The 54728-nt window shown below is 65.8% G+C and carries 59 protein-coding genes and 1 pseudogene (1 of these 60 only partly in view); 18 read left to right on the forward strand and 42 right to left on the reverse strand.

Annotated features, from left to right (window positions below; all coding sequences use genetic code 11):
- Positions 1-142: 142 nt before the first annotated feature.
- Complete coding sequence (locus ASD67_RS15085; RefSeq protein WP_056348906.1) at positions 143-1681, reverse strand: tryptophan halogenase family protein; 1539 nt, start codon at positions 1679-1681, stop codon at positions 143-145.
- A gap of 85 nt (positions 1682-1766) precedes the next feature.
- Here ASD67_RS15085 and ASD67_RS15090 point away from each other — a divergent pair, with 85 nt between their 5' ends.
- Positions 1767-2483, forward strand: coding sequence for an extensin-like domain-containing protein (locus tag ASD67_RS15090; protein ID WP_056348909.1), 717 nt, complete (start codon positions 1767-1769; stop codon positions 2481-2483).
- Here ASD67_RS15090 and mddA read toward each other — a convergent pair.
- The 12 genes and pseudogenes from mddA to ASD67_RS15140 all read right to left on the reverse strand — a co-directional run bounded on the left by mddA (position 2480) and on the right by ASD67_RS15140 (position 12873).
- Positions 2480-3205: a methanethiol S-methyltransferase gene (gene mddA, locus ASD67_RS15095; protein ID WP_056348912.1), complete on the reverse strand. Its 726-nt coding sequence runs from the start codon at positions 3203-3205 to the stop codon at positions 2480-2482. The two genes, ASD67_RS15090 and mddA, sit on opposite strands and share 4 nt — an antisense overlap.
- Positions 3206-3264: 59 nt before the next feature.
- Positions 3265-3621: a HesB/IscA family protein gene (locus ASD67_RS15100; RefSeq protein WP_056348917.1), complete on the reverse strand. Its 357-nt coding sequence runs from the start codon at positions 3619-3621 to the stop codon at positions 3265-3267.
- Positions 3621-4091: an SUF system Fe-S cluster assembly protein gene (locus tag ASD67_RS15105; RefSeq protein ID WP_056348919.1), complete on the reverse strand. Its 471-nt coding sequence runs from the start codon at positions 4089-4091 to the stop codon at positions 3621-3623. The genes ASD67_RS15100 and ASD67_RS15105 overlap by 1 nt, the downstream gene beginning before the upstream one ends.
- The gene (locus ASD67_RS15110) at positions 4088-5332 is read right to left on the reverse strand and encodes an aminotransferase class V-fold PLP-dependent enzyme (RefSeq protein WP_082545096.1); all 1245 of its coding nucleotides are present in this window, start codon (positions 5330-5332) and stop codon (positions 4088-4090) included. The genes ASD67_RS15105 and ASD67_RS15110 overlap by 4 nt, the downstream gene beginning before the upstream one ends.
- Positions 5329-6060 (reverse strand): SufD family Fe-S cluster assembly protein, encoded by a 732-nt coding sequence (locus ASD67_RS15115; protein ID WP_056348924.1) that lies wholly within the window; start codon positions 6058-6060, stop codon positions 5329-5331. The genes ASD67_RS15110 and ASD67_RS15115 overlap by 4 nt, the downstream gene beginning before the upstream one ends.
- Positions 6057-6419: a hypothetical protein gene (locus ASD67_RS15120; protein WP_162248595.1), complete on the reverse strand. Its 363-nt coding sequence runs from the start codon at positions 6417-6419 to the stop codon at positions 6057-6059. The genes ASD67_RS15115 and ASD67_RS15120 overlap by 4 nt, the downstream gene beginning before the upstream one ends.
- Before the next feature lie 17 nt (positions 6420-6436).
- Positions 6437-7267: a Fe-S cluster assembly ATPase SufC gene (sufC, locus tag ASD67_RS15125; protein ID WP_056348931.1), complete on the reverse strand. Its 831-nt coding sequence runs from the start codon at positions 7265-7267 to the stop codon at positions 6437-6439.
- Positions 7260-7646 (reverse strand): hypothetical protein, encoded by a 387-nt coding sequence (locus ASD67_RS23135; protein ID WP_156377735.1) that lies wholly within the window; start codon positions 7644-7646, stop codon positions 7260-7262. Before ASD67_RS23135 ends, sufC begins: the two co-directional genes overlap by 8 nt.
- Positions 7643-9130: a Fe-S cluster assembly protein SufB gene (gene sufB, locus ASD67_RS15130; RefSeq protein ID WP_056348934.1), complete on the reverse strand. Its 1488-nt coding sequence runs from the start codon at positions 9128-9130 to the stop codon at positions 7643-7645. The genes ASD67_RS23135 and sufB overlap by 4 nt, the downstream gene beginning before the upstream one ends.
- Before the next feature lie 86 nt (positions 9131-9216).
- Positions 9217-9643, reverse strand: a pseudogene (locus ASD67_RS23500) (SUF system Fe-S cluster assembly regulator); the annotation flags it as partial.
- Positions 9644-10072: 429 nt separating this feature from the next.
- Entirely contained in the window at positions 10073-10960 is an 888-nt protein-coding gene (locus ASD67_RS15135; protein WP_056348935.1) for an AraC family transcriptional regulator, read from the reverse strand.
- 98 nt (positions 10961-11058) lie between these two features.
- Positions 11059-12873 carry a DUF885 domain-containing protein gene (locus ASD67_RS15140; RefSeq protein ID WP_056348937.1) on the reverse strand — a complete coding sequence of 605 codons (1815 nt, stop codon included), beginning with the start codon at positions 12871-12873 and terminating at the stop codon, positions 11059-11061.
- 80 nt (positions 12874-12953) lie between these two features.
- Here ASD67_RS15140 and ASD67_RS15145 point away from each other — a divergent pair, with 80 nt between their 5' ends.
- From ASD67_RS15145 to ASD67_RS15160, 4 genes are all read left to right on the forward strand, one after another.
- Positions 12954-14024 (forward strand): quinone-dependent dihydroorotate dehydrogenase, encoded by a 1071-nt coding sequence (locus ASD67_RS15145; protein ID WP_056348940.1) that lies wholly within the window; start codon positions 12954-12956, stop codon positions 14022-14024.
- A gap of 119 nt (positions 14025-14143) precedes the next feature.
- The gene (ggt, locus tag ASD67_RS15150) at positions 14144-15835 is read left to right on the forward strand and encodes a gamma-glutamyltransferase (RefSeq protein ID WP_056351966.1); all 1692 of its coding nucleotides are present in this window, start codon (positions 14144-14146) and stop codon (positions 15833-15835) included.
- Positions 15836-15883: 48 nt separating this feature from the next.
- Positions 15884-17713 carry an AMP-dependent synthetase/ligase gene (locus tag ASD67_RS15155; RefSeq protein ID WP_056348943.1) on the forward strand — a complete coding sequence of 610 codons (1830 nt, stop codon included), beginning with the start codon at positions 15884-15886 and terminating at the stop codon, positions 17711-17713.
- 15 nt (positions 17714-17728) lie between these two features.
- On the forward strand, positions 17729-18418 hold the full coding sequence (locus ASD67_RS15160; RefSeq protein WP_056348948.1) for a hypothetical protein: 690 nt from the start codon (positions 17729-17731) through the stop codon (positions 18416-18418).
- 72 nt (positions 18419-18490) lie between these two features.
- On the opposite strand, the gene ASD67_RS15165 is transcribed toward ASD67_RS15160, so the two are convergent.
- Entirely contained in the window at positions 18491-18940 is a 450-nt protein-coding gene (locus tag ASD67_RS15165) for a hypothetical protein (protein WP_056348950.1), read from the reverse strand.
- Positions 18941-19000: 60 nt separating this feature from the next.
- Positions 19001-19723, reverse strand: coding sequence for a hydroxyacylglutathione hydrolase (gene gloB / locus ASD67_RS15170; RefSeq protein ID WP_056351968.1), 723 nt, complete (start codon positions 19721-19723; stop codon positions 19001-19003).
- 97 nt (positions 19724-19820) lie between these two features.
- Here gloB and ASD67_RS15175 point away from each other — a divergent pair, with 97 nt between their 5' ends.
- On the forward strand, positions 19821-21527 hold the full coding sequence (locus ASD67_RS15175) for a sensor domain-containing diguanylate cyclase (protein WP_056348953.1): 1707 nt from the start codon (positions 19821-19823) through the stop codon (positions 21525-21527).
- 6 nt (positions 21528-21533) lie between these two features.
- On the opposite strand, the gene ASD67_RS15180 is transcribed toward ASD67_RS15175, so the two are convergent.
- From ASD67_RS15180 to ASD67_RS15220, 10 genes are all read right to left on the reverse strand, one after another.
- On the reverse strand, positions 21534-21944 hold the full coding sequence (locus ASD67_RS15180; RefSeq protein ID WP_056348956.1) for a VOC family protein: 411 nt from the start codon (positions 21942-21944) through the stop codon (positions 21534-21536).
- Positions 21945-21952: 8 nt separating this feature from the next.
- Positions 21953-22390, reverse strand: a complete 438-nt coding sequence (locus ASD67_RS15185; protein WP_056348958.1) for a VOC family protein — start codon at positions 22388-22390, stop codon at positions 21953-21955.
- A gap of 9 nt (positions 22391-22399) precedes the next feature.
- A complete protein-coding gene (locus ASD67_RS15190) occupies positions 22400-22837 on the reverse strand; it encodes an acyl-CoA thioesterase (protein ID WP_056348961.1) in 438 nt (145 codons plus the stop codon).
- A 14-nt stretch (positions 22838-22851) separates the two neighbouring features.
- On the reverse strand, positions 22852-23604 hold the full coding sequence (locus ASD67_RS15195) for an alpha/beta fold hydrolase (RefSeq protein ID WP_056348964.1): 753 nt from the start codon (positions 23602-23604) through the stop codon (positions 22852-22854).
- Positions 23605-23609: 5 nt separating this feature from the next.
- The gene (locus tag ASD67_RS15200; RefSeq protein ID WP_056348967.1) at positions 23610-23864 is read right to left on the reverse strand and encodes a DUF6356 family protein; all 255 of its coding nucleotides are present in this window, start codon (positions 23862-23864) and stop codon (positions 23610-23612) included.
- A gap of 157 nt (positions 23865-24021) precedes the next feature.
- Positions 24022-24951: an alpha/beta fold hydrolase gene (locus ASD67_RS15205; RefSeq protein ID WP_056348970.1), complete on the reverse strand. Its 930-nt coding sequence runs from the start codon at positions 24949-24951 to the stop codon at positions 24022-24024.
- 4 nt (positions 24952-24955) lie between these two features.
- Positions 24956-25147: a helix-turn-helix transcriptional regulator gene (locus ASD67_RS15210; RefSeq protein ID WP_056348973.1), complete on the reverse strand. Its 192-nt coding sequence runs from the start codon at positions 25145-25147 to the stop codon at positions 24956-24958.
- The gene (locus ASD67_RS15215) at positions 25144-25557 is read right to left on the reverse strand and encodes a hypothetical protein (protein ID WP_056348976.1); all 414 of its coding nucleotides are present in this window, start codon (positions 25555-25557) and stop codon (positions 25144-25146) included. Before ASD67_RS15215 ends, ASD67_RS15210 begins: the two co-directional genes overlap by 4 nt.
- 3 nt (positions 25558-25560) lie before the next feature.
- Complete coding sequence (locus ASD67_RS23140; protein WP_156377736.1) at positions 25561-25734, reverse strand: hypothetical protein; 174 nt, start codon at positions 25732-25734, stop codon at positions 25561-25563.
- Between the two features lie 112 nt (positions 25735-25846).
- Positions 25847-26248, reverse strand: coding sequence for a MerC domain-containing protein (locus ASD67_RS15220; RefSeq protein WP_056348979.1), 402 nt, complete (start codon positions 26246-26248; stop codon positions 25847-25849).
- Between the two features lie 146 nt (positions 26249-26394).
- On the opposite strand from ASD67_RS15220, the gene thrS reads away from it, so the two are divergent.
- Genes thrS through ASD67_RS15235 form a run of 3 tightly spaced genes read left to right on the forward strand, consistent with a single transcriptional unit; the run spans position 26395 to position 30019 of the window.
- Positions 26395-28398, forward strand: coding sequence for a threonine--tRNA ligase (gene thrS, locus ASD67_RS15225; protein ID WP_056348984.1), 2004 nt, complete (start codon positions 26395-26397; stop codon positions 28396-28398).
- Positions 28395-29261: a metallophosphoesterase gene (locus tag ASD67_RS15230; RefSeq protein ID WP_235535694.1), complete on the forward strand. Its 867-nt coding sequence runs from the start codon at positions 28395-28397 to the stop codon at positions 29259-29261. The genes thrS and ASD67_RS15230 overlap by 4 nt, the downstream gene beginning before the upstream one ends.
- Complete coding sequence (locus ASD67_RS15235) at positions 29258-30019, forward strand: sulfite exporter TauE/SafE family protein (RefSeq protein ID WP_056348986.1); 762 nt, start codon at positions 29258-29260, stop codon at positions 30017-30019. Before ASD67_RS15230 ends, ASD67_RS15235 begins: the two co-directional genes overlap by 4 nt.
- Here ASD67_RS15235 and ASD67_RS15240 read toward each other — a convergent pair.
- Both ASD67_RS15240 and ASD67_RS15245 read right to left on the reverse strand, forming a co-directional pair.
- Complete coding sequence (locus tag ASD67_RS15240; RefSeq protein ID WP_056348989.1) at positions 30016-32517, reverse strand: ABC transporter permease; 2502 nt, start codon at positions 32515-32517, stop codon at positions 30016-30018. The two genes, ASD67_RS15235 and ASD67_RS15240, sit on opposite strands and share 4 nt — an antisense overlap.
- Positions 32517-33233 carry an ABC transporter ATP-binding protein gene (locus ASD67_RS15245; RefSeq protein WP_056351973.1) on the reverse strand — a complete coding sequence of 239 codons (717 nt, stop codon included), beginning with the start codon at positions 33231-33233 and terminating at the stop codon, positions 32517-32519. The genes ASD67_RS15240 and ASD67_RS15245 overlap by 1 nt, the downstream gene beginning before the upstream one ends.
- Before the next feature lie 16 nt (positions 33234-33249).
- Here ASD67_RS15245 and ASD67_RS15250 point away from each other — a divergent pair, with 16 nt between their 5' ends.
- Positions 33250-33963 carry an arylesterase gene (locus tag ASD67_RS15250; protein WP_056348992.1) on the forward strand — a complete coding sequence of 238 codons (714 nt, stop codon included), beginning with the start codon at positions 33250-33252 and terminating at the stop codon, positions 33961-33963.
- A 104-nt stretch (positions 33964-34067) separates the two neighbouring features.
- Here the strand turns inward: ASD67_RS15250 and ASD67_RS15255 are convergent, their stop codons facing one another.
- A complete protein-coding gene (locus ASD67_RS15255; protein WP_056348995.1) occupies positions 34068-34718 on the reverse strand; it encodes an MOSC domain-containing protein in 651 nt (216 codons plus the stop codon).
- A gap of 135 nt (positions 34719-34853) precedes the next feature.
- Between ASD67_RS15255 and ASD67_RS15260 the strand changes: the two genes are divergently transcribed.
- Entirely contained in the window at positions 34854-35918 is a 1065-nt protein-coding gene (locus ASD67_RS15260) for a L,D-transpeptidase family protein (RefSeq protein WP_056348998.1), read from the forward strand.
- Positions 35919-36173: 255 nt separating this feature from the next.
- Here ASD67_RS15260 and ASD67_RS15265 read toward each other — a convergent pair whose 3' ends face one another.
- The 4 genes from ASD67_RS15265 to ASD67_RS15280 form a co-directional block, all read right to left on the reverse strand.
- Positions 36174-36632 (reverse strand): outer membrane protein, encoded by a 459-nt coding sequence (locus ASD67_RS15265; RefSeq protein ID WP_056348999.1) that lies wholly within the window; start codon positions 36630-36632, stop codon positions 36174-36176.
- A 149-nt stretch (positions 36633-36781) separates the two neighbouring features.
- Complete coding sequence (gene rlmN / locus ASD67_RS15270; protein ID WP_056349002.1) at positions 36782-38026, reverse strand: 23S rRNA (adenine(2503)-C(2))-methyltransferase RlmN; 1245 nt, start codon at positions 38024-38026, stop codon at positions 36782-36784.
- Between the two features lie 77 nt (positions 38027-38103).
- Entirely contained in the window at positions 38104-38448 is a 345-nt protein-coding gene (locus ASD67_RS15275; RefSeq protein ID WP_056349005.1) for a hypothetical protein, read from the reverse strand.
- Positions 38449-38682: 234 nt separating this feature from the next.
- Positions 38683-39426 carry an SDR family oxidoreductase gene (locus ASD67_RS15280; RefSeq protein WP_056349008.1) on the reverse strand — a complete coding sequence of 248 codons (744 nt, stop codon included), beginning with the start codon at positions 39424-39426 and terminating at the stop codon, positions 38683-38685.
- 114 nt (positions 39427-39540) lie between these two features.
- On the opposite strand from ASD67_RS15280, the gene ASD67_RS15285 reads away from it, so the two are divergent.
- Entirely contained in the window at positions 39541-39933 is a 393-nt protein-coding gene (locus ASD67_RS15285; RefSeq protein WP_056349011.1) for a winged helix-turn-helix transcriptional regulator, read from the forward strand.
- Positions 39934-40001: 68 nt separating this feature from the next.
- Here the strand turns inward: ASD67_RS15285 and ASD67_RS15290 are convergent, their stop codons facing one another.
- Positions 40002-40337 carry a UrcA family protein gene (locus ASD67_RS15290; protein WP_056349014.1) on the reverse strand — a complete coding sequence of 112 codons (336 nt, stop codon included), beginning with the start codon at positions 40335-40337 and terminating at the stop codon, positions 40002-40004.
- A 152-nt stretch (positions 40338-40489) separates the two neighbouring features.
- On the opposite strand from ASD67_RS15290, the gene ASD67_RS15295 reads away from it, so the two are divergent.
- Positions 40490-41371 (forward strand): LysR family transcriptional regulator, encoded by an 882-nt coding sequence (locus ASD67_RS15295; protein WP_056349017.1) that lies wholly within the window; start codon positions 40490-40492, stop codon positions 41369-41371.
- Positions 41372-41734: 363 nt separating this feature from the next.
- Here ASD67_RS15295 and ASD67_RS15300 read toward each other — a convergent pair whose 3' ends face one another.
- Both ASD67_RS15300 and ASD67_RS15305 read right to left on the reverse strand, forming a co-directional pair.
- On the reverse strand, positions 41735-42424 hold the full coding sequence (locus tag ASD67_RS15300) for an aspartate/glutamate racemase family protein (protein WP_056349020.1): 690 nt from the start codon (positions 42422-42424) through the stop codon (positions 41735-41737).
- A gap of 4 nt (positions 42425-42428) precedes the next feature.
- Positions 42429-42926 carry a hypothetical protein gene (locus ASD67_RS15305; protein WP_056349024.1) on the reverse strand — a complete coding sequence of 166 codons (498 nt, stop codon included), beginning with the start codon at positions 42924-42926 and terminating at the stop codon, positions 42429-42431.
- Positions 42927-43100: 174 nt separating this feature from the next.
- Between ASD67_RS15305 and dnaN the strand changes: the two genes are divergently transcribed.
- Positions 43101-44216 carry a DNA polymerase III subunit beta gene (dnaN, locus tag ASD67_RS15310; protein WP_056349029.1) on the forward strand — a complete coding sequence of 372 codons (1116 nt, stop codon included), beginning with the start codon at positions 43101-43103 and terminating at the stop codon, positions 44214-44216.
- A gap of 16 nt (positions 44217-44232) precedes the next feature.
- Here dnaN and ASD67_RS15315 read toward each other — a convergent pair whose 3' ends face one another.
- Together ASD67_RS15315 and ASD67_RS15320 are read right to left on the reverse strand one after the other, a co-directional pair.
- Positions 44233-44499, reverse strand: coding sequence for a hypothetical protein (locus tag ASD67_RS15315; protein WP_056349033.1), 267 nt, complete (start codon positions 44497-44499; stop codon positions 44233-44235).
- A gap of 8 nt (positions 44500-44507) precedes the next feature.
- Positions 44508-45848 carry a PQQ-dependent sugar dehydrogenase gene (locus ASD67_RS15320; RefSeq protein WP_056349035.1) on the reverse strand — a complete coding sequence of 447 codons (1341 nt, stop codon included), beginning with the start codon at positions 45846-45848 and terminating at the stop codon, positions 44508-44510.
- 166 nt (positions 45849-46014) lie between these two features.
- Here ASD67_RS15320 and ASD67_RS15325 point away from each other — a divergent pair, with 166 nt between their 5' ends.
- The gene (locus tag ASD67_RS15325; RefSeq protein WP_056351978.1) at positions 46015-46230 is read left to right on the forward strand and encodes a hypothetical protein; all 216 of its coding nucleotides are present in this window, start codon (positions 46015-46017) and stop codon (positions 46228-46230) included.
- 112 nt (positions 46231-46342) lie between these two features.
- Here the strand turns inward: ASD67_RS15325 and argC are convergent, their stop codons facing one another.
- The 3 genes from argC to ASD67_RS15340 all read right to left on the reverse strand — a co-directional run bounded on the left by argC (position 46343) and on the right by ASD67_RS15340 (position 49694).
- On the reverse strand, positions 46343-47263 hold the full coding sequence (gene argC / locus ASD67_RS15330) for an N-acetyl-gamma-glutamyl-phosphate reductase (protein ID WP_056349039.1): 921 nt from the start codon (positions 47261-47263) through the stop codon (positions 46343-46345).
- A 4-nt stretch (positions 47264-47267) separates the two neighbouring features.
- Positions 47268-48185 carry a C40 family peptidase gene (locus tag ASD67_RS15335; protein ID WP_235535695.1) on the reverse strand — a complete coding sequence of 306 codons (918 nt, stop codon included), beginning with the start codon at positions 48183-48185 and terminating at the stop codon, positions 47268-47270.
- Between the two features lie 96 nt (positions 48186-48281).
- Complete coding sequence (locus ASD67_RS15340; protein ID WP_056349041.1) at positions 48282-49694, reverse strand: leucyl aminopeptidase family protein; 1413 nt, start codon at positions 49692-49694, stop codon at positions 48282-48284.
- Between the two features lie 54 nt (positions 49695-49748).
- On the opposite strand from ASD67_RS15340, the gene ASD67_RS15345 reads away from it, so the two are divergent.
- The 3 genes from ASD67_RS15345 to ASD67_RS15355 are packed head-to-tail and all read left to right on the forward strand — an operon-like array spanning position 49749 to position 51759.
- Entirely contained in the window at positions 49749-50591 is an 843-nt protein-coding gene (locus tag ASD67_RS15345) for a DUF3298 and DUF4163 domain-containing protein (protein ID WP_056349044.1), read from the forward strand.
- 10 nt (positions 50592-50601) lie between these two features.
- The gene (locus ASD67_RS15350) at positions 50602-51537 is read left to right on the forward strand and encodes an SDR family oxidoreductase (RefSeq protein ID WP_082545099.1); all 936 of its coding nucleotides are present in this window, start codon (positions 50602-50604) and stop codon (positions 51535-51537) included.
- Between the two features lie 39 nt (positions 51538-51576).
- Positions 51577-51759 (forward strand): DUF3008 family protein, encoded by a 183-nt coding sequence (locus ASD67_RS15355; protein ID WP_056349046.1) that lies wholly within the window; start codon positions 51577-51579, stop codon positions 51757-51759.
- A 63-nt stretch (positions 51760-51822) separates the two neighbouring features.
- Here the strand turns inward: ASD67_RS15355 and ASD67_RS15360 are convergent, their stop codons facing one another.
- On the reverse strand, positions 51823-53313 hold the full coding sequence (locus ASD67_RS15360; RefSeq protein WP_056349049.1) for a hypothetical protein: 1491 nt from the start codon (positions 53311-53313) through the stop codon (positions 51823-51825).
- A 248-nt stretch (positions 53314-53561) separates the two neighbouring features.
- Positions 53562-54728, reverse strand: the 3' portion of a protein-coding gene (locus tag ASD67_RS15365; protein WP_235535696.1) for a flavin-containing monooxygenase. The gene runs 381 nt beyond the window's last position; 1167 of the gene's 1548 nt are visible here — the last part of the coding sequence; the start codon falls outside the window, past its right edge — the gene reads right to left on this strand; its stop codon occupies positions 53562-53564.

Here is a 54728-nt window from a genome sequence, read left to right on the forward strand (position 1 = left end):
TATGGCGACGAAATCGGGCTCGCGCTCACCGCAAAGCGCGGCCGCACCGGCGGCTCGGTCCGCTATGCGCACTACCGCGCCGACGCTTTCGCGACCGACACCGACCGGCTGTGGCTGACTCTCGAGTGGGCGCTCTAGGCGGTCAGGCGTAGGACGCGGCGTTGATCTGGTCGACCAGCGCGCGGTGCAACGGCAGCTCGTGCGCTGCCTGGGCGCCGAAGCTGCGGATGCGGGCAAAGATGCGCTCGGCCTCGGCGACATCGGGGAATTCCTCGCGCACCGGGGTCAGGTCGGTGCGATATTCCATGCCATAGAGAATATATTGGTAGTTGAAGAAGGCGAAGCTTTCGAGGTCGAGGATGAAATCGAAACGGCCCGGCGGACGATAGCGCCACTCGTCGAGCAATTCTTTCAATCGGTCGGGGATCGACGCCGGGTCGGCATTGTCGCGCCAGAAGGGTTCGTCGCGGCGGCTGAGGCAATAATGGAGCTTCAGGAAGTTGACGATATTCTCATAGCGCGCGGTCATCAATTCGTTGAAGCGCCGCGCTGGCGCCGCGACCGGACCGCCGAGCGGAAACATCTCGGCGATCATCGCCGCGGCGGTCTCGATCGTCACCAAGCCGGTCGATTCGAGCGGTTCGAGAAATCCGCCCGACAGTCCGACCGCGACGCAATTCTTCACCCACGGCGTCGGGCGATACCCCGCCGCGAACGGAATGCTGCGCACCCCGACGTCCTGACTGCGCCCGCCGGTATAGCCCGACAGGATGTCGGCGGCGCGATCGTCGCTCAGATGGTCGCTCGAATAGACGCAGCCGACGCCGCGCGCGCCGGCGAGGCCGATGTCCCACGTCCAGCCGCCCTCATGCGCCGCGGCGATCGTATAGCTTTCGAGCGGCGCGTCGGGGGCGTCGTAGGGAATCTTGCACGCCAGCGCGCGGTCGGTGAACAGCTGGTGCTTCACGCTGCGGAACGGCGCCCCCAGCGCGCCGATCAGTTCGGCGCGGAACCCCGAACAGTCGATATAAAGGTCGGCGGTCAGCACGCCATGCTCGGCGGTCACGACATGGTCGATCGCGCCGCTTTCGGGGTGCAGCCCGACCCCGGTCAGCGTGCCCGGCAGATGGTCGACGCCCAGCGCGCGCGCCTGGTTCGACAGCACCTGGGCCAGCCGCGTCGCGTCGAAATGATAGGCATAGTTCAGCGGCCCGCCGAACGCTTCCTCGCCCGGCCGCTTCGGCGCACGCTGCGCCTCGGCGACGCGGTTCTGGATCGTCATCGCCTCGGCGAACGGCCGCCGTGTCGCCTCGTCCTGGAGCAGCCAATAGGAAACCAGGCTGTGCCCGTCGCCATGATAGGGCGCCTCGAACGGGTGGAGGAAATGGCTCGACCGGCCATCCCGCGGCGTGCGGACCCAGTCGTCGAAACGAATGCCCTGCTTGAACGTCGCCGACGCCCGGCGCACGAATTCGCTTTCGTCGACGCCGATATATTGCAGCGTGTTTCGGATCGTCGGAAAGGCGCCTTCGCCGACCCCGATGCTGCCGATCTCGTCCGACGCGAGCAGCGTGATCGACAGCCGCGGGTTGCGCGCGAGATCGAAAAACCGCGCGAGATAGGCGGCGGTCAGCCAGCCCGCGGTGCCGCCGCCGACGATCAGGATCGAGCGCTTCGCCATGGGAACGCTATCACGCGCCCCGCGGCTTTCAACAAGCGGTAATTTGGTGCTGGAACGGGCGGTGCCGCGCGGGCATTGGACAGGGGTGAAGAGTTTTCGTCCTTATCTGATCGGGTTCGCCGTCGCCCTGCTGCTCGCCATCGCTGCGATATATGCGATGCAGTGGCTGCGCGATCATCCGCAGCATGACCCCACCGCACGCTTCGAACTCGCGCAGCCGCAAGGCTGGGCGACCCATCGCAAGCTGGTGGCGTTGGCCGGCGACGATAGCGCCTGTTTCGCCGCTTTCAACCGCGCCAAGGCGGGGTATGAGCACCGCCCGGTGGTGGGGCAGGGCGTCTGCCGCGCCAGCCAGCGCATGGTGCTGACCGGCAATCGGCTCGTGCCGACGATGCGCCCCGCGAATGTCGCGCCCGGCTGCGCGGTGACCGCGGCGATGGCGCTGTGGAACCGCGACGTCGTCCAGCCGCTGGCGCAAAAGCATTTCGGACAGGCTGTGGCCGAACTCGAAAATCTGGGCAGCTACAACTGCCGCAAGATCGCCGGGAAACAGGCGCAGAGCCAGCATTCGACCGCCAATGCGATCGACATATCGGCCTTTGTTCTCGCCGACGGGACGCGCATCACGCTGGTGGGCGACTGGAACGACGGCAACGCGCGCAGCGAATTCCTGCACGCCGTGCGCGACGGGTCGTGCGGCCTGTTCAGCACCGTGCTGTCGCCTGACTATAATGCCGCCCACGCCGACCATTTCCATCTCGACATGGCGAAGCGGACCGCCGGCTGGACGGTGTGCCACTAGAGTCGCGGCACCAGCATCCCGACCTTTTCCCGATAGGCGACATAGTCCCCGCCGAAGGTCGCGATCAGGTCGCGCTCCTCGAACCGGATGGCGATCAGCATATAGGCCGACATGCCGACCGCGAAGAGCAGGTGGCCGACGCTCATCCGCGGCGTCGCCCAGAAGGCGATGAAGAAGCCGGCGTAGAGCGGATGGCGGACGATCTTGTAGAACAAGGGCTGGTGCAACTGCGGCACGGCGGCCGCCCGCTCGCGCAGCGCGAACCACGCCTGTTGCAATCCGAACAGCTCGAAGTGGTTGAGCAGGAAGGTGCTCAGCAGCACGATCGCCCAGCCGCTCGCAAACAGCGCCCACAGGATGCCGGCGCCGATTCCGTTCTCGACCGCCCAGACCGTCGCGGGCAGCGCGTGCCAGAAGCTGAAGAGCAGGATCAGCACCAGGCTGGCGAGCAGGACATAGGTGCTGCGTTCGATCGGTGCGGGCATGACGCGCGTCCAGCGCGCCTTGAACCCCCGCCGCGCCATGACGCTATGCTGGATGCCGAACAGCGCGATCAGCGCGATATCGACCGCGACCGCGGTCGCCATCGGCCCCGTCCGCGCGGCATCGATGGTGACCGGTACGACCGGCAGGTTGCCGACGAAGGCGATAAGGTACAGGAATGTGGCGAAAAATATCGCGTAGCACAGGCCCGCATAGACCAGATAGAAGGCACGAACCATGACGCTCCCCCCTCATTTGACGGGGGAACATAGCATATTCGGCGCAGAAATGCGCCGGGTTAGACGGTGAAGCTCTCGCCACAGCCGCACGCGCCCTTGGCGTTCGGATTCTCGAACACGAAGCCCGCCGCGAAATCATCCTCGACCCAGTCCATCGTGCTGCCGATCAGGTAGAGCACCGATGCGCCGTCGATGTAGAAGACGCCGCCGGGGGTTTCGATCTTTTCGTCGAACTTCACTTCTTCGGTGACATAGTCGACCGAATAGGCGAGCCCCGAACAGCCGCGGCGCGGGGTCGACAGGCGGACGCCGATCGCGCCTTCGGGCGCCGATGCCATCAACGTCGCGATGCGGTCTTCCGCGCCGACGGTGAGGGCTACGGCGGCAGGGCGTGCACGAGTTTTCACTTCGGTCATCACAGCATTCCCAGTTCGAGGCGCGCTTCGTCGCTCATATTGTCGGGCGACCACGGCGGATCCCAGACGAGGTTGACCTCGGCATCGCCGACCCCCGGCACCGCGCCGACGCGCAGTTCGACCTCGGCGGGCATCGATTCGGCGACCGGGCAGTGCGGGGTGGTCAGCGTCATCGTGACGACGACATGCCCCTCATCGATCTCGACATTGTAGATCAGCCCGAGGTCGTAGATGTTCACCGGGATTTCGGGGTCGAAAATGTCCTTGAGTGCGTTGATGACGGCCTCGTACAGGTCGCCGCCGACCGCCCCGGGTTCGGTCGCTACGGGTTTGGCCGCAAGGAAGCCTTCCAGATAGTCGCGCTTGCGCTCCAGCTTCTCGGGTGCCGTCTCGATATCCTCGACGCGCGCTTTGGGCGGCGCCTCGACGCTCGTCACTTCCTCAACCTTGATCATCCGATCCTCGCTCATCCGAAAATCCTCTCGACGCGTGACAGGCCTTCGATCAGCGCCGCCACGTCATCGCTGTTGCTGTAAACGCCAAAACTCGCGCGCGCGGTCGCCGGCACGCCCAGATGCTCCATCAGCGGCTGTGCGCAATGGTGCCCGGCGCGGATCGCGACCCCGCTTTCGTCCAAGATAGTGCCGATGTCGTGCGGATGAACCCCCGCCATCGCAAAACTGACAATTCCGGCGCTGTTTTCGGGTCCGAACAGCGTGATGCTGTTCCGCCGCGCGAGCTGTTCGCGCAGGTTTCCGACGAGCGCGACCTCATGCGCGTGGATCGCCTCGACGCCGATCGCTTCGACATATTCGACCGCAGCGGCAAGCCCAAGCGCCTCGATGATCGCCGGCGTCCCCGCCTCGAAACGGGTCGGCGCGGGCGCGTAGGTCGTCTTTTCGAACGTCACCCGGTTGATCATCGACCCGCCACCCTGCCAGGGCAGCAGCGTATCGAGCTTGTCGCTCCACAGCACCCCGATGCCGGTGGGACCGTAAAGCTTGTGCCCCGAGAAGACATAATAGTCGCAACCGAGCGCCGCGACATCGACGGGCAGCCGCGGTACCGCCTGGCAACCGTCGACCAGCAATTCGGCGCCGACACGGTGCGCCAGCTCGGCGGCGCGCGCGACGTCGAGTGGGCTGCCGAGCACGTTCGACACATGCGCGAAGGCGACCATCGTGTGTTCGCTGGTCAGCAGCGTCTCGGCGGCGTCCAAATCGATGCGCCCGTCCGCGGTCAGCGGGCAGACATCGACCTGCCAGCCCGCAAGCTGCCAGGGCACGATATTGCTGTGATGTTCCAGCGTGGAGAGCAGCACGCGGCCCTTTTTCGGATGCGAGTAAGCGACAAGGTTGATCGCCTCGGTCGCGCCGCGCACAAAGGCGATCTCATTCTCGCGCGCGCCGATAAACGCCGCAATCCGCCGCCGTGCCGCCTCATAGGCGAGCGTCATGTCGGCCGAGCGCGCATAGACGCCGCGGTGGACGGTCGCATAGTCGCGGCCCATCGCGTTCACTGTCGCGTCGATCACCGCCTGCGGCTTTTGCGCTGTCGCGGCGGTGTCGAGATAGTGCCAGTTGCCCGCGAGGCCGGGGAACTGCCCCCTAAGCCCGTTTGTGTCGAGCGAAGTCGAGACACCACGAAGGCGTGCACTACCGGTGGGTGTCTCGACTTCGCTCGACACAAACGGGGATGGGAGGTTGGTCACACCAATTCCCCCAGCTTTGCCAACGCCAGGTCCTGCAACCGCGCCGCATCCTCGGCGCCATCGAACACGCCGGCAACGAACGCCTGCAGCATCAGCTTCTTCGCCTCGCCCGGCGGCAGCCCACGCGACTGCAAGTAATAAAGCGCCATCGCGTCGAGTTCGCCGATCGCGCAGCCATGCGCACATTTCACATCGTCGGCGAAGATCTCGAGCTCGGGCTTGGCGTTGGCGGTCGCGCTGCGGTCGAGCAGCATCGCCTTCACATCCTGTGCGCTGTCGGTTTGCTGTGCATCGCGCGCGACCGCGACCTTGCCGAGATAGGTGCCGGTCGCGGTGCCGCCGAGCACCGACCGCACAACCTGCCGCGATGTCGCGCCGGGTTCCGCATGGGTCACGGTGGTGACGATCTCCAGATTCTGCTCCCCGCCGCCGATCTGCGCCGCGCCGAGATGGAAGTCGGCGCCTTCGTGCAGAGTCACCGCGAGTTCGATGCGGCCATAAGCGCCGCCGATATTGAGGACATGCAGCGACGCGGCAGCGCCCTTGCCGAGCACCAGTTCGATCTGCCGGATGTCACCCGCATCCTGCACGACCGCGCGGCGGAACGAGCCGCTGGCGGGTACGATGATGCTCTCGGGGGCGGGCAACGGCCACGCTGCGGCAACCGCGTCGATGTCGCTATAACGCCACGCTTCGTCGCGCCGCGAGGGGAGGGGACGCGCGCTCATCGTGCCGCCGCCCTCACGTCGGCGAGATCGGCGATCATCGCTTCGCGCCTTTCGAAAACGCAGGGCGAAAACTCGTCCTTCATGAAGCTCTTGTACATCGCCTTACGCTTGTTCGACGGGACGCGATGGTCCTTGAAACCGGCAAACCGGTCCTTGTACCGCGCATGGCATTGCATCATGGACTGGCACCCGATGCGGTCGATCGCGGCGTCGCCGGTCGACCGCTGCGTGAAACAACGGACATCGCCACGAGACTCGACCAACGAGGCGCGCCAGTCCTTGAGCTTGCTCGCGATCACGACGATCTCTTCCTCGATCGCCGGCGCGGAAGGCAGCGCCGCGGCGGGCGTCATGGTCATCAGGGCGAGCATCGCCATCAAGCCGCGATCTCGGAATAGCCATGCTCTTCCAGCTCGCGCGCCAACTCGGGCCCACCCGACTTCACGATCCGGCCGGCGGCCAGCACATGGACAAAATCGGGCTGCACATAGTCGAGCAGGCGCTGGTAGTGGGTGATCAGCAGCACTGCCTTATCGGGTCGCCGCATGATGCTGTTGATCCCGTCGCCGACGATGCGCAGCGCGTCGATGTCGAGGCCCGAGTCGGTCTCGTCGAGGATCGCGAGCTTCGGGTCGAGGATGCCCATCTGCACCATCTCGTTGCGCTTCTTCTCGCCGCCGGAAAAGCCGACGTTCACCGGACGCTTGAGCATGTCCATGTCCATCTTGAGCAGCCCCGCCTTCTCGCGCGCTAGCTTCAGGAAGTCGCCGCCCGACAGCGGTTCCTCGCCGCGCGCCTTGCGCTGGGCGTTGAGGCTTTCGCGCAGGAACTGGACGTTCGACACGCCGGGAATCTCGACCGGATATTGGAAGCCGAGGAACAGCCCCGCCGCGGCGCGCTCGTGCGGATCGAGGGCGAGCAGGTCGAGCGTCTCGGTCGTTCCCGTTCCGCGACGAAAGTCGGGGTCGAGTTCGATCGCCCCGTCCGGACCCCGGCTTTCGCCGGGGATCGCGTTCGGCGAAAACATCGCCGAACCCTCGGTGACCTCATAGCCGGGCCGTCCGCCGAGCACGTAGGACAAAGTCGACTTGCCCGCGCCATTGGGCCCCATGATCGCATGGATTTCGCCCGCATTGATGGCGAGCGACAGGCCTTTCAGGATCGGCTTGTCGGCGACGGTGGCGTGGAGGTTTTCGATTTTAAGCATGGTTCTCAGCTTCTTGAAATAGATGCGGAAAAACCTTCCGCGCTTCAGCTTCGGTAATTTCGTGAGCTTCGCGCGTAGTTTCTTCCCAGAAGGTGCCACATGTGTCGCAGCGATAGAGGAGGACTCCGCCGTTGGCGCCGCCCAACCTGTTGGGGATTTCGCCCCTGCTTAGCCATTGCTGGCGGCAGACCTTACAACCTTGTTCGTCCCAAGTTTTCGCGCGCCAATAAGCTGCTTCACCGCCGTGCTCCCAAGCGAGCAAATACTCGTAAGGCTCATCATTGGGAGCTACTCGAAACTCCGATTTTAACGTCCAGCCCGCAGCCACCAGCCGATCGGTGTCGCGCTGAGAGTGAGTTTTTGTCAGTTGCGCACTCACCCCACACTCCCCTCAAGGCTGATTCCCAGCAACTTCTGCGCCTCGACGGCAAATTCCATCGGCAATTGCTGCAGCACTTCCTTGGCAAAGCCGTTCACGATCAACGCCACCGCTTCTTCCTGCCCCAGCCCGCGCTGCATCGCGTAGAAGAGCTGGTCGTCGCTGATCTTGCTGGTCGTCGCTTCATGCTCGACGGTCGCGGTCGGGTTGCGGACTTCGATATAGGGCACGGTGTGCGCCCCGCTGAGCGACCCCAGCAGCAAGCTGTCGCACTGGGTGAAGTTGCGCACGCCCTCGGCATTGGGCGCGACGCGCACAATCCCGCGATAGGTGTTGTTCGACTTGCCCGCGCTGATCCCCTTCGACACGATGGTCGAGCGCGTGCGCTTGCCATTGTGGATCATCTTGGTGCCGGTGTCGGCCTGCTGGTAATTGTTGGTGACTGCGACCGAATAAAATTCGCCGACGCTGTCGTCGCCGTTCAGCACGCAGCTCGGATATTTCCAGGTGATCGCAGAGCCGGTTTCGACCTGCGTCCATGACACCTTGCTGCGCTTGCCCTGGCAGAGCGCGCGCTTGGTCACGAAGTTATAGATGCCGCCCAGCCCCTCGGCATTGCCGGGATACCAGTTTTGCACCGTCGAATATTTGATCTCGGCATCGTCGAGCGTCACCAGTTCGACCACCGCAGCGTGGAGCTGGTTCTCGTCGCGCATCGGCGCGGTGCAGCCTTCGAGGTAGCTGACATAGGCGCCCTTGTCGGCGATGATCAAAGTCCGCTCGAACTGGCCCGTATTCTCGGCATTGATGCGGAAATAGGTGCTCAGCTCCATCGGGCAGCGCACGCCCTCGGGCACGTACACGAAGGTGCCGTCCGAAAAGACCGCGCAATTGAGCGTCGCGAAATAATTGTCGTGCATCGGCACGACCTTGCCGAGCCACTTTTTCACCAGCTCGGGATATTCGCGGATCGCTTCCGAAATCGACAGGAAGATCACGCCCGCGCGCTTCAATTCCTCGCGGAAGGTCGTCGCGACGCTGACGCTGTCGAACACCGCGTCGACCGCGACCTTGCGCGCGCCCTCGACCCCCGCGAGCACCTTCTGCTCCTCGATCGGGATGCCGAGCTTTTTATAGACCTCGAGAATTTCGGGATCGACCTCGTCGAGGCTGCCGAGCTTGGGCTTCGCCTTCGGCGCCGCGTAATAATACGCGTCCTGGTAGTCGATCGGCGGCACGTTGAGCTTCGCCCAGTCGGGCGTTTCCATCGTCAACCAGTGCTGGAACGCCTTCAGCCGCCAGTCGAGCATCCATTCAGGCTCGTTCTTCTTCGCCGAAATGAAGCGGACCGTATCCTCGGTCAGCCCCTTGGGCGCGAAGTCGGTCTCGATGTCGGCCGACCAGCCATGTTCATAATCGGCGACCTTCGCCGCGGCGTCGTGCGCGGCCTGGTCCTTGACGGGGAGTTCGGTGTTGTCGGTCATGCTTCTATCCTCCCCTCCCGCTTGCGGGAGGGGCTGGGGGAGGGGGTGTTGGTGAAGGCGGTGTCCGAGACAGGGCCCCCCCCCANCCCAAACCCCTCCCGCGTGCGGGAGGGGCTTACTGAGGCTCGCCAGACTAATCTCCGCCAGCGCCCCGCGCACCGCGCCGTTCACGACGCCCCAGTGCGGCTGCACCTTGCAGCTACCCTCAAGCGAGCAATCGTGGCGCCCTTCGGCAACGCAGGCGGTCAACGCGATCGGGCCTTCGACCGCTTCGATGATATCGGCGACGCTGATCGCCGCCGCGGGCCGTGCCAGCCTTACCCCGCCGCCGCTGCCGCGCGAAGCAACCAGCAGCCCGGCGCGCGCGAGTCCGCTCACCAGCTTCTGCGCGGTCGGTCCCGGAATCCCCGTCTGCTCGGCCAGCATCCCGGCGTGAATCGGTACCGACCCGCACTGGCGGGCGGCGGCGCTCATCAGCACCACGGCATAATCGGCAAGGTTGGACAGGCGCATTGTGACGGTGCGGACTCTTCTATCGCGCGCAAATTGCGAACGATTCTTAACTGGATCAAATTACTCCACTTATATAGGCGAGGCTTTGGCGGCGCGCAAGCAAGGCGGTTTTTCCGGCGCCCAAGAAAAAAAAGGCACCCATCCGGCCGGAGCCGAATGAGTGCCAAGATGAAGGTCTCGTTCCTCTGAAAGAGGCGAGCTCTTCTGGGTCGCAAGCCCCGAATATGGGGCGCCGCCGATTCGCGATTGTACGGAAACGCCAAAACGACAGGGCGCGGGATTTTTGGTGGTTAATCCGGGATTTGGCGAGTCCCGCAGCTGTGTCGTCATTGCAAGGAGCCGGAGGCGACGCGGCAATCTCCAGCCCTCGACCTTGTGCAAGGACGAGGGCCGGAGATTGCTTCGCTACGCTCGCAATGACGGTGAGTGTCAGGTATCCGAAACCATCGGGCTGACCTTGCCCGCCATTTGCTTGCGGCCCTTCGCCGTCGCCTCGGTATAGGGCGAGGGCTTGGAAAGCTGGCCCGGCGTCGCGCCGGCGAAGCGCTTGATCTCGCGGATCAGGTGCGACTGATCGTAAAAGGCGTCACCCAGCGCGGCATCGTCGAGCTTTTCGCCGCGCGCTAACGCCGATGCCGCACGCACCGCGCGATATTTGCGCGCCAGCATCCGCGGCGACAGGCCGTAATAATGCTTGGTCATCCGTTCGACCGAGCGGATCGACATGCCCGTGGCTTCCACCAGTTCGGGCACCTGCGGCGATGGCGACGCGGTCAGCCATTCGTCGACGGTGCGCGTGAACCATACCGGCGCCGCCTCGCTCTTCTTCAGGATTTCGCGGACGAAATTATTGCCGATCACCAGCCGTTCGGCGGTGTCGGCGGCGTTGCCGATCGCATCGACCACCTCCTCGATCCAGTCGCCGAACAGGTCGGCGGCGTCGATCGCGCGGTCGGTCAGCTTGTCGGCGTGCGCCCCCATCAGCGTCGCCCAGCCGGCGGGCATCAGTCCGAATCCGTACATGCGCAGCGGTCCGGGGGCGAGCGCCTGCACGCTGCCGCTGGTGGGGCCGATGATCGTCGCGCGCCCGGCCGGAAAGCGATAGCCATCGGGAAAGATATATTCGCCCTTGGGCACGTCCATGATGCGGAATTGCGGACGGTCGGCGCGCTCGCTTTCGTCGAACAAGGGCAAATCGACGCGGACAAAATAAAAGCTCGACACCATTTCCGCCAGATCGGGATCGGGCGGGAAATATTGCAGTTCGAACGGCGTTTCGCCGTCCGCGCCTGTGGGCGTGGATGAAGCTTCCGTCATGACGAGACCCGACCCCCGGCGGCTGCATCGCCGCCTGTTTAACTAGGTCAAGTCATTTGCCTTTCGGCGCGCTGCGTCAAGCCCGCAAATCGCCAGCATTAACTCTTTTGGGTCGCGATCCACGCATCGACGCGGCGTTCGAGCACATCGAGCGGCACCGGACCCGATTCGAGGACGACGTCGTGGAAGGTGCGGAAATCGAACTTGTCGCCGAGCGCCGCCTGCGCACGGCCGCGCAGCTCCATGATCTTGAGCTTGCCAATGAGGTAGGCGGTCGCCTGTCCCGGATAGACGACATAGCGCTCGATCGCCTTTTCGATATCGCCCTGCGGGTTGGGGGTGTTGTCCTTCAGATACTGGATCGCCTGTTCGCGGCTCCAGCGCTTGTCGTGGATGCCGGTGTCGACGACGAGCCGCGTCGCGCGCCACAGCTCCATGCCGAGCCGCCCGAAATCGGCATAGGGATCGGTGTAGAAACCCATGTCCTTGGCCAGTTCCTCCGAATAAAGGCCCCAGCCCTCGGTATAAGCGGTGAAACCGCCGAAGCGGCGGAACGGCGGCAGGCCGGTGAGCTCGGTCTGCACCGCGCGTTGCAGATGATGCCCCGGCACGCCCTCATGATAGGCGAGCGCCTCGAGCTCGGTCTTGGGCATGTCGCGCAGGTCATAGAGGTTCACATAATAGATGCCCGGCCGCGACCCGTCGGGTGCGGGCGAGGAGTAGAAGGCCTTGCCCGCCGACTTTTCGCGGAATGCCTCGACCGCCTTCACCTGCAGCGCCGACTTGGGCAGCGTGTTGAAGAAGGCGGGCAACCGTGCCTCCATCGCCTTCACATGCGCGTCGACATCGGCCAGATAGGCCTCGCGCGTCGTGTGATAATATTGCGGGCTGGTGCGCAAATGGTCGAAAAACTGGTTCAGCGTGCCCTTGAACCCGACCTGGACCATGATCTTCTTCATCTCGCCATGGATGCGCGCGACTTCGGACAGGCCGAGATCGTGGATCTGCGCCGCGGTCATGTCGGTCGTCGTATAATTGGCGAGCAAAGCCTCATAATAGGCCTTGCCGCCGGGCATCCGCCACACGCCGTCCTGTGTCGGCGCCGACGCCTGCTGGCGCGCCATCTCGGCCGAGAGGCGCGTATAGGCCGGGCCGGCGCTCTCGGCCCAGGCGGCCTTGGCGGCGGCGACCAGCCGCGTCTTTTCGGCGGCATCGATGTCCAGCTTGTTTACCTTGGCGGTAATGTCCTCGATCACCGCATTGTCGGGCTTGGTCAGGTTGGCGATATCCGAAATGACATAGGGATAGACCCATTTCGGTGGCGCAAAGCCTTTCGCGGCGCGCTCCGCCGACTGCGCCGACAGCGCGTCGAGGATCGGACCCATGCCGCGGATGCGGCTGATATAGGCCTCGGCCTCGGCGACATTGGCGACGCGGTGGATGTTGATCAGGAACGCCGGCATCTGGCTCTGCGCGCCATTCATCTGGTCGAAGATATAACCATGGTCGCGGAACGGGAACAGGCGTTCTGCGCGCGCCGCCTGCGCGTTGAACAGCTCGAACGACAGCGCCTCGTCGGCCGACAGCGCCTTGGGATCGAAGCTGCCGCGCATCGCCTCGGCGGTCGCGGTCTGCAGCTTGAAGCGCGCGACCGCGGCGTCGTCGCTGACATCGTCCCATGCGCCATAATCGCCGTCGCGCACCCCACGCCGCGCCTTGGTCTCGGGCGACAGCGACAGTTGCGCCGCGTCATATTTGTCGAAGAATTCGGCCAGGTTGGCGCCAGCCGGCGCGACATCGGCCGGCGCGGCCACCGTCGCGGGCGCTTGCTCGGCAACCGTCGGCGCGCAGCCCACGAGAGCGATCGCGAACAGCGAGGTGGACAGGCAGGCAAGAATACGGGGGTGCGACACGATTTTCTCCGGCTTTTCGTTGGACTTTGCTGGTCGGACAGGGGCTTGCCATAGGGGCCGGTGCGGCGCAATGGCGGGTCATGTCGCTCTTCGCCTCGCTCACCGATACCGCCTATGCGCTCGTCCGCCCGATCGTCCATGCGACCGACGGCGAGGCCGCGCACAATCTGACCCTCGCCGCGCTCGAACCGCTGCCGCGGGCGCGCAGCGCACTGACCAGTCCGATCCTGAAGGCCGAGGTCGCGGGGCTAAGCTTCCCGAACCCCGTCGGACTCGCCCCCGGCTTCGACAAAGATGCCCGCGCCGCCGCGGTGATGCCGCGCTTCGGGTTCGGTTTTGTCGAGGTCGGCACGCTGACCCCGCTGCCGCAGGAGGGCAATCCGCGTCCGCGCCTGTTCCGGCTGGTCGAGGACGGCGCCGTGATCAACCGCATGGGGTTCAACAACGGCGGGCAAGCCGCCGCGGCGACGCGCATCGAAAAGCTGCGGGCCTGCGGTATCGCTGTGCCGCTCGGCATCAACATCGGCGCGAACAAGGACAGCGCCGATCGCATCGCTGACTATGCCAAGGGCACCGCCGCGATGGCGCCGCTCGCCGATTATCTGACCGTCAATATCAGTTCGCCCAACACCCCGGGCCTCCGCGCGCTGCAGGACAAGGGCGCGCTCGAAGCGCTGCTCGACGCGGTCAATGCCGCGCAGCCCACAGGCGCTGCGAAACCCGTTTTCCTCAAGGTCGCGCCCGACCTTGAACCCGCCGACATCGACGATCTGGTAACCGTCGCGCTCGACAAGGGGCTGGCGGCGCTGATCGTGTCGAACACCACCATCGCGCGGCCGGCGCTTGTGTCGCGCCATGCACACGAGGCAGGCGGGCTGTCGGGCGCGCCACTCCACGACCTCGCGCTCCAGCGGCTCAAGGATTTTCGCACTGCAAGCGGCGGCGCGATCCCGCTGATCGGCGTCGGCGGCATCGCCAATGCCGAACAGGCCTGGGCGCGCATTCGTGCCGGCGCGAGTCTGGTGCAAATCTATTCGGCGATGGTCTTCGCCGGCCCGGGCCTCGCCGCCCGCATCGCGCGTGGGCTTGAGGATCTGGCGGTGCGCGACGGCTTCACCCGCGTCGCCGACGCGGTCGGGGTGGGTGACTGAGCAAGTGGATGGGGAAGGGGCCGGCAACGCCGGCGTCATAACCCCTCGGCATCGTTTCGCGACGAGGAGGAATAGGGATGGGGTTGCGCCATCCTTCCCCCCGCGCCAATGTCCCGCGCATGAACAAGAGACTCTTCGCCGCCTTCGCCCTTTTCCTGACAACGCTTCCCTCGCTCGCCGCGGCGCAGGGCGTGACCTCGTCCGCCGATGCGCGCGCGACCGAGGCCGGACGCCAGATATTGCACGACGGCGGCTCGGCCGCCGATGCGGCGATGGCGATGATGCTGGTGCTGACCCTCGTCGAACCGCAGTCGAGCGGTGTCGGCGGCGGCGGCTTCCTCGTCTATCATGACGCGAAGAGCGACCAGATCGGTACGATCAACGGCCGCGAAATGGCGCCCGCGAGCGCAAAGCCCGAACGCTTCCTCGGTCCCGACGGTAAACCGCGTGGCTACGGCGACGTCATCCCCGGCGGCCTGTCAGTCGGCGTCCCGGGCAATGTCCGCCTGATGGAGCTGACCCACAAGAAATGGGGCAAGCTCGAATGGAAGGCGCTGTTCCAGCCGGCGATCAAGCTCGCCGACGAAGGCTTCCAGGTCACCCCCGCGCTCTATGGCTGGCTCGACCGCTTCCAGGACACATGGAAGGATTTCCCGGCGGCGCGTGCGCTCTATTATGTCGACGGCAAGCCCGCGCCGGTCGGCACGGTGATCAAGAATCCCGCTTATGCCAAGCTGCTGCGCGAGATTGCGGCGAAAGGCCCCGACGTTTTCTACACCGGCGCCAATGCCAAGGCGATCAGCGACGCGGTGGCGAAATCGACGCGCAACCCCGCGCTGCTCACCGCCAAGGACCTTGCGGCCTACAAGGCGCAGGACAAGCCCGCGGTCTGCACCACCTACCGCGTCTACAAGGTGTGCGGCATGGGGCCGCCCTCGTCGGGTGCGACCACCGTCTTCGGCATCCTCGGCATGCTCGAGGGCTGGGACATGAAGGCGATGGGCAAGGACAATCCGATGAGCTGGCACCTGCTGTCGGAAGCGATGCAGCTGTCTTACGCCGACCGCGAGAAATATCTCGGCGACGGTGATTTCATCGACGTTCCCGTCGCCGGCCTGCTCGACAAGGCCTATCTGTCGCAGCGGCGCCAGCTGATCTCGCCCTATGGCCGCGCCGCGTCCTATCCCGCCGGCAACCCGCCCGGCGCGCAGCCACGCACGCCCTCGGGTCCGGTTCCCGAACAGGGCACCACCCATTTCGTCGCGGTCGACAAGGACGGCAATGTCGCGTCGATGACCTCGACGATCGAGAGCATCTTCGGCAGCAACCTCAACGCCAACGGCTTTTTCCTCAACAACGAGCTCACCGATTTCGACCTCAATCCGGTGCGCGGCGACGCGCCCGCAGCGAACCGCGTGCAGGCCGGCAAGCGCCCCCTGTCGTCGATGTCGCCGACGATCGTTTATGGCCCCGACGGCAAGGTCGTGCTGGCGGTCGGCTCGGCGGGCGGCAAGCGCATCATCATGCACGTCACCAAGACCTTGGTCGGCGTGCTTGACTGGGGGCTCACCGTCGACCAGGCGATCGCGCTGCCCAACCTCTTCTTCGGCCAGCAGGGCGTGCTGATCGAAAATGACGCGGCGGGTCAGGCGATCGCGAGGAAGATGGCGCCCTTCGGCTATCCCTTCAACGCCACCGACCTCGGATCGAAACTCAACGCGGCACAGCGCGTCGGCGATGGGTGGCGCGGCGCCGCCGACCCGCGCGGCCCCGGCACATCGTCGGTAGATGACGCGCCGCCGCAGAGCTAAGACAACAGAACAGAAAAGATACCACCCTCCCCGGGAGAGAGCAGAGGCATGAAGCTGGAAAACCCCCATCTCGACCATTTCCCGAGCCTGGTCGCGATGTTCTTCGACCGCGCGGACAAGGGCGGCGAGGACCCGTTCCTGTGGCGCAAGGCCGATCGTGCATGGCAGCCGATGAGCTGGCGGCAGGTCGCCAATCAGGTTGCGGCGCTCGCACACAACCTGCGCCAACTCGGCCTGAAAGAGGGCGATCGCGTCGTGCTGGTCAGCGAGAACCGCCCCGAATTCTGCATCGCCGACCTTGGCATCATGGCGGCGGGCTGCATCACCGTGCCGACCTACACCACCAACACCGAACGCGACCACCAGCACATTCTCGACAACAGCGGGGCGAAGGCGGTGATCGTCTCGACCGCCAAGCTGGCCCGCGTGCTGATGCCGGCGGTGATGCGTTCGGACGCGAGCCTCGTCATCAGCATGGAAAGCCTGCGCGTCGGCCAGCAGGGCGATGTGCGCGTCCATGACTGGGCGCCGCTGGTCGAAAATGGCGCCGCCTATGTCGAGGAGACCAAGGCGCGCGGGCTGGGCGTCACCCGCGACGATGTCGCCTGCCTCATCTACACCAGCGGCACCGGCGGGGCGCCGCGCGGGGTGATGCAGCATCATGGCGCGATCCTGCACAATGCCGCCGGCGCCGCTGAGGTGCTCGTCAACGACTTCGGCATTGGCGACGAGGAGGTGTTCCTGTCGTTCCTGCCATTGAGCCACGCCTATGAACATTCGGGCGGGCAGTTCCTGCCGATCATGGTCGGCGCGCAAATCTATTACAGCGAGGGTCTCGAAAAACTGCTCTCGAACATCGAGGAGTCGCGCCCGACGATCATGGTCGTCGTGCCGCGGCTGTTCGAGGTGATCCGCGCCCGGATGATCAAGTCGGTCGAAAAACAGGGCAAGCTCGCCAACTGGATGCTCAACCAGGCGATCCGCGTCGGCGAAAAGGACTATGAGCGCCGGATGGGCGTGCTCGACCGCCCGGTCGACCTGATCCTCGACAAACTCTTCCGCCCCAAGATCCAGCAGCGTTTCGGCGGCCGGATGAAGGCGCTCGTGTCGGGCGGTGCGCCGCTCAACCCCGAGATCGGGGTGTTTTTCCACTCGATCGGGCTAACCCTGCTCCAGGGCTATGGCCAGACCGAGGCGGGGCCGGTGATCAGCTGCAACCGCCCGTCGGTCGGGCTGAAGATGGACACCGTCGGCCCGCCGCTGATGAACACCGAGGTCCGCATCGCCGACGACGGCGAGATATTGGTGCGCGGCGAACTGGTCATGAAAGGCTATTGGCGCAACAAGCCCGAGACCGCGCGCGTGCTGGTCGTCGATCCCGCCGAACCCGACAAGGGACCCTGGCTGCACACCGGCGACATCGGCCATATCGACCCGCAGGGCCGCATCGTCATCACCGACCGCAAGAAGGACCTGATCGTCAACGACAAGGGCGACAATGTCGCGCCGCAGCGGGTCGAAGGCATGCTGACGCTCCAGCCCGAAATCCTGCAGGCGATGGTCTATGGCGATAAGCGCCCGCATCTCGTCGGGCTGCTCGTCCCCGATCCCGAATGGGCCGCCGAATGGGCGGAGGCTGAGGGGCTGCCCAGGGAAATGGCGCTGCTCCGCGAACATGAAAAATTCCGCGCCGCGCTCCGCGCTGCGGTCGACCGGGTCAATGGCCAGCTGTCGGTGATCGAAAAGGTCCGCAAATTCGACCTCGCCGACGAGGCGTTCACGATCGAGAATGAACAGATGACCCCGTCGATGAAGATCCGCCGTCATGTACTGCGCGAAGTCTACGCCGACCGGATCGCGGCGATGTACAAGGGGTAGGAAAGGCTATTTCCTATGGGTCTCGACTGGAATCCACTCGGGAAGCCGCGGCCGGGCGGTGAGGATGTCTATTATCGCTATATCGGCCAGAAGAGCGATCCCGACAGCTGGCTGCGGCCCAATGATCTGAAGTTCGGAAAGGGGGTATTCGAACGCGCCGTGAGCGAGGACGCGTTTCACGCCAGCCAGATATCGCCCTATGAAACGCTGAACGCGCCGCAGGTTGGGACGCATCCCGAAGCCGATCGATGGGCGGCGGAAAGATATGCCGAGGCCGAGCAGCGCCCGCCCACGCTGGACGAATGGGTCGAAAATCTACGCGGCTACCAAGTTCTGGCGCTGCTGCCCGAGGATGACGGCTTTCCGGTCTACACCAATTGGCCGCTCAACCCGATCTGGGAGCGCTGGACCTTTCGTGCAGAGTTTCTGAAAGACTGCGAGGAAGTGATCGGTCCGGACCTGCTGAACCGTGCCTGGCTCAATCATTTTCCCGCTCAGCTCGAGAATTACGGGTCGCAATTATGGGACTGCGCCAGCCGCTATGCGCGAGAACGGAACGTAGAACATGTGCTGAATGCGCGAAGCTTCGACGATGAAGCGGATATCGCGGACAGTCCTGCACTGACCGCTCATGTCATCGCCTCCGCGGCGCGCTGGGCGCGCCAATGGTCGGCGCGCGGCCATGGGCTGGCGGCCGATTATTGAGTGACAGGCGGGGGTGCGACCCGAAGAGCTCGGCGCAAACCGGAACCCCGCCCGTCGCTGAACCTCAAGGGTTCAGCCTTTGTCCCCCGCCGGTTTGCGATAGGGGACAAAATCGCCAAGCACACAGGTCGGACCGCGAATGCCGCTCGACCGGTCGACCAGATGAAAGAAATCGCCGCTGCAGGTTGAGCTGCCGAACTGGCGGATGACCATGATGTCGCTGTCGCGGCCGAGCCCCGGACAACTGCTCTTCAGGTCGTTGCGGTACACCAGCCGGCCCGACTGGCGATAAATCAGAATGTCGTCGGACACGCGGATCGTGTCATAGGTTCCGCTGCTCGACAGGCACCGGACGGGTTCGCCGGGGATTTTCCCCGCGAGCTGCTTTTCGAGTGTCTTGGCCTGTTTCGGGGTCAGCGCCTCGGTGCGCGGCGCCCCCATGTCCGAGGACGCGCAGCTTGCGAGCAGCGGCGCCATTGCGGCGTAGAGCACCGCGGCACGGATCGGGTTGAACTTCGCCATCACGGCACTCCTGCGACTATGACACTTTACGGACGAGGCGATGAATGGTTGCTGAAGCGGTCAGGCGGCGTCCTTCAACGCGCGGATCCGTCCGAGTTCGGCGGCGTGCGGGGCGCGCAGGAAAGGATTGGTCGCGCGCTCGGCGCCGATCGTCGTCGGTACCGTCGCTTCGCCCGCCGCGCGCGCGGATTCCACCGCCGCCAGCCGCGCCGCCAGCGCATCGTTTTCGGGCTCGACCGTCACCGCGAAGCGCGCGTTCGACAGCGTATATTCGTGCGCGCAATAGACGCGCGTCGCGTCGTCGAGCGTCGCCAGTTGCTGCATATTGGCGAACATCTGCTCGGCGGTGCCCTCGAACAGGCGGCCGCAACCCATCGCGAACATCGTGTCGCCGACGAAGATCGCGGCGTCGTCGGCGAAATGATAGGCGATATGACCCGCAGTGTGCGCCGGCACGTCCCACACGTCGGCGACCACATCGCCCAGCTTGACGGTATCGCCGCCCGTCACTTGCACATCGAGCGTCGGAATGCGCGCGAACTCGGCGGCCGGGCCGGTGATCGTGCAACCGGTCGCGTCCTTGATCGCGGCGTTGCCGCCGGTGTGATCCGGATGCCAATGGGTGTTCCAGATGTCGGTGATCGTCCAGCCGCGCGCCGCCGCCGCCTCCAGCACCGGGTCGGCGACCGCGGGGTCGACGACCATCGTCGCCTTGCTTTGGGGTTCGTGGACCAGCCAGACATAATTGTCGCTGAGGACGGGGATGCGGACGATTTCGAGCATGGGGCAAGGATAATCGACCCACGGCCCGCCGTCGACCGCCAAGTTAACCATGTTGCAAGCCCTTGGGTATAGCCTTGCGCCAACGACATTGGGGGTCATGTCTTTGCTGCGTCTGGCGTTTCTGGTTTTTGCGGTCATGCTGGCGGCGGGCTTGGCCCCGGCGCGCGCCGCGTCGGGTCCGGCGCCTTGCACGCTGCAATCGACCCTTTGGGACGATTATGGGACAGTATCGGCGCCGGGCGTCCGCCGCGATTGCGGCCCCGATCGCTGGTCGCTCGCCGGACAACGCAGCTGGCTGTTCTTCGATGCCCGCGCGATCGCGGCCGCCGGGCAGGGGCCGCTGGAATTCAACGCGCGGACGAGCCGCTTCGATCGCATCGTGCTCCATGTCCGCTACGCCGACGGGGCAACGGCATCGGTCGTGCGACGGGGGAGCCAGGCGATGCCCTATCGTGCCGCGGGTCCCGATTTCTACCTGACGCTGCCGCAGCGCGCGGCGCCGCCTGTCGAGGTCGCCGTCGCATTCGACCGCCTCGGTTTCCCGACCACGCTGAAAACCGCGCGCCTCGCCCCGGCGGGAACCGGCGGTTGGTCGACCCAGACGATGCTGCTGATCGCGCTGTTCACCGGCCTCGCGCTCGCGCCGATCGTCTTCAATATCGCCTTTTTCCGCGTCCTGCGCGAACGTTTCCTGCTCTGGCACATGACGCTCGCGGTGTGCATCATCCTGCACACCAGCCTGTCGTCGGGGCTTGCCTTTGCCGTCGTGCCGGGGATCAGCGCGCTGGCTTATGGCTATCTGTCGCAGATCAGTTTCAGCGTCGGCATCCTCGCGGCGACGATGTTCTGCCTCAACTTCCTCGAACCCGAAAAGACGACGCGCGGCGATCGGCGCGCGTTGCTCGCCTGCGCCTTCTGGCTGCCGCTGTTCGCGGCCGTCTCGATGGCGCCGGTCGAATGGGTGCGGCCATGGGGCAGCAAGCTCTATTTCGCCGGTTATCTCCCGGTCCTCCTCACCTATGTCGTCGTGCTCACCCGTGCCTGGCGGCGCGGCAGCCGCGCAGCGCGGTTTCAGACGATCGCGTGGACGCCGATCATCGCCTGCGGCTTCGAACGCGTGGCGCGCGGGCTTGGCCTTTATGTCGGGCCGATGTGGCTCGACCAATTGCTCTATCTTGCGATCGCGCTCGAACTGGTGATCACCGCGCTCGGCGTTGCCGACCGGTTCATGATCATGCGCCGCGAGCGCGACTGGGCGCAGGCGCGCGCCGGCGCGATGGAGGATGCGGCGCAGACCGATCCGCTGACCGGACTCAGCAACCGGCGCGGGCTCGAAAACCTGCTCGCCGGCGGCGGACGCCGCTTCACTGCCGCGGCGCTGATCGACATCGATCATTTCAAGTCGGTCAACGACCTCCACGGCCATCAGGCCGGCGACGCGGTGCTGTGCGCCGCCGCCGCGGGTCTGCGCGAAGGCCATGGCGGGGTCGTCGCGCGGATCGGCGGCGAAGAGTTTTTCCTGTTGATCGACCGCCCCGACGCGGCGGGCACCGCCGAACGCTGCCGCCAGGCGCTGGCGCGCCGCGTCGCCGCCGACGTGCCGCAAATCCCCGATCCGGTCAGCGCGAGCGGTGGACTGCTGATCTTCGAGTCCTCGACCGACGGCGCCGCACTCGATTTCGACCGCCTGTTCGCCGAGGCGGATCGGTTGCTCTACGCCGCCAAGCATAGCGGGCGCGACTGCATGGTCACCGACCGCTGGCAACAGTCCGATAGGCCCGTCATCGGCGCTGCGGCCGCCTGACGCGGTTCAGTCCGTCGCCAGCGCGTCATAGCCCGCGTCGTTGAATTCGATCAGGCAGAATCCATGGCCGAACGGGTCGGCGAACATCGCCTGCCGGCCATAGGGCAGGGTCAGCGTCTCACCCTCCTGCACCGCACCCGCCGCCAATGCCTTCGCGACCGCGGTATCGAGATTGGCGACGGTAAAATCGGGATGCACCGGGGTCCAGTGCCGCGCATAATCGCGCGCGGCGCCGCCGACCGGACCGATCGCCGAACCCGCGAGCTTGGCGATCAGATAGATCGGTGCGTCGCTGCCAAGCAGTTCGACGATATCGTCATCGAACCGCCGCCCGACGGTCAGCCCGAGCGCGGCGGTGTAGAAGGTTTCGCCGGCGGCAAGGTCGGGCACGTCGATATTGATCAACAGGCCCGGCATGGTTCAGCTTACCACTCGCCTATGTTGGGCATCGACGCCCAGGGGTCCTGAGGCGGCAGGTGCCCGTCCTGCAGCAGCTCGACCGAAATCCCGTCGGGCGAGCGGACGAACGCCATATGGCCGTCGCGCGGCGGGCGGTTGATCGTCACCCCGGCGTCCATCAGCCGCTGGCAGGTGGCGTAGATATCGTCGACCCGGTACGCCAGATGCCCGAAATTGCGTCCGCCGCTATAGCTTTCGGCGGCGCTGCCGTCGGCGGGCGGCCAGTTGTAGGTCAGCTCGACCTCGGCCACCCCCGCCTGTCCCGGCGGAGCGAGGAAGATCAGCGTGAAGCGCCCGGCCTCGCTGTCGAAGCGGCGCACCTCCTCCAGCCCGATCAGGTTGAAGAAGGCGACGGTCGCATCCGGGTCGGTGACGCGGATCATGGTGTGGAGATATTTGGTCATCGCGCGAACTTAGGCGCGCAGCGACGTTTGTTCAAACGTCTCGAACAGGGATACGAATGCATCGGGCACCGGTGCGGTCGCGCCGCGCGCTTCCTCTACATGGACGCTGACCTCCAGCCCCGTTGCGCGCAGATCGTCCCGGCCCGCGCCGTGCAGTTCGAACAGGAAGGTCATCGAACTGCGCCCGACGCGCGAACAGCGCACGCAAATGTCGATCTCCTCGTCGAGCAGGATCGGCACCTTGTAGTCGACCTCGGCGCGCGCGACGTGGAATTCGGGGCTGTCATTGGCGGGCCAGCGGTCATAGACCCCGGCTGCGCGCCAATATTCGGTGATGCCGATGTCGAAATATTCGAGGTAGCGACTGTTGAACAGCACCGCCTGCGCGTCGATTTCGGCATAGCGGACGCGCTTCTTGACGCTGAACTTGAAATCGCTGCGAGCCATGATGATCCTTCGGGTTAGCGGGTGAGCCGCGCGACGGCGTCGGCCAGCAGCGCAATATCGGTGTCGCGCGACAACCGGTGGTCGCCGCCCTTGACGAGCGTCACCTGCACATCGTCGCTGGTCAGCGCCGCGGCGAGGCGCAGGCTGATCTCGGGCGGCACATCGCCGTCCTCCTGCCCATGGAGCAGGCGGACCGGGCAGGCGAGGGGGATGTCGGCATCGAGCAGGCGGTTCGCCTCCCCCGACTGCCAGAACCGCCGCGTCGTGACATATGGCTGGTCGCTGTACGATGTGTCTTCGCGAAGCTGTCCTTCGGCGAGGATGATCGCTTTCTCTTCGGCGGTGAAACCCCAGTCGGTGAAGTCGGGCGCCGCCGCGATGCCGACCAGCCCGGCGACGCGCCCCGGTCCGTCGCGCGCGGTCAGCGCCAGCGCGGTCAGCAGCATCAGCCACCCGCCCATCGACGATCCGACGATGATCACCGGCCCCTCGACCTTCGCGTCGATCAGGTCGAGCACATCGCCGCGCCAGTCGAGCAATGTCTGTTCGGCGAACAACCCGTCCGACAGCCCGCATCCGGCATAGTCGAGGAGCAGGCACGCGCGCCCTTCGGCGGCCGCCCGGTCGAACAGCGCGGTCGCCTTGCCGCCCGCCATGTCGGACATGTAACCGGGTAGGAAGGCGATCGTCGGCCCCGCACCCGCGATATGGCGGTACGCCAGCCGCGGCCGCGCCGCGCGGTCGAGATAGTCGATGGCGCCGGTCACGCCGGTCAGATCACCCAGTCGATGGTGCTCATCTGCATCACGGCCTGCCCCTTGGCGCGGCGCTGTTCGACCATGATCTTGTTGAGCCGCGAAATCGTGTCGCTGCCGGTGGTGATGCACCAGCCGGGGACCACCGCATGGACCAGCGCACACACCCCGCCCCAGATCATCGTCACGCCGAATTTCGACGCGACCCCGAAATGCTCGATGTAATTTTCATCGACGCTCTTGGGATGGTCGACGAACAGGCGCTTGAACATGGGGGAGGCTCCTTTTCCGTGCCCGTCGCCGTAGCGGGGGCGCGCGAAGGGGGCAACCAAAAGCCTCGTCATTGCGAGGAGCCGAAGGCGACGCGGCAATCCAGAGTAGCGGTAACCGCTCTGGATTGCTTCGCTTCGCTCGCAATGACGAGTTCTGTTATTCCCCCAGAAACCCATCCACCGCCTTTGCAAAAGCCTCGGGCTGGTCGAGCATGATGAAGTGGCGGCTGCCCGTCACCATTTGCGCCCTGAACGTCGCCAGCCCGGCATATTGCGGTTCGAACGCCGCCTTCGCGCGCGCCGCGGGCATCGCGCTGTCGTCCTGCGCATAGAGCAGGGTCACCGGGGCGCTCACCGCCGCCAGTTCGCCGCGCATGTCGGTGGTCATCACGTCGCGAAAGACCTGCGCCACGACGCGCGGGTCGGCCTCGCGCATCCAGCCGGCGATCGCGGTGCGTCCGGCCGCCGTGTTCGACATACCGCCCGCCATGCTCGCCGGTCCGGGGTCGACGACCGGCCCGGTCGGTGCGGGCTGGCCATATTGCGCGCGCATCATCGCCGCCATCTGGTCGGCCTGCGGCGTCACGCTGTCGATCGTCGCAGCGGGATTGAAGAGCAGCCCGATGAACGGCACCGCGTCGACGATCATCAGCCTGCCGACCTCCTGCGGTGCGCGCGCCGCGACCATCAACCCGGTCAGGCCGCCCATCGAATGGCCGATCACCGCCGGTGCCGGGCGCCCGGCATCGGTGATGCAATCGTCGATATAGTCGGCGACTTCGGTCACCACGCCGTCCAGCACCGGGCCTTCGGCATTGACGCCGGCGTCGTCACCGAAACCACGAATCTGTACAAGGTGCAGGCGGTATTTTCCTTTCAGCCGCGCGGCGGTCGCGTTCCATACGGCGCGCGGGCTCGACAGGCCGGGGATTAGCACGACATCCGGACCTTCGCCCTCGACCAGCACGGTGATGCGTTTGCCGTCATTGAGGCCCGCGGGACATGCCTCGGCGGCCTCGGCGCGCGCGCCGATGAGCAACGCGATCCCCAGGATGAACGGGGCGGCGACGGAAAAGCGATGTTTCATGGCTTCAATCTCTCTGGAAAATCTCTTCGATGCGCATCTCGAACAGGTCGGCGATGCGAAAGGCGAGGGGGAGCGAGGGGTCGTATTTGCCGGTCTCGATCGCGTTGACCGACTGGCGCGACACCTCCAGACGCTCGGCGAGGTCCTGCTGGCTCCAGTCGCGCTCGGCGCGCAGGACCTTCAGGCGGTTCTTCACGGACAGGCCCCGCTGTCGCCCAGCGTCAGCCGGTTGAACAGCGCGCCGACACCGAGGCCGAGGCACCAGACGGGAAAGACCCAGAACAGCGGGATGCGCGGCACGTCGGTATAGAGTTCCAATATGCCCCAGGTCGCGGTCAGCGCGAGCGTCAGCCCGGTCGCGACCAGCGCCTTGCGCACCTCGAGCATCCGGACATATTCGTCCTTCAGCTCGGTGAAATAGCGGCCGATCGCCCAGATGAAGCCGAGGATCGCGAGGCCGGGGACCAGCGCGATGCCGACGGTCAGCGGCGTTGCCGTCGCGCCCTTGGGGATGATCGCGCTCGCGGCGAAGATCGCGGCGACATAGGCGATCGAGACGGGGATCATCCGGCCGATATAGCGGCGCTGCGCGGGATTCATCGCCATGGCTCAGGCCGCCCGGGCGCAGCGGTGGCGCGATCCCGCAAGGGTCGCGACCATCACCAGCGGCAGCACGGTGACGAGCATATTGGCCGTCGCCGCCGGAACGATCCCCGCCGCCCCGGCGAGCGCGATCAGCAGGATGGCGATGGCCCAGGGCAGGGCACGAATCATTTGCGGCATTGGTCAAGCTCCCTTGTTATTAAGTCAAGGAACATTGACACCATGAGTCGTCTTTGTCAAGCAACATTGACATAATGACAAGGTCGCTATGGACGGACTGCGCCGGCCCGGTTCAGATGTGATGGCTCAACCGCCAGTTGGCGAGGTGCGCGCCGGCCAGCGCGAGCGCACCGATCGAGGTGAGCAGCCGGTCGGTGACGGCGGGATCGGCGAAGCCCATCCAGCCTTCGTGCGCCGCCAGCCCCAGCGCGAGGAGGCCGAGCCCCGCCGCCGCGGCCAGTGGCGGGGCGATGCGACCGTGCCGCCGCCACCCGGCTCGCATCGCCGCGAAGGCCGCAGGCAGCGCGAGCGTCAGGATCGCGGCGTGCGTCCATTCGGGCAGCGCGATCCAGTGGCCGAGCGCGGGAGCCAGGAGGAGCAACATCGGCAGTGCGAGACAGTGAATCAGGCAGGTCGACGACAGCGCCAGGCCGATCAGGTCGGCGAGGCGCGGGCGCGCGGCGGAAAAGGACATGAGGCGGCTTTCGCGGGAGGTCGGTGCCGCTAGATAATGATACAATGTAACATTGCAAGCCCGATTGCGAATCCGCCCCTTGCCGCTCCTATCGCATACTGGCAAAGGGGCGCTGTTTTACCCCGCCAGAAAGGCCGATTTTCCCGATGTCCCAGATGATCCGCGTCACCCTTCCCGATGGCTCTGCCCGTGAAGTCGCGCGCGGGACTACCCCGGCACAGATCGCCGCCGACATCGGCCCCGGCCTCGCCAAGGCCGCGCTCGCCGCGAAGATCGACGGCGAACTGCGCGACATCATGCGCCCGCTGGAGGAAGACACCAACCTGTCGCTGGTCACCAGCCGCGACGAGGCCGACGCGCTCGAACTCTTTCGCCACGACTTTGCGCATGTCCTCGCCGAAGCGGTGCAGAACCTGTTTCCGGGCACGCAGATCACCTTCGGCCCGTCGACGGGCGACGGCTTCTACTACGACTTCGCCCCGACCGCCGAGCATGGTCCGTTCCGCGACGACGAACTGCCGCTGATCGAGGAGGAGATGCGCAAGATCATCGCCGCCGACCTGCCGCTCACGCGCGAAGTGTGGGACCGCGACAAGCTCATCGCCAAATGGGCCGCCGAGGGCGAAAGCTTCAAGGCCGAATGGGCGCATGAACTGCCCGAGGGTGAGGAACTTACCGTCTATCGTTCGGGCGACGGCTGGATGGACATGTGCCGCGGCCCGCACTTGGCCTCGACCGGCAAGCTCGACCCCGCCGCGTTCAAGCTGACGCGCGTCTCGGGCGCCTATTGGCGTGGCGATCAGAAGAACGCCCAGCTCAGCCGTATCTACGGCACCGGCTGGCTCAACAAGAAGCAGCTCGCAGAACATCTCGTCCGGCTCGAGGAGGCCGCGAAGCGCGACCACCGCAAGATCGGCCGCGAGATGGACCTGTTCCACCTCCAGGAAGAGGCGCACGGCAGCGTCTTCTGGCACCCAAAGGGCTACCGCATCTACCGCGAGCTCGAGGCCTATATGCGCCGCGCGATCGACGGCTCGGGCTATCAGGAGGTCAAGACCCCGCAGGTGATGGACGCGCGCCAATGGGAGCAGTCGGGCCACTGGGGCAAATATCGCGAGAATATGTTCGTCATCCCCGACGAGGTGCCGAACATCGAGGACGAGGGGCCGATCGTCTCCGACGACGCCGAGTGGATGGCGCTCAAGCCGATGAACTGCCCCGCGCACGTCCTGATCTTCCGCCAGGGGATGAAGTCGTATCGCGATCTGCCGCTGCGCATGGCCGAAATGGGCTGTTGCCACCGCAACGAACCGCACGGCGCGCTGCACGGCATCATGCGCGTGCGCCAGTTCACCCAGGACGATGGCCATATCTTCTGCCGCGAGGACCAGATCGTCGACGAAGTGCGCGATTTCTGCGCGCTGCTCGACCGCGTCTACAAACAGCTCGGGTTCGAGAAATATGCGGTGAAGCTCGCGCTGCGCCCCGACATGCGTTTCGGCACCGAAGAGATGTGGGACAAGGCCGAGGCCGAACTGCGCGAAGCCGTCGAGCGCGCCGGCATGGCGACCGAGGAATATGGCTGGGAAGAACTGCCGGGCGAGGGCGCCTTCTATGCGCCCAAGCTCGAATTCCACCTGACCGACGCGATCGGCCGCACCTGGCAGTGCGGGACGATCCAGTCCGACCGCGTGATGCCCGAACGTCTCGATGCGAGCTATATCGGCGAGGATGGCGAGCGCCATCGCCCGGTGATGCTCCACCGCGCGATCCTTGGCACCTACGAGCGCTTCATCGGCATCCTCATCGAACATTTCGCCGGCCGCTTCCCGACCTGGCTCGCGCCGGTGCAGGCTGTTGTCGCGACGATCGTGAGCGACGCCGACGCTTATGCCAAGGACGCGGTGGCACAGCTCGTCGCGGCGGGCATTCGCGCCGAAAGCGACGTCCGCAACGAGAAGATCAACTACAAGGTCCGCGAACACAGCCTCGCCAAGGTTCCCTACCTGCTGGTGGTCGGCAATCGCGAGGCCGAGGAAGGCACGGTCGCGATCCGCACCCTCGGTCAGGACGGCCAGCGCATCATGCCGCTCGCCGATGCGATCGCGATGCTCAAGGGCGAGGCGACCCCGCCCGACCTGCGCGGTTGAGCGCGGCGCCAAAGCGTCGGCCGCGCCGGTGGCTGCGCTGGCTGATGCTGCTGGCGTTGATCGGCGCCGCGCTGGTCGGCAAGGGGCTGTGGAACGCGTCGCGCGATCCGATCGTGCGCACCGCAACGCTGGCGCTCGCCGACTGGCCGGCGGGCGAACCGCCGCTCCGGGTACTGCTGATCTCCGATACCCATGTCGCGGGTCCCGACATGCCGCCCGAACGGCTGCGCGCGGTCCTGCGCCGGCTGAATGCGCTCGATCCCGACCTGATCCTGCTCGCGGGCGATTTCCACAGCGGCAAGACTCTCGCGACGCGCCATTACGCGGCCGCCGAACTCACCGCGCCCTTCGCCGAGGCGAAAGCGCGGCTCGGGGTGGTCGCGGTGCTCGGCAACCATGATTACTGGTTTCAGCCCGAACCGATCGCGAAGGGACTGGAAGCCGCGGGCGTCACCGTACTGCGCAATGGCGCGGTGCGGCGCGGGCCGCTGATCGTCGGCGGCATCGATGACGAGGTCACCAACCACGCGCGCCTCAAGCGCGCCTATGCCGCGATGGATGCGCTCGGCGGCGGACCGCGCATCATCGTCAGCCACAGTCCCGATATCGTCCCCGACCTGCGCGCGCCGGTCGATGCCGTGTTTGCCGGCCACACCCATTGCGGCCAAATCGCGCTGCCGCTGGTCGGCGCGCTCAGCTACGCGTCGAAATATGGCGACCGCTTCGCCTGCGGCGACATGACCGACCATGGCCAGAAAATCTTCGTCGGAGCGGGGCTGGGCACCAGCATCTTGCCGCTGCGCTATGGCGTCCCGCCCGACGTGTGGCTGGTGACGCTGGGGTCCAAGGCCGCGCCGCGATGACCGGCTCTTGGCACGCGATCGGGCTGTCGCCTTTGCTTTTCGCCATCGCTGCCGCGATGACCTTCGGCGCAGCGCTGGTGCGCGGCCTCACCGGGTTCGGCATGGCGATCATCCTCGTGCCGCTGCTCGGCATGATCGTCGCGCCGGGCGAGGCAGTGGTGCTCGGCATCATCCTGCAACTGCTGATCGGGCCGGTCGGCTTCAGGCGCATCGCCGCCGATGCCGACCGCAGCAATGCGGTGCCGATCGCGCTGCTCGCGATGCTCGCCACCCCGCTCGGCATGCTTGCGCTGAAGGCGGTGACCCCCGACGTCGCGCGGCTGCTGATCGCCGCGGTCGCGATCGGCGCGTTCCTGGTCCTGTTCCTGCCGCAGCATCCCGACGGCCACAGGCCGGGGCGCGTCGCGATCGGCCTGACCGGAATATCCTCGGGCATTCTCACCGGCTTCGCCGCGATGCCCGGCCCACCCGTCGTGCCCTTCTACCTGCGCCAGCGCATCGTCCCCGCGGTCGCGCGCGCATCGATGATGCTGATCTTCTTCGCGACCGCGATCGCCGGAACGCTCGCGTCGCTGTGGCTCGGCCTCGCGACGCACAAGCTGTTCTTACTGGCGCTGCTGCTGTTCGTGCCGATGTGGCTCGGCGACCACCTCGGCACCCGCGCTTTCGGGCGGGTGCCCGATCGGATCTGGCGCAGCATCGTCGCGGTCGTGCTGGGTCTCGCGGCGGTGTCGGCGGCGGTGCGGTTGCTGGGCTAGAGGCTGCGCAAGGCACTCGCCGGGCGCACCGAGAGCAACGGCCAACTCCCCGCGATCCCGATCAGGAACGCCAATCCCGCCCCGCCGAGCAGGGTCATCCCGACCACGAACGGGTCGGGCGCGAAGGTGAAGTCGAACAGCTGGGTCACCACATACCAGCCCGCCGCCAGCCCGATGCCGAGCGACAGCGCCGCGAGGATCAGCGCCAGCACCGCATATTCCAGCCCCTGCGCCCCCAATATCTGCCCGCGCGTCGCGCCCAGCAGTTTCAGGATCACGCTGTCATACACCCGCCGCTCGCGGCTCGCCGCGATCGCGCCGATCAGCACCGCGATGCCGGCGAGGATCGCGATGCTCGCCGCCGCCGCGATCGCCTGGCTCATCTGGGTCAGCAGGGTCGTGACCTGCCCGATCACGTCGCGCACCGCGATCAGCGACGCCGACGGGAAGGCGCGCGGAATACTGCGCGCCAGCTCCGCCTCGGCCGCCGGCGGCACCGCGACCGTCGCGACCATATTGTGCGGCGCCGCGTCGAAGCTGCCCGGCGAAAAGACGAGCACATAGTTCAGCCCGAAATTGTCCCACTCGACGGTGCGGAACGACGCGACCTTGCCTTGCACCTCGACCCCCAGCACATTGACCGACAACGTGTCGCCGATCTTGAGCCCGAGAGAGGTCGCGACCTCCGCCTCGACGCTGACCAGCGGCGGTCCCTTATAGTCGGCGGCCCACCATTGCCCGGCGGTGAGTTCACTCCCGTTCGGCAGGGTGGTGCTGTACGTCAGCCCGCGGTCGCCGCGCAGCACCCACGCACCCTCGGGCAGTTCGGCGAGTTCGTCGACGCGCTGCCCCGCATATTCGGTGACGCTGCCGCGCAGCGCCGGGATCATGTTGACCTCGGCGTCGGGCGCCGCCTTCGTGACCATCGCGCGAAATTCGGCGGCACCATCGCGCGGGATGTCGAGCACGAAGAAACTCGGCGCGCGCTGCGGCACGGTGCGTGAAATTTCGGCGGTGATGCTCGTCTGGATCGCCGCGAGCGTCACGAACAAAGTCAGCCCCAGCCCCAGCGCCACCACCAGCGCCCCCGTCGCCGCACCCGGCCGGTGCAGGTTCGCGACCGCCAGCCGCAGCAACGGCTGCTTCGGCCGCGGCGCGAGGCTCGCCGCCTTGCGCACCAGCCAGCCGATGCCGACGAGCAGCAGCAGCAATCCGGAGGCGGCGCCGACAAAACCGAGCGCGAACAAAGGCTCGCGCGCCGTGCCGACCGCGAGCGCGATGATCGCCGCGAGCGCGGTGCCGACCGCGAAGATCGTGCGTTTCTCGGGCCGCGCCATGCCGTCGATCGTTGCGCGAAACAGCCCCGCCGCCGGCACCTGCCGCGTCGCCGCGAGCGGGGGCAGGGCGAAAGCGATCGCGATGAGCAGGCCGTACGCCGCGCTGATCAGCAGCGGCAGCGGATAGATCGCGATCCCCGGCTTCACCGGCAAAACATCGCCCGCGACCGCCGATATCGCCGCGGGCGCGAGCGCGCCGACGACGAGGCCGGCGAAGATCGACACCGCCGCGACCGCCAAAATCTGCAGACCGTAAATGCGCATCACCGTGCCGCTGTCGGCGCCGAGCACCTTCAGCGTCGCCAGCCCCGGCCGCTTGCCCGCAAGATAGCTGGCGACGCCATTGCCGACCCCGATCCCGGCGATCACCAGCGCCGCGAGCCCGACCAGCGACAAAAACTGCCCCATGCGTTCGATGAAGCGCCGCGTTCCGGGCGCGCCATTGCTGCGGTCGGTGATCTCCCACCCCGCTTCGGGGAATTGTCCGGTCAGCCTTTTGCCGACCGCCTCGGGATTGGCGTCGTCGGGCAGGCGGACGCGATATTTGCTCTCGTAGAGGCTGCCCGGCTGGATCAACTGCGTCGCCGCGAGATCGTTCAGCCCGATGATCGCCACCGGCCCCAGCGTAAAGCCTTCGCCCAGCCGGTCGGGCTCCTCGGCGATGATGCCGTCGATGCGGAAGCTCTTGTCGCCGAACTTCACATCCTCGCCGACCTGCAGGTCGAGCCGCGACGCGAGGTCAGCGCCGACCCAGATCGCCCCCGCCGGCGGCGGCCCGCGCCGCGCGCCGCTCTCCAGCCGCATCGTGCCGTACAGCGGATATTCGCCGTCGACCGCCTTCAGTTCGGACAGCAGAGCATCGCCGTCCGGCGCATTCGCCATCGCGCGCATCCGTACCGTCGCCGACGCGTCGCCGGCACCGCGAAACGCCGCCATTTCCTGCGCCGTCGCCTGCCGCTGTGGCAGCCCGAATTCGATGTCGCCGCCGAGGATCGTCTGCCCGCGCGTCTCGAGTTCCGAGGTGATCCCGCGCGTCAAACTGCCGATCGCCGCGAGGGTCGCGACGCCGAGGAACAGGCACACGGCCAGCAGCCGCAGCCCGCGAATCCGCGCCGCGAGGTCACGCCGCGCGATACGCCAGAGCGAGGCAAGAGGGAGCATCAGCGCGGCGCCTTGCCGGCGCGTTCCTCGTCTATCCGCCCGTCGTGCATCACCAGCACCCGGTCGCAATGCTCGGCGAGGTCGGGATCGTGGGTGATGACGAGCAAGGTCGCGCCGAGTTCTTTGCCGCGGGAGAAGAGCAGGTCAACGATCGCATGCCCGGTCGCAGTGTCGAGATTGCCCGTCGGTTCGTCGGCGAACAGGATCGCGGGTTCGCCCGCCATAGCGCGCGCAATCGCGACGCGCTGTTGCTCGCCGCCCGACAATTGCGCGGGATAATGGGTCAGCCGGTGACCGAGGCCGACGGCCTCCAGTTCGGCCGCCGCGCGCCCGAACGGATCGGCATGGCCGGAAAGCTCCAGCGGCACCGCGACATTTTCCAGCGCGGTCATCGTCGGCAACAGGTGGAACGCCTGCAACACGATCCCGATCCGGCCGCGCCGCGCGCGCGCCAGCCCGTCCTCGTCCAATGTCGTGAAATCGGCGCCCGCGACATGGATCGTCCCGCCGCTTGCGCGTTCCAGCCCGGCGAGCACCGCCATCAGCGAGCTTTTGCCCGACCCCGACGGCCCGAGCAAAGCGACCGATTCCCCCGCGGCGACGCGCAGGTCGATGCCGCGCAAAATTTCGACGGGGGCCTTGTCGCTGCCGAGCGTCAGCGTCACATTATGGGCGGCGATCGCGGCGTCGGCCGGCGGTCGGGAAGGTTCGGTCAAGAAGGGACCCTTTGGAATGATCAAGGCCGGATGGCGCTCGTTTGCAATATATGGTTTCGGACTCGCGCTTTGCCAACCGCTCGCGGGTTGCGGATCGGCGGAAAACCCGGCGGCTTCGACGAAGGATGCCAGTGCTTCGACCAAGGTCGCCGCGATCCCCGCCGACGCCCCGCTCGTGATCGCCTTTGGTGACAGTCTTTACGCGGGGTACCAACTCGGCCCCAAGGAAGGCCTCGCACCCCAGCTTCAGGCCGCGCTTGCCGCTGACGGCACGCCCGCGCGCGTCCAGAATGCCGGCGTTTCGGGCGATACCACCGCCGCCGGCCTGCAGCGCCTGACCTTCGTGCTTGACAATGCCAAGGTGAAACCCGCGCTCGTCCTGCTCGGGCTCGGCGGCAACGATATGCTGCGCGGGATCCGGCCCGCCGAGACGCGCGCCAATCTCGACGCGATGCTCGCCGAACTGAAGAAACGCGGCATCCCGGTCGTCCTCACCGGCATGATGGCTTCGCCGAACATGGGCAGCGACTATGCCACGGCGTTCAACCCGATCTATCCCGACCTCGCCGCGAAATATGGCGCCAGCCTCTATCCTTTCATCCTCGACAATGTCGTCACCGACAAGACGCTGATGCTGGGCGACAATGTCCACCCCAATGCCAAGGGCGTCGGGGTGATCGTCGAGGGCCTGGCGCCGCTGGTCGAGGACGCGCTGCCCGACGCGAAATAGGGGCCGCTTCCAATATCGTCGTCATCCCCGCGAAAGCGGGGACCCAGGGGCGGGATAGCACAGCACTGGGTCCCCGCTTTCGCGGGGATGACAAGGGGGGAGGATCAATTGCCGAGCAGCTTGCTCGCCCGCACCCGCCAGGTTTCGGCCAGCACATCCATCTCCGCCAGCTCGCGCAGCGCCGCGGGTTCGCGCTTGCCCGCGCCGCCGATCAACAGCCCGAACACCCGCGCGACGCTCCAGTCGGGCAATGGACGTCCGACCAGTTCCAACCGGTCGCCCGCCATGACCAGGCCGTCTTCGACCACGCGATAATACCAGCCGCTGCGCTGCGTCCTGACCACCGTCGCGGGCACGCTCGCGACCCCAAAGCGATGACCGAGCTTCCAGCACGGCTGGCGCCCCTGGCTGATCTCGACCAGCGCGCTGCCCAGCCGGTAACGGTCGCCGATGCACGCTTCCTGCTCGACCAGCCCCGCGGTCGAGATATTCTCCCCGAACGCGCCGGGCGCACCAAGCAGTTCATGATCGTCCAGCGCGTCCGCCCACCAGGCATAATGATCGCGCGGATAATGGTGGATCGCCTTGTCGGTGCCGCCATGGACGGTGAGGTCGGCCTGCTCGTCGCCCGCGATGCCCAGCGGTCCGACCCGCAGCGGCCCGGTGACGGGGGTTTTGGCGATCGCGCTCGGCTCGCCCTCGTCGCCAAAGACGCGCGCCTTGCCGGTCAGCACCGCGTCGATCGCATAGTCCATGCCGCCCTCCTGTCGCGTCGCCCGGCCTCCGCGCTAGCGCCGCAGCAAGGAGCAGACAAGCCGGGCCGGTACCCTGCCTTGCATCCATCGCGGGCGCACGACGTTGGTAAGCCGAACCCGTCACAGGAGCATCGCGTGAAAATTTTTGCCTGTTTGCCTGCCTTTATCCTCATTGCCGGATGCAATTCTCCCTCCGAAAGCCCGAATGACAAACCCGCCGAGCGCGCCGCTGCGGCCGATTCCGGCACGCTCCGCTTTACCGATGCCAAGGCGACGACGCCTTTCGCCGAACCGCCGGTCCTGCGCGCGCAGGTGATCCTCGCCCAGCTCGGCTTTTCGCCGGGGGTGATCGACGGCAAGGAAGGGCAATCCTATGTCGCGGCGCTGCGTGGTTTCCAGGCGGCGCACGATCTCGACGAAAGCGGCAAGCTCGACGACGCGACGCTCGCGAAGATGCAGCAGTGGAACAATGTCGCCGCGATGCGCCTCGTCGTCATCCCCGCCGCTTTCGCCGCCGGGCCCTTCGTTCCCGATTTTCCCGACGATGCCGCCGATCAGGCGAAGCTTCCCGCGCTCGGCTATCGCAATCTGATGGAGGCGCTCGCCGAACGCTTCCACACCACCCCCGAAACGATCGTCGCGCTCAACACCCCCGAAACGCCGGTCGGGGCGGGGAAGGTCCTGCGCGTGCCGAACATCCCCGACGTCGACCCGCTGGCGCCCGCCGACGACGCGCGCGGCTGGGGCGCGACCTTGCAGAAACTGGGCGTCGCCGCGACCCAGCCAGCCGCGGACAAGCTGGTCGTCGACAAGAGCGAGGGCGTGCTCAAGGCCTATGACGCTGACGGAAAGCTCATTGCTTTATTTCCGGCGACGATGGGCAGCCACCGCGACCCGCTGCCGATCGGGACATGGAAGATCCAGGGCGTCAGCCGCAATCCCGATTTTCACTATAATCCCAAGCTGTTCTGGGACGTCAGCGAGAACAAGGAGGCGCAATTGCTGCAACCCGGCCCCAACGGTCCGGTCGGGGTCGTCTGGCTCGACCTCAACAAGCCGCATTATGGCATCCACGGCACCAATGAACCCCACACCATCGGCCGCGCCGAAAGCCATGGCTGCGTCCGCCTGACCAACTGGGACGCCGCGCGGCTTGCGCAGATGGTCAAGCCGGGGACGGCGGCGGTGTTCCAGAACTGACGGCAGTCCGTTTGCTTCCTGCTCGTCACCTCGGACTTGATCCGGGTGACGAAAGAGGCGTGTTCCCCGGCGAAAGCCGGGGCCCAGAGCGGTAGAGAGCCGGCGTCGCGTTGTGATGCCCCGGACCCCGGCCTTCGCCGGGGAACAGATTGCATATGTCCGCAACCGCCCCAAACCCGCCGTCCCCGCTTACCCCCAACGAAAAAGGGCGGCCCCGCGGGGCCGCCCTTCCTGTTTCATTCGGTTTCCGAAAAATCAGAAAGCGAAGCCGACGCCGGCGACGAAGCTGTCGAAGTCGCCGAAGTTGCTGACGAACTGGTGGCGATATTCGACCTTGCCGTACACGTTCGAACCGAACTTGTGCTGGTAGCCGGCACCGACATAGGGATCGTCGATGTCGCTGAAGGTGTAACCACCGGTGGCGTACAGCTTGCCGCTCGTGCCGAGCTTGGCACCGATGCGGCCGCCGGCCGAGAACTGGACATCCGCGCCATCGACGAGGACCTTGTCGCCGGCGACTTCGGCGCCGACGAACGCGGTGCTGCCGAGGTCGAAATCATAGCCTGCTGCGAGGCCGAGCGTGCCTTCGTCGATCCCGTTGCCGGTGATCAGGCCGCCGCGAACTTCGACATGGCCTTCGCCGCCTTCGGCAGCGAACGAGGGGGTTGCGACAACGGCCGAGAGGAGAGCGGCTGCAACTGCGAATTTCTTCATTTTGTTTTCCTTTATCAGTGACGGGACGCGTCCCTTGGAACGCGACCCGCCGCCTAAATGGCGTTTTCGGCTGTCGCTTCAATGAACGGATCATTCAGATTGTGACAATTTTCTTACCTGTGTTGTTTTTGCAACACAGGGGAGGGCTGTCAGCCCAGTGCGGCCTGCTTCTCTTCCGCGATGCGGTCGAGTTCGGCGCGCGTCGGCTTGGTCGCGGCGCTTTTCAGCTGCCCGCACGCTGCCATGATGTCGCGCCCGCGCGGGGTGCGGACCGGCGCCGAAATCCCGCTCTTGAAGATCAGGTTGCTGAACGCGCGCACCCGCTCCGGCGTCGAACATTCGTACATGGCGCCGGGCCAGGGGTTGAACGGGATCAGATTGACCTTGGCGTGCAGCCCATATTCCCGGATCAGCCGGACCAGCTCGCGCGCATCGTCGTCGCTGTCGTTCTTGTCCTTCAGCATCACATATTCGAAGGTGATCCGCCGCGAATTGCCGGCACCCGGATAGTCGGCGCACGCCTGCAGCAGTTCCTCGATGCCATATTTGCGGTTGAGCGGGACGATCTCGTCGCGGATTTCCTTCGACACCGCGTGCAGCGACACCGCGAGGTTGACGCCAATCTCTTCGCCCGCGCGCGCCATCATCGGCACGACGCCGCTCGTCGACAGCGTGATCCGGCGCCGCGACAGCGCGAGGCCGTCGCCGTCCATGACGATCTTGAGCGCGCCCTTGACCTCTTCGAAATTATACAGCGGCTCGCCCATGCCCATCATCACGATGTTGGTCAGGATGCGGCCGTCGGCGGTATAATGACCGCCTTCGTCCTCGTCATCGTCCTCGGGATCGGGGCCAAAGCCGGCCATCGTGCCCTTGGGCCATTCGCCGAGTTCGTCGCGCGCCAGCATCACCTGCCCGACGATCTCGCCCGCCGCGAGGTTGCGCACCAGCCGCATCGTGCCGGTGTGACAGAAACGACAATTGAGCGTGCAGCCGACCTGGCTTGAGACACATAATGTTCCCCGATCGGCGTCGGGGATGAAGACCATCTCATATTCCTGGCCGTCGGCGGCGGCGAGCAGCCATTTGCGGGTGCCGTCGCTCGACACCTGCGCCTCGCGCACCGTCGGGCGGCCGATGATGAAGCGGTCGGTCAGCCAGGGGCGCATCGTCTTGGCGATGTCGGTCATCGCCTCGAAATCGGTGACGCCGCGGTGATAGATCCAGTGCCAGATCTGCTTGGCGCGCAGCTTCGCCGCCTTGGCGTCGAGCCCCGCCTCGACCAGCACGCCGCCGATCGCGTCGCGGGTCAGCCCGACGAGGTCGATGCGGTTGCCGCCGCGCAAGGGGACGGTGCCCGTGGTAACGGGGTCGATATGGCCGGGGATCTGCATGATCGCGGCCCTATAGGGCGGAAGCCGCGTTTAGGCAATGACAAGCCCCTCCCCGTCGGGAGAGGGGCGGTGTGAGGTCAATGCGCGCGCGTCTCGCCCAGCGCTTCTTCGAACTGTTCGAGCGGGCCGACATGCTCCGCGGGCGGTTCCCCGGGGCATTTCGGGAAAATCGCGTCGAGCCGGCGTTTCAGCGTGTCGTCAAAGGTCGGCTGGTTCGAAATTCGGGCATTGCTGACGGTCAGTTCGGAGCGGATCGCGCCCTTGATCCGTTCGAGCGCGTCGGGGTTCAAGATCCCGGCATTGAGCAATTCCTCGCACAGCTGGATCAGCCCGACCGTCGTCGCATGCGCGCGCAGGCCGATGAAATCGAGCGTCCGGTGCCGCTCGCGGGCTTCCGCATCACAGCGGCTTACTACAGTCATTCCGGCATCTCCCTCTCCATTGCCGTTGCGACCGAACGGCGCGCCGTGAGGGCGTCTTCCGTATCGTTCGGGGACGATCATGCGCCAATGGGGGAGGGGGGGCAAGCGCTTATGTAACTAAGTGTCCCATTCGGAGTGCGAAACACCCTCGTCATTGCGAAGAGCGAAGCGACGCGGCAATCCGAAGTGCGCGTCGCTCCGGATTGCTTCGCTTCGCTCGCAATGATCTGTGGCCTACAGCGACTTCAACATCCCCAGAACCGCGGGGACATTCCCGTTCGCCTCGGCATTGCGCAGCGGCAGGACATTCTGCACCAGGATTTCCGCAGGCGTCGGTTCGACCGCGAACAGGCTCATCACCTCGTCGGCGAACTCATCGAGCGGCATATAGCCCTCGCGCGTCGACTGGCCGGGGGTCAGGTCGGTGCGCACCGCGGGCGGTGCCAGTTCGATCACCTCGACCTTGCCCTCCAGCTGGATGCGCAGCGCCACCGAATAGCTGTGCATCGCCGCCTTGGTCGCCGAATAGGTCGGCGCCTTGGGCAGCGGCACGAACGCCAGCCCCGACGTCACATTGATGATCGCGGCATCCTGTTGCGCCGCCAGATGGTCGACCAGCGCGTCGGTCAGGCGGATCGGGCCGAGGATGTTGGTGACGACGGTCGCCTCGGCCTGCGCCAGGTCGCGCTTGGCGCTGGCATCCTCGGCGCTCATGATGCCGGCATTGTTCACCAGGATATTGAGCGCGGGAAAGCGCGCGACGATGTCCTTGGCGAAGGCCGCGATTGCATCGGCATCGGTGACGTCGAGCGTCACCGCCGCCATGTTCGCCCGCCCCGCGATCGCCGCGTCCAGCTTCGCGGCGTTGCGCCCGGTGATGATGACGCGGTTGCCCGCGTCGTGCCAGCGCTGCGCGAGCGCCAGCCCGATGCCCGAGCCGCCGCCCGAAACGAGGATGGTGTTGCCGGTGGTTTTCATGGTCTGTCTCCTTGGGGGATGGTGAGAAGACCCAAATACGCCTATACTCTCCAAAAGAAAGAAGGCACCCTAAAGTGCCATAGTTACCCAAAAGAGAGATTTGGATTTTCCGCCATGCCCGCGCCTGAAAAAATCGTCTATGATCCCGATGCCCCGGTCGATCCGCGCGTCGAAACGCTCGTCAACGAGCTGATCGGCCGAGTCGCCGACAAATGGACCCTACTCGTTCTCGAGGAGCTGGAGGATCATGGAACGTGCCGCTTCACCATATTGTCGCGCCGGGTTTCCGGCATCAGCCAGAAGATGCTGACCCAGACCCTGCGCGCGATGGAGCGCGACGGCCTTGTCGTGCGGACGGTGCATCCGGTCGTCCCGCCGAAAGTCGAATATTGCCTGACCGACCTCGGCCACAGCTTGGGCGAAGCCTTTTGCGGGGTGTGGGCCTGGGCCGAAGCCAATCTGGAAAAGGTGGCAAGCGCGCGGTCGACGTTCGACGCGCGGGGATAAGCCGGGACCATGATCGTGCCCGAATCATGGCCCCGGCTTTGACGGGTCCTGCAAGGTGGAGCCGCCGATCAGTTTTGGATCGAGCTGACCTGGATCAATGGGTCGCGCGACACGCCCGCGACCACCAGATCGGCCTGTTTGGAAGCGATGAGCCGCGTGTCGCGCCGGCATTCGCGCACGTCATTCTTGCCCGAAAGGTCGAAATCCGACGCGGTGCCGCACACCTCGACGACGGCGCGCCAGATGCGGCGGTCGAGCGCCTTCGTCCCGCTTTCGCTGCGCAGGTCGAGGTCCGAATGCTGGACGACCGCGGTGCGCGGCGGAGCGGCCGGTGCGGTCTGGGCGAAAGCGGGCTGGCCGAACGAAGCGGCGGCCAGCGCGGCGAGGATCAGAAGCTTTTTCATCTTGTGTCTCCTTCGGCCGGCTGAAGAGGAGGGGAGGAAGCCGGTGGAGACCCAGATAATCCGCCGCGCGCCGCGGCGGGAGCAACGATGTTGCGAAGCCATTCTGCAAAATTGCAGAATGCGCGCACGCGGCGTATGACGCACAAGACGCCATGTTCGACTGGAACGACCTCAAATCCTTTCTCGCGGTCGCCGAAACCGGCAGCACGCTGGCGGCGGCGCAGGCGCTGCGCGTCAGCCAGACCACCGTCGCCCGCCGCATCGCCGCGCTCGAGGAGGCGACCGGGCTCACCCTGTTCGAACGGCGACAGGCCGGCTACGCGCTCACCGCGGCGGGTGAGGGGATGCTCGCGAGTGCGCTCGCCGTTCGCGAGGCCGCCGATCGCTTCGGCGAGGCGGCGGGCGCCCGCTCGCGCGACGCCGGCGGCACGGTCAGCCTGACGACGATGGAAATCTTCGCGGTCACCATCCTGCCGCCGATCCTGCGCGACCTGCGCGCGGCACATCCCGAAATCCACATCCGCCTCGACACCGCCGACGAGCCGCGCGACCTCGCGGCGGGCGCCGCCGACATCGCGATCCGCAGCAGCAAACAGCCGACCGGTGCGGGACTCGTCGGGCGCCGGATCGCCGACAATCCGTGGACGGTCTACAGCAGCCGCGACTATGCCGACCGTCACGGCATCCCGCACAGCCGCGAGCAACTCGCCACCCACCCCTTCATCGGCGGCGGCGGCGGGGTCTGGGAACCCTATCAGGCATGGCTGCGCCAGTACGGGCTCGAGGAATCGGTGGTGATGCAATATGACAGCGCCTCGGGCCTGCTCGCCGGGGTGCGCTCGGGCATGGGCCTCACCATCCTCCCCGCCTTCCTCGCCGACCGCGAACCCGACCTAATTCGTTGCATCCCGCCGAAGAGCGAGGACACGACCGGGCTATGGCTGCTGACCCACGAACGGTTGCGGCATGTGCCGCGGGTGCGGACGGTGCTCGATTTCCTGGCGCAGGAATTGACGAAGCTGGCGCGCGAATAGCCGAAAAACCGCTTTCCTAAAAAAGATCGCCATGCTCCAAGCTGGTCGATGAACGGCAAATCATCCGCTGCACGCCTGCCCAAAGGCTTCGCCGACACCGGGTTGCTTAAGGGCACAAAGGCCCCATTTTCGCGCCGCGCATCGGGGGCCTTTGTGCCCTTAGGTGCTTACCCTCGCGCTCCCGAATGGCATTTCAGTGTAAAGTTGCGCAGTTTTCTGCCGATTCTTATCGATGGCCCAAATCTTCGTCACCCCGGACTCGATCCGGGGTCCCGCTTGCCGCGCTCGGGCGCTGGCGAAGCACTGAAACGGGATTTCACTGTTAAGTTCGGCGGAATTACGCCATTTCTCGCGCGCCCCGCTTCACGCCAACGCCATCTCCACCGCCGCCTCGACATGCAGCGCCAGCGTGTCGAACAGCGGCACCGCGCTGTCGCTCTTATCGACCAGCAGCATGATCTCGGTGCAGCCGAGCACGATCGCCTCGGCGCCATCGGCGATCAGCGCCGCGATGATGCGGCGATATTCGGCGCGCGATTCGTCGCGGATCACGCCCTGCACCAGCTCGTCATAGATGATGCGGTGGACGGTCGCGCGGTCGGCATCGCCGGGGATGATCGCCGTAATCCCGGCGGCCGCCATGCGCCCGGTGTAAAAGGGCTTCTCCATCGTGAAGGCGGTGCCGAGCAGCCCGACGCGCGTATATCCCGCCGCGCGGATCGCGGCGATGGCCGGATCGGCGATATGGAGCAGCGGCACGTCGGTCGCCGCCTCGACCGCCTCGGCGCACAGGTGCATCGTGTTGGCGCAGATCAGCAGCATCTCGGCGCCGCCCGCCGTCAGCGATTTGGCGGCATCGGCCATCTGTCCGTCGAGCTCGTCCCAGTCGCCGCTCGCCTGCAACGCGGCGATCGGCGCGAAGTCGAGCGACAGCATCAGCACGCGCGCCGAATGCAGCCCGCCGAGCCGCGCCTTCACCCCCTCGTTGATCAGGCGGTAATAGTGCGCCGAACTTTCCCAGCTCAAACCGCCGATCAGGCCGATCGTCTTCATGGCATCATCCCGGTCTTGCGCAGCCCAGCGCCGCCGCGTCGATCGCCGTCGCCGCGCCGCGCAGGCGATAGGTGTCGGCGATCGACCCGCCACTCGTCGACACGCTCTCGACGCTCATGCTCGGCGCCGATCGTATGGCGGCGATGATCGCGGCATCCATCCGCGCGTCGCTCGCCCAGCCGTGGGCACCGTTGCCGGTCAGGATGAAGCGGCGGCTGCCGATCGTCAGCCGCAATTCGCCGCCGGCGCGCCGCGCTTTCGACAGGCGGACGTAGAATTGGCCGCGAATGCGCGATTTGGGCCAGTAACCGACGCTGGCATAGGCCTTCAGCTGCGGCGTCCCTATTGTCGCGGCGGGGGCGGCGATCGCGTAGCAACGCGGCGCTGCGGGGTCGCGAAAGGCGCCCCAGCCGTCGAAGATGCCGAGCGCGGTGCGCGACGCTGCCGCCGCCATCGCGGGCACCGCCGCCAGCATCAGCAAAAAGGGGAGGGCGCGGCGCATCGCGCCTCGATTGCGCGATTGGGGATGCTTTGCAAGCATGGCTTGCACGGCGCCATAGGCGCGTTAAGGAAGGAAGACATTTTATGGGGGCAGGGAATCGGGGTGCCAAGGCGCCCATGGTACCCGTCCCTGAGGGACTTCTCCCGCACGAGCATACAGGATGGCGGAATAACAATGAAAGCGACGATCGAACGCGCGATACTGTTGAAGAGCCTTGGCCACGTCCAGTCGGTGGTCGAGCGGCGTAACACGATTCCGATCCTCTCGAACGTGCTGATCGAGGCCGACGCATCGGGCCAGCTCAAGCTGATGGCGACCGACCTCGACCTGCAGGTGGTCGAGACGATCGCCGCCCGGGTCGAAACCCCCGGCACCACCACCGTTTCGGCGCACACCCTTTTCGAAATCGCCCGCAAGCTGCCCGAGGGTGCCGAGGTCAGCCTCGCCGCCGCCGAGGGCAAGATGCAGGTCAAGGCCGGCCGTTCGAACTTCAACCTGCCGACGCTGCCGCGCGACGATTTCCCGGTGATCGCCGAGGGCGAACTGCCGACCAATTTCGAACTGCCGGTCGCCGAGCTGATCCAGATCATCGACAAGACGCGCTTCGCGATCTCGACCGAGGAAACGCGCTATTATCTCAACGGCATCTTCCTGCACGTCGCCGAAGATGCGACCGGCCCGGTGCTCAAGGCCGCGGCGACCGATGGCCACCGCCTTGCCCGCTACACGGTGACCCGCCCGGACGGCGCCAGCGCGATGCCCGACGTGATCGTTCCGCGCAAATGCGTCGGCGAGATCCGCAAGCTGCTCGACGAGGCCGAGGGCAATGTCGAAATCAGCCTGTCGGCGACCAAGATCCGTTTCCAGCTCGGCAACGCCGTGCTGACCTCGAAACTGATCGACGGCACCTTCCCCGACTACAGCCGCGTCATCCCGACCGCGAACGACAAGCTCTTGAAGGTCGATCCGAAAAGCCTGTTCCAGGGCGTCGACCGCGTCTCGACGATCGCCAGCGAAAAGACCCGTGCGGTCAAGGTCGGCCTCGACAAGGACCGCATCACGCTCAGCGTCACCAGCCCCGAAAACGGCACCGCCGCCGAAGAGGTCGCGGCGGTGTACGACAGCGAGGCGATGGAGATCGGCTTCAACGCCCGCTACCTCAGCGACATCCTCGGCCAGGTCGATGGCGACACGGTCGAACTGCACCTCGCTGACGCCAACGCCCCGACCTTGATCCGCGAAAGCGAGAAGAGCCCGGCACTGTACGTGCTAATGCCGATGAGGGTTTAAGTCCTTACCGGGCGCGTCAGTCGCGCCTGGCCTGACAGTGCGAACACGTCCGGCTTGCCGGGACGAGCAGGTTTATCCGATAGTTTCTCGTGCGGTACAGGCTGTATCCGCAGCAGGGGCATTTGAGCGCCACGAAAATTATCGCAAGCAGCAGCGATCCCAAGACCAACAGCAAATATTTGGCATCGAAATCCGCGTTGCGCGTGCTCGGAAGCAGCAGCGCGCTGGCGCCGATAATAATAAAGAGAAATTGTATCGTCCGGGCGAAGCTGAGGCGGCTCACCCCCGGACCTACCCCGCCTTCGCAACCCGCCAGATCACCCCGCCGGTGTCGTCGGCGATCAGCGCGCTGCCGTCCTTCGCGACCTTCACATCGGCCGGGCGACCGCGGGTGGTCTTGCCGTCCTTGGCAAGGAACTGGTCGAGCAGGGTGATCGGCAGCGTGTCGGTGGGTTTGCCATTGGCGCCGAACTTGACGAACACCACGTCATACCCCGCGACCGGTTCGCGGTTCCACGATCCGTGCCGCGCGATCAGCGCGCCGTTCGCCCAGCGCTCGCCGAGGGCGAGGCCTTGGGTAAATGTCATGCCGAGCGGTGCGGTGTGGGCGCCGAGCGCATATTCGGGGCGCTTGACATATTGGCGCCGGTCGTCGGCATCGGGCGCGACCCGCGTGTCGACGAAGCCGCCCCAATAATACCAGGGCCAGCCATAGAAATCGCCTTCGTCGATCTCGGCCAGATAGTCGGGGACCAAGTCGCTGCCGAGCATGTCGCGCTCGTTGACCACGGTCCACAACTGGTCGCTGCCCGGGTAGAAGCCGAGCCCGACGGGGTTGCGGATGCCCGCCGCGAAGGTGCGGACATATTTCTGTTCGGGGCGGATTTCCAGGATACGCGCGCGCCGCGCTTCGTTCGCCTGGCCCTTTTCACCGATATTGCTGTCGGCGCCGACGCCGACATAGAGCCAGCCGTTGGGCGCCGCGACCAGGCTCTTGGTCCAGTGGCGGTTGGTGCCGGCGGCGGGCAGGTCGGCGATCTTGCTCGGCTTGCCGCTCATCGCGGTTTCGCCCTCGACATAGGGGAAGGCGAGCAGCGCGTCGGTGTTGGCGACATAGAGCGTCTTGCCGACCAGCGCGATGCCATAGGGCGAGTTGAGGCCGGTGATATAGGCGGTCTTGACCTCGGCCTTGCCGTCGCCGTCGGCGTCGCGGAGCAGGCTGATGCGGTTCGCCGATTTGCCGCCGGCGCCCGCCTTGCTCATCATCCGGCCCATCACCGCACCCTCGATGCCCGAGGTATCGCGCGGCGGGCTTTCGCTCTCGGCGACCAGCACGTCGCCATTGGGCAGCACGAATATCGTCCGCGGATGCGCCAGCCCCTCGGCGAAGCGTGCGACGCTCAGCCCTGCGGCGGCGCGCGGCGCTTCTCCGGCGGGCCATTTGGTCGCCTCGGGCACGTTCATCGTCGGGATCGTCTGCGACGCCTGCGGCGCCATCACGGGTACCCGGCCGCTCAACTCTGCGGTCGAGAAGCGCGCCACATCGGGCCGCGACATCGCGTAAAGGACGATGCCGGCGACGACCAGGATCAGCAGCAGGGCGATGAGGACATATTTCAGGATCTTGCGCATGGCCCATGTCTACACGCGGTGCGGGCAAGGTCAAAGAGGCGAAACGCGGCCTGCCATGGTTAACTCGAAGCGCCTTGCGGTTAACCTTACCCGCCTGTTCAGCACTATTGGGAACGGCGCGGTGAGGCGGGGGACGTAGAGCGGTCCCGACATGATCGGGGACACCATGCAGCTGCCAGCACCTTTTCTTTCCGACCGCGCCGCGGTGGACGACGCGCATGCGCTGATCCACCAGCATGGCGACGAGGCGGGGTTTGCAGCCGCGGCGCGCGCCGAGCAGTATCGCGTGCTCGGCAACCACATCCACTTCGCGCGCTGGCGCCAGATCGAGCGACTGATCGTCTATCTGTCGGTCGAGGACATCCTCGACACGGTGCACTGACTCCCTAGCGTCTCTTTCACCTCGTCATTGCGAGCGAAGCGAAGCAATCCAGAGCGGTGTACGCCTGCTCTGGGTTGCCGCGTCGCTTCGCTCCTCGCAATGACGAGAGGAATTACAGCCGCAGCCCCGCCGTTTCGGGCAGGCCTGCCATGATGTTGAGGTTCTGAACGCAGGCGCCGCTCGCGCCCTTGCCGAGATTGTCGAGACGCGCGACGAGCCGCAGCTGGGCGCCGTCGGCGCTGGCATAAAGCATCAGCTCCATCGCGTCGGTCGCGGCATCGTCCTTGCGCAGCAGCAGCTCGCTTTCGTCGCCCGCACGCCGCACGCTGACCAGCGGCGATCCCGCATAATGCGCCGCGAGCGCGTCATAGACCGCTTCAGCAGTCGGCGCGTCGAAGCTCAGCGGTACTTCGACCAGCATGCCGCGATAGACCGGCACCACCGCCGGCGCGAACACGGGCGCGTGGATCAGTCCAGAACCCGCCTGCATTTCCGGCACATGCTTGTGTCCAAGCGACAGGCCATAGCTGCGAAAACCGATGTCGGTTTCGGCCTCGAAACGCGCGATCAGTTCTTTGCCGCCGCCCGAATAGCCCGACACCGCGTTGACGCTCAGCCGCGCATCCTTCGCGACGATGCCGGCCGCGACCAGCGGCGCCACGAGCGCGAGGAAACCGGTTGGGTAGCAGCCGGGGTTGCTGACGCGCGACGAAGCTGCGATCGCGGCGCGCTGTCCCGCGTTCAGTTCGGGGAAGCCATAGGCCCAGCCCGGGGCAACGCGGTGCGCGGTCGAGGCGTCGATCACCTTCGTGCGGTCGTTGGCGATCATCGCCACCGCTTCGATCGCCGCTGCGTCGGGCAGGCAGAGGATGACGAAATCGGCGTCGTTCAGCGCTTCGCGCCGCGCATCGGCGTCCTTGCGCCGCGCTTCGTCGAGCGTCACCAGTGCGAATTCGCTCCGCCCGGCCAGCCGCTCGGCGATTTCGAGGCCCGTCGTTCCCGCCGCGCCATCGATGAAAACCGTCTGTGTCATGATGTTATTTCAGTCTTTTATACCCGCTCACCGGCGGGTCATGATCCTTGGCGGCCGAGCGTGCGATCACGTCGGCGAGCGGCTCCACCTTCACCGCCATCCATCGTCGGCTGGCATGGATGATGTGGGTGGCGTCGGCCATGATGCCGACATGGCCGGGAAAGAAGACCAGGTCGCCGCGCCGGAGTGCGGCTGGGTCGACGTCCTTGTCGGCGCCGAGCGATGCCAGCTGCAGGTCGCTGTCGCGCGGCAGGTGGATCCCCGCGGCGGCCCAAGCGAGTTGCACCAGCCCCGAACAGTCGATCCCGGCGGCGGTCCGGCCGCCCCACAGATAGGGCGCGCCGACCATCTCCTCAGCGACGGTCGCGGCATCGGTTTCGTCGGTGCCGACCTCGGCCAGTGCGGCGAGCGGCAGATATCCGTGCGCGGTGGCGAGCCATTCGCCCTCGGCCTCGCCCATCACCAGCGCCCCGCGCGGCAGCACCGCCGACCCGCCGCTCGCGGCGTCGGGGGCGCTGTGGAGCAGCGCTTCGCTCGCGCGTACCCGGTGCGTAGGCGCGATCGGCGCCCCCAGTGCGTCGGCGGCCAGATACCCTACATAATGGTCAGCCAGGCAATACCCCCAAGCCCACCCGCCCGTCAGGTCGAGCAGCGCGAAGCCTTCGCCGTAGAGAAGCTCGCTCGTCTGGTCGGCATCGAGTGACGGCGCGCCCCGCAGCACCGCTGAGGGCAGCACGCAACTGCTCATCATCGGCGCGGCATAATGGGGTGCGAAATGCTGGCCAGCGACCGCGATGTCGGCGAGGTCGGGGCGGATCGCGACGACGCGCGGATCATAGCCTTGCGACGTGCCGGTCAGGCCGAAACGGCCACGTCCCGCTCCCGCTGCGCCCGGGCGCCCCATGCGGATGCGACCCGCCAAATTTTCGACCTCTGCTGTCACGTCATGTCCTGAAATGCGATGAAGCCGCCGAACGGCGGATAATCGCGGCGCATTAGCGCAGCGGCGGGGCTTTTATCAAGCGACATCGCCCTTGCGCCGCCGGTCGTAGCGCGCCTGCAGCATCGCCCATGCTGCGCGCATCCCGAGCGCCGCGCCGCCCTTGGGTCGGCCGTGCTTCGCCGAGGGGCGCCAGGCGAAGGTGTCGACATGCGCCCAGGCGATGCCTTCGCCGACGAACCGCTTGAGGAACAACGCGGCGGTGATCGTCCCGGCGAACGCCGAAGAGCTCGCATTGCCAAGGTCGGCGATGTCGGTTTCGAGCAGGTCGGCGTAGCCATCCCATAGTGGCATCCGCCAAAGCGGGTCGTCGCGATCGATGCCGCCCGCCAGCATCGCGTCGGCCAGCGCATCGTCATTGGCGAACAGCGGTGGCAGGTCGGGACCCAGTGCGACGCGCGCGGCTCCGGTCAGCGTCGCGAAATCGACGATCACCTCGGGCTTGCCCTCGCTCGCCTTGGCCAGCGCGTCGCCGAGCACCAGCCGGCCCTCGGCGTCGGTGTTGCCGATCTCGACCGTCAACCCGAGCCGGCTTTTCAATACGTCGCCCGGCCGGAACGCATCGGCTGAAATCGCATTTTCCGCTGCCGCGACCAGGCAGTGCAGCCGCACCGGCAGCCCGCTCGCCATCACCAGTTCGGCGAGCGCCAGCACGTGCGCCGCGCCGCCCATGTCCTTCTTCATCAGCCGCATTCCGGCTGACGGTTTGATGTCGAGCCCGCCGCTGTCGAAACTGATGCCCTTGCCGACCAGCGCGATGCGCGGATGGTCCTCCTTGCCCCACAAGATCTCGATCAGTCGCGGGGCATGATGTTTCGCTGCCGCGCGTCCGACGGCGTGGATCATCGGATAGCCTTGTTCCAGCACCTCGCCCTTGGTTACCACGATCTTCGCGCCATGCGCCTTGGCGATGCGCTCGGCTTCCTTCTCGATCGCCGCCGGCCCCATGTCGGCGGCCGGCGTGTTGACCATGTCACGGACCAGCGCGGTCGCGCGCATCTCGGCGACCACCGGGGCAATCGCGCCGACGTCGCTGGTCAGCAGCACACGTGGCCCATGTGCTTCGGCCTTGGGGCGGTACCTGTCGAAACGATATTGTCCGCTCATCCACCCGAACATCGCCTTGCCCGGCTGCCGCCCCTCGACCCGGTAACGGCCTTCGGGCAAGATCTGGCCCAGCTTGGCAAGGCACCAAGCCGACAAGCTTTCAACATTCGCAACCGTCGTTACCACCGACCAGCGCTCGGGATCGTCGCCGGGCAGGATAGCATGGACAAAGGCATCGGGCTTGAACCCGACGGCGGCGAGGTGGGCGCGTTCACGCGCGCTGCGGCCCTTCAGCCAGCTATCAAAGCTCTTCTTGTCGACAAGGTGGATCGTGCGTGCATCCTGGCCCTTGTCGGGCTGGATCAAGTCGGAATGGTCGGTCATTCCGAATTGCTAGGCTTGCGGGGAAACTTTGTCGATGCCCGGCGTTGTTGGCCCATGACCGCCATCCTTTCCCTCCGCTCCGCCGCAGCGCTCGCGCCGGCTATCCTCCTCCTTCTCACCGCCTGCTCCAGCGAACCGGCGCAGACGACCGCTGAAAAGGCCGCTGCCGCCTCGGTCCCCGGTGCGCCTCCCGGCGCCGTCGACGATGTGAAGGTGGCGAATGCGACGGCGTCGGAGGTCAAGGAAAGCAGTGACCTGATGGAGTTTTCCTACGCCTATCCGCTCGAGGCGGCGAAGATCCCCAAACTCGCCGAATGGCTCGATGCCGACCGCGCGGCCAATCGCGACGCGCTGATCGCTGAATCGCGCCGTGATCGGGCGGCTGCGGAAAAGGGAGGCTTTCCTTACCGTCCCCACAGCCATTTGCAGTCTTGGAAACGCATCACCGACACGCCGCGCTTCCTCAGTCTGTCGAGCGAGATTTCGACCTACACCGGCGGCGCTCACGGCATGACGACCTTCGGCACTTTGCTCTGGGACCGCAACAGCGGCAAGCGACGTTCGCCGCTCGATCTGTTCACCAGCGGCACCGCGTTCGACGCGGCGATCCGCGACGATTTCTGCGCTGCGATCACGCGCGCCAAGGCGGCGAAGGGCATTCAGCTGCCTGCGGAGGGTGAGGACTCGGTCTTCGCCAAATGCCCGCCGGCCTCGGCGCAGACGGTGTGGCTCGGCTCGTCCGATGGGCGCCATCTCGACCGCCTGACGATCGCCATCGCACCCTATGAGATCGGCGCTTATGCCGAGGGCGATTACCGGATCAACGTCCCCGTGACGGCTGGGCTGATCCGCGCCGTAAAGCCGGAGTTCGCCGGCGACTTCCGCGCGGGGAAATAGGAGTAGGGCGATGGCGAAACAGCCGAAGGCCGAGAAGGTCGGCGAAACCGAAGCCGAAAAGAAAGGCAAGAAGCGCGCGGCGACGAAGCTGAGGAAGGAGGTCGGCGCGGGCAAGACGATCGCCAAGTCGCCGAAGGGCCGAGAGGCCGACCTTGATCGCGCGCCCAGATGGCAGCCGCGCTATCCCGGGTCCGGCCGTCTCAAGGGAAAGGTCGCGATCGTCACTGGCGGCGACAGCGGTATCGGCCGCGCGGTCTGCGCGCTCTTCGCACGCGAGGGCGCCGATATCGCGATCGTCTACCACAGCAACAGGGCTGACGCCGACGCCACCGCCGCGATCGTCGAAGCCGAGGGGCGCTGCGCGATCACCATCAAGGCCGACGTCGGCAAATCGGGCGCGGGCGAAAGGATCGTCGGCAAGGCGGTTGCCAGGCTCGGCCGGCTCGATATTCTCGTCAACAATGCGGGCGAGCAGCATCCGGCGGAGGATATTCGCGACATCAGCCTCGAACAACTCCGGCGCACCTTCGCAACCAACATCTTTGGCATGTTCTATCTGGTGCAGGCCGCGCTGCCGCAACTCAAGAAGGGAGCGGCGATCGTCAATTGCACCAGCGTCACGATGTATCAGGGATCGGGCGGGCTGCTCGATTACAGCGCCACCAAGGGTGCGATCACCGCCTTCACCCGCTCGCTCAGCGAAAATCTGGTGGGGAAGGGCATTCGCGTCAATGCGGTCGCGCCGGGACCGATCTGGACCCCGCTCAACCCGCGCGGCGGGTCGCCAGCCGACAAGGTCGCGACCTTTGGCGAGGGCACGCCGATGAAACGGCCGGGCGAGCCCAACGAGGTCGCCTCCTGCTTCCTGTTCCTCGCCTGCGACGACAGCAGCTATATGTCGGGTCAGGTGTTGCATCCCAACGGCGGCACGATCGTTAACGGGTAGGGGGCGTTAACGGATGAGGGGGCAGGCAGGAGAAAGCCGATGCCAGCCAAATCGAAAGCCCAGCAGAAAGCCGCCGGTGCGGCGCTCAGCGCCAAGCGCGGCGACACGCCCAGGTCGAAGCTCAAGGGGGCATCGAAAGAGATGGCCGAGCACATGACCGAGAAACAACTCGAGGATTTCGCGAAGGGATCGATCAAGGGCAAGCCCGAGCATGTCGATTGACCCAAAGACATAACCCCGGGCCTTTGACGACCCGGGGCTACGCGACTGCGACCCAGTGCAGCTCTATTTCTTTTGTACGGCCTTGATCGCCGTGGTCTTGGCGGCAGGTGAGCCACCCGCGGTTACCGGGAGCGTGTTGGGCACTTCATAGGCCGAACCCATCGCGACCATATGGCTGATCGCGATGCGGCGCGGCGTCAGCGCCTTGGGCTGGATGCCGGCATAGGAGAAACTCGTCGCGCTATGGCACTCGAAGCAATTATGGCCCTGCTGACCCTTGGCGCTCTGCAGGAAGGTTTCTGCGGTGGTATTCATCAGGCTGATCGCGCCGACCGCGTTGGTCTGGTTCAGCGTCTGCCAGTTGGCATTGGTGGTCACATAGGTGTTGGGCTTAAACCATGCCGTTCCGATCAGATTGTAGTTCTGCAGCGGTGAATTGTTCGGGAAGTTCGCCGCCGCGCCCTGTGACGCGACGTTGATCGCGGTGATGTTCGCCGGTCCGTTCGGCTGGGTGTCACCGCCGGTCTTGTTCATCTGGACGACCTGCGTGATCGGCGAGAATTTGCCTGTCGCCGCGTCGAAGGTGACCGTGGCTGGATTGGTATTGGTCTCGACGAGCAGGGCTGCCTGCGAATAGGGCGTTCCCGCCTTGTAGAAGGTGTAATTGCCGGGATCGCTGGCATTGGCGTCGAAGACGAAGCTGTTGTCGGCGAACATCGGCGCGTTCAGCTTGTGCTCGAAAGTCGCCCAGACGAATTCGGGATGATTCTCGACATAGCCGACGACGTGCATGCCGACGAGTGCGACGGTGACTGTCTCATATTTGCCGCTCGGGACGACCGTGCAGTTCGCGCCGTTGCAGTTGTTCTGCAGCACCGGCACCTCGGCCTGCGTCGTATAGCTGCCCGCCGGCGCGGCCTCACCCGCGGCGAGCCGATACCAGGTGGCCTTGACGATCGCGTCGCCCACGCTGAAATAATCGTCCTGGTTTGGATTGTTCTGATAGGCGCCGGTCGCGATCAGGTTGCGTTTGATCACATCGAAATAGTTCGGCGTCATGTGGCTCGACGCATAGACCGGATAGCCGTTCTGCCCGATCAGCATGCTGCCGTCGGCCTCGACTATCGCGCCGTCCTGACTGGGGGCGCCATCGGCCATGTGCAGCGGCTTCATATGCACATCGAGTCGCAGCAGCGAGGTGCGCGGGACTTCGGAGGTGTTGGTGAGCAGATCGTCCGGGACCTGCCAGGTCAGGAAGCGCGGAGTGCCGTCGATCGGGGCGTTTGCCCACACAAAGGCTTCCCACGACCATTGGTTGAACAGGCAATCGTCGGCGGTCGCGCTCATCGTCGTCGGCATCGTCGCGGTCGGGTTGAGATAGCCCTGCAGTCCCTCTGCCCAGCCGAAGCCCTCGGGGCAACTGCCGGCCGCCGCGATTTCCTTATCGCTGCCATATCCGCCGTCCTTGCACGACGACAGCGGCGTGGTCACGGCAAAGGCGAGCGCTGCAAGTTTCGCACCCCGCCAGAACTTGGCATTAAAGCCCGTGTTCATGATGCTTGCCCCCTGGAAAGCGGAGAGCGTAATAGGAGAATAGTATAAAGTAAATATTCGGATGCCGTGAACCGAAGGTCATTACATCCAATCTGGCAGTAACACTGCGGGGCGCCGTGCCAAAGACGGTCCGACTCTGCTCAAAGGATCCGTATTAACAGGTTGGATTCCGGCCCATCTATACGGCATCTGGCCGGTACGGCGGCACCGCGCCAAGGAGCGGTCGCCGCCGCACGGATTTGCCGCAATTATTCCGCGGCTTCGAGCGCTGGCGCTTCGTCTTTCGCCGCAGTTGCCGCGCGGGCGTTGGCGAAGCCAAGCACGCCGTCGTCGATCGCGCCTGTGCGCATGTCGACGCGATCCTGGATGTAATTCTGGTTGAGCCGCCAAGGCAGGGCATCGGCGTTTTTGGGCATGATGTGCAGCGAGCGCTGGATATAGCCCGACGAGAAATCGAAGATATTCTCTTCGGTCAGGCTGTCCGGATCGTCGAGGTGCGGGGTGGCGACGGTCGTGCCGGTCGCGTCCATATGATTGAGCACGCGGCAGACATATTCGGCGACGATATCGGCGCGCAGCGTCCAGCTTGCATTGAGATAGCCGAACACCGCCGAGAAATTCGGGACGTTCGAGAACATGCACGCCTTGTAGTAGAAATGCTCGCTCCAGTCGACGAGCGCGCCATCGACGCGCACCGGAATCTTGCCCGCGACGGCAAGGTTGAGTCCGGTCGCGGTAACGATGATATCGGCGTCGAGATGCTTGCCCGATTTGAGCTGGATTCCGGTGGCGTCGAAACGGTCGATATGATCGGTGACGACCGAAGCTTTGTCGGCCTTGATCGCCTCGAAAAAATCGGCGTCGGGGACGAGGCAGAGCCTTTGCTCCCAGGGGTTGTACGGCGGCGTGAACGCCTCGGCATCATAGCGGTCACCAAGATTCTTCTTGATCTGCTTGGTCAGGAATTCTCGGACTTTTTCCGGCTTGGTGCGTGCCTTCTGGAAGACGATGTCCTGCATCTTCACATTCTTGTAGCGTGTGATTTTGTACGCCAGTTCCTCGGGCAGGATTTTGCGCAGGAAATTGGCGAGCGCGTCCTTGGCAGGCCGGATGGCGAACCACGTCGGAGTGCGCTGCAGCATCGTGACGTGCGCCGCCTTGTCCGACATCGCCGGGACGATCGTTACCGCGGTCGCGCCCGATCCGACCACGACGACCTTCTTGCCGGTATAGTCAAGATCCTTTGGCCAGAACTGCGGGTGCAATATCTGTCCCTGGAAATCGTCTCGCCCGGTGAAATTGGCATCGAACGGTGAATCATAGTCATAATAGCCGGCGCCAAGATAGAGCCAGCGCGCGGTCGTGGTCGATGTCGCGCCGCTTGCGTCCTCCATCGTAACCGTCCAGCGCGCGGC

Source organism: Sphingopyxis sp. Root1497, from assembly GCF_001427085.1.
In the GTDB taxonomy this organism is placed as follows: Bacteria; Pseudomonadota; Alphaproteobacteria; order Sphingomonadales; family Sphingomonadaceae; genus Sphingopyxis.

What these genes read in the sequence shown, in the direction of transcription:
- ASD67_RS15285 (WP_056349011.1), top strand. Translation starts at nt 39,541, where the DNA reads ATGCCCGCGCCTGAAAAAATCGTCTATGATCCCGATGCCCCGGTCGAT.
- ASD67_RS15165 (WP_056348950.1), bottom strand. Translation starts at nt 18,940, where the DNA reads ATGGCGAAGTTCAACCCGATCCGTGCCGCGGTGCTCTACGCCGCAATG.
- ASD67_RS15360 (WP_056349049.1), bottom strand. Translation starts at nt 53,313, where the DNA reads ATGAACACGGGCTTTAATGCCAAGTTCTGGCGGGGTGCGAAACTTGCA.
- ASD67_RS15180 (WP_056348956.1), bottom strand. Translation starts at nt 21,944, where the DNA reads ATGCCGGGCCTGTTGATCAATATCGACGTGCCCGACCTTGCCGCCGGC.
- ASD67_RS15290 (WP_056349014.1), bottom strand. Translation starts at nt 40,337, where the DNA reads ATGAAAAAGCTTCTGATCCTCGCCGCGCTGGCCGCCGCTTCGTTCGGC.
- ASD67_RS15215 (WP_056348976.1), bottom strand. Translation starts at nt 25,557, where the DNA reads ATGGCGATGAATCCCGCGCAGCGCCGCTATATCGGCCGGATGATCCCC.
- ASD67_RS15120 (WP_162248595.1), bottom strand. Translation starts at nt 6,419, where the DNA reads ATGACCATGACGCCCGCCGCGGCGCTGCCTTCCGCGCCGGCGATCGAG.
- ASD67_RS15240 (WP_056348989.1), bottom strand. Translation starts at nt 32,517, where the DNA reads ATGCTCCCTCTTGCCTCGCTCTGGCGTATCGCGCGGCGTGACCTCGCG.
- dnaN (WP_056349029.1), top strand. Translation starts at nt 43,101, where the DNA reads ATGAAAGCGACGATCGAACGCGCGATACTGTTGAAGAGCCTTGGCCAC.
- ASD67_RS15135 (WP_056348935.1), bottom strand. Translation starts at nt 10,960, where the DNA reads ATGACGGAAGCTTCATCCACGCCCACAGGCGCGGACGGCGAAACGCCG.
- argC (WP_056349039.1), bottom strand. Translation starts at nt 47,263, where the DNA reads ATGACACAGACGGTTTTCATCGATGGCGCGGCGGGAACGACGGGCCTC.
- ASD67_RS15105 (WP_056348919.1), bottom strand. Translation starts at nt 4,091, where the DNA reads ATGAGCGAGGATCGGATGATCAAGGTTGAGGAAGTGACGAGCGTCGAG.
- ASD67_RS15345 (WP_056349044.1), top strand. Translation starts at nt 49,749, where the DNA reads ATGACCGCCATCCTTTCCCTCCGCTCCGCCGCAGCGCTCGCGCCGGCT.
- ASD67_RS23140 (WP_156377736.1), bottom strand. Translation starts at nt 25,734, where the DNA reads ATGCCGCAAATGATTCGTGCCCTGCCCTGGGCCATCGCCATCCTGCTG.
- ASD67_RS15255 (WP_056348995.1), bottom strand. Translation starts at nt 34,718, where the DNA reads ATGGACTATGCGATCGACGCGGTGCTGACCGGCAAGGCGCGCGTCTTT.
- ASD67_RS15220 (WP_056348979.1), bottom strand. Translation starts at nt 26,248, where the DNA reads ATGTCCTTTTCCGCCGCGCGCCCGCGCCTCGCCGACCTGATCGGCCTG.
- ASD67_RS15325 (WP_056351978.1), top strand. Translation starts at nt 46,015, where the DNA reads ATGCAGCTGCCAGCACCTTTTCTTTCCGACCGCGCCGCGGTGGACGAC.
- rlmN (WP_056349002.1), bottom strand. Translation starts at nt 38,026, where the DNA reads ATGCAGATCCCCGGCCATATCGACCCCGTTACCACGGGCACCGTCCCC.
- ASD67_RS15085 (WP_056348906.1), bottom strand. Translation starts at nt 1,681, where the DNA reads ATGGCGAAGCGCTCGATCCTGATCGTCGGCGGCGGCACCGCGGGCTGG.
- ASD67_RS15185 (WP_056348958.1), bottom strand. Translation starts at nt 22,390, where the DNA reads ATGACCAAATATCTCCACACCATGATCCGCGTCACCGACCCGGATGCG.
- ASD67_RS15100 (WP_056348917.1), bottom strand. Translation starts at nt 3,621, where the DNA reads ATGACCGAAGTGAAAACTCGTGCACGCCCTGCCGCCGTAGCCCTCACC.
- ASD67_RS15305 (WP_056349024.1), bottom strand. Translation starts at nt 42,926, where the DNA reads ATGCGCCGCGCCCTCCCCTTTTTGCTGATGCTGGCGGCGGTGCCCGCG.
- sufC (WP_056348931.1), bottom strand. Translation starts at nt 7,267, where the DNA reads ATGCTTAAAATCGAAAACCTCCACGCCACCGTCGCCGACAAGCCGATC.
- ASD67_RS15160 (WP_056348948.1), top strand. Translation starts at nt 17,729, where the DNA reads ATGGGTCTCGACTGGAATCCACTCGGGAAGCCGCGGCCGGGCGGTGAG.
- ASD67_RS15175 (WP_056348953.1), top strand. Translation starts at nt 19,821, where the DNA reads ATGTCTTTGCTGCGTCTGGCGTTTCTGGTTTTTGCGGTCATGCTGGCG.
- ASD67_RS15275 (WP_056349005.1), bottom strand. Translation starts at nt 38,448, where the DNA reads ATGACTGTAGTAAGCCGCTGTGATGCGGAAGCCCGCGAGCGGCACCGG.
- ASD67_RS15280 (WP_056349008.1), bottom strand. Translation starts at nt 39,426, where the DNA reads ATGAAAACCACCGGCAACACCATCCTCGTTTCGGGCGGCGGCTCGGGC.
- ASD67_RS15265 (WP_056348999.1), bottom strand. Translation starts at nt 36,632, where the DNA reads ATGAAGAAATTCGCAGTTGCAGCCGCTCTCCTCTCGGCCGTTGTCGCA.
- ASD67_RS15250 (WP_056348992.1), top strand. Translation starts at nt 33,250, where the DNA reads ATGATCAAGGCCGGATGGCGCTCGTTTGCAATATATGGTTTCGGACTC.
- sufB (WP_056348934.1), bottom strand. Translation starts at nt 9,130, where the DNA reads ATGACCGACAACACCGAACTCCCCGTCAAGGACCAGGCCGCGCACGAC.
- ggt (WP_056351966.1), top strand. Translation starts at nt 14,144, where the DNA reads ATGAACAAGAGACTCTTCGCCGCCTTCGCCCTTTTCCTGACAACGCTT.
- ASD67_RS15190 (WP_056348961.1), bottom strand. Translation starts at nt 22,837, where the DNA reads ATGGCTCGCAGCGATTTCAAGTTCAGCGTCAAGAAGCGCGTCCGCTAT.
- ASD67_RS15340 (WP_056349041.1), bottom strand. Translation starts at nt 49,694, where the DNA reads ATGACCGACCATTCCGACTTGATCCAGCCCGACAAGGGCCAGGATGCA.
- ASD67_RS15200 (WP_056348967.1), bottom strand. Translation starts at nt 23,864, where the DNA reads ATGTTCAAGCGCCTGTTCGTCGACCATCCCAAGAGCGTCGATGAAAAT.
- ASD67_RS15295 (WP_056349017.1), top strand. Translation starts at nt 40,490, where the DNA reads ATGTTCGACTGGAACGACCTCAAATCCTTTCTCGCGGTCGCCGAAACC.
- ASD67_RS15350 (WP_082545099.1), top strand. Translation starts at nt 50,602, where the DNA reads ATGGCGAAACAGCCGAAGGCCGAGAAGGTCGGCGAAACCGAAGCCGAA.
- ASD67_RS15145 (WP_056348940.1), top strand. Translation starts at nt 12,954, where the DNA reads ATGTCGCTCTTCGCCTCGCTCACCGATACCGCCTATGCGCTCGTCCGC.
- ASD67_RS15235 (WP_056348986.1), top strand. Translation starts at nt 29,258, where the DNA reads ATGACCGGCTCTTGGCACGCGATCGGGCTGTCGCCTTTGCTTTTCGCC.
- ASD67_RS15155 (WP_056348943.1), top strand. Translation starts at nt 15,884, where the DNA reads ATGAAGCTGGAAAACCCCCATCTCGACCATTTCCCGAGCCTGGTCGCG.
- mddA (WP_056348912.1), bottom strand. Translation starts at nt 3,205, where the DNA reads ATGGTTCGTGCCTTCTATCTGGTCTATGCGGGCCTGTGCTACGCGATA.
- gloB (WP_056351968.1), bottom strand. Translation starts at nt 19,723, where the DNA reads ATGCTCGAAATCGTCCGCATCCCCGTCCTCAGCGACAATTATGTCTGG.
- ASD67_RS15320 (WP_056349035.1), bottom strand. Translation starts at nt 45,848, where the DNA reads ATGCGCAAGATCCTGAAATATGTCCTCATCGCCCTGCTGCTGATCCTG.
- ASD67_RS15205 (WP_056348970.1), bottom strand. Translation starts at nt 24,951, where the DNA reads ATGAAACATCGCTTTTCCGTCGCCGCCCCGTTCATCCTGGGGATCGCG.
- ASD67_RS15115 (WP_056348924.1), bottom strand. Translation starts at nt 6,060, where the DNA reads ATGAGCGCGCGTCCCCTCCCCTCGCGGCGCGACGAAGCGTGGCGTTAT.
- thrS (WP_056348984.1), top strand. Translation starts at nt 26,395, where the DNA reads ATGTCCCAGATGATCCGCGTCACCCTTCCCGATGGCTCTGCCCGTGAA.
- ASD67_RS15355 (WP_056349046.1), top strand. Translation starts at nt 51,577, where the DNA reads ATGCCAGCCAAATCGAAAGCCCAGCAGAAAGCCGCCGGTGCGGCGCTC.
- ASD67_RS15300 (WP_056349020.1), bottom strand. Translation starts at nt 42,424, where the DNA reads ATGAAGACGATCGGCCTGATCGGCGGTTTGAGCTGGGAAAGTTCGGCG.